This window comes from Guptibacillus sedimenti, from assembly GCF_028610665.1.
In the GTDB taxonomy this organism is placed as follows: domain Bacteria; phylum Bacillota; class Bacilli; order Bacillales; family Guptibacillaceae; genus Guptibacillus; species Guptibacillus sedimenti.
On sequence record NZ_JAQQWV010000001.1, the window covers coordinates 1,363,391 to 1,421,061 of the forward strand.

Genomic DNA, 57,671 nt, shown 5'->3' on the forward strand with positions numbered 1-57,671 from the left:
ATGGAGGAAACTAAATGAATGAGAAGCAAATGATTAGCCTGGCTGCCAAAGCAGCTGACGATAAAAGAGCAGAAGATATCGTTGCACTTAATATGAATGGAGTTTCATTAATTGCGGACTACTTTTTAATATGTCACGGTAATTCAGAAAAACAAGTTCAAGCAATCGCTAAAGAAATTAAAGATCAGGCATTAGAACAAGGGATGGATATAAAGAGACTGGAAGGATATGATCAGGCACGCTGGGTTCTTGTTGACTTAGGCAGCGTTATTGTTCATATTTTTCATAAAGATGAACGCCATTATTATAACCTTGAGAAGCTTTGGGGAGATGCGCCACATTTACCACTTGAGGAAATTCTAGCGTAATATGCAATCATATGAACGCTTTTCTTATGTTTACGATCGTTTAATGGAAGAAGCTCCGTATGGTGAATGGGTGGATCTTGTCAAAAAGGAAGTAGCAACTGGAAAAGTTCTCGATCTTGGCTCAGGAACAGGAGAATGTTCCATTAATCTTGCTCAAGTTGGTTTCGATGTTACAGCTGTGGACCTTTCTGAGCATATGCTCTCTGTAGCTCAGGATAAAGCTATTCGTGAAAAGCTTCCAATCAAGTTTCTACTGCAGGATATGCGAGAGCTTGAAACGGGCGAATTGTATGATGTTGTTACAATTTTTTGTGATTCGTTGAACTATGTGACAGACAGAGAAGGTGTGAAAGCAACCTTATCAAACGTATATCAACACCTGAAACAGGGTGGTGTATTATTATTTGATGTTCACTCTCTTTATAAAGTACAAAGCCTTTTTGTTGATAACACCTTTGCAAGTAGTGAAGATGATATATCTTATATATGGAATAGTTTTGCTGGAGCAGAAGAAGGCGCGGTTGAGCATGAGCTTAGCTTCTTTGTTGAAAATGAAGAAGGACTTTATGAACGGTTTGATGAAATTCATTACCAAAGAACGTTTGCAATTGATGAATATCTAGCCTGGCTAAGAGAAGTAGGCTTTGAAAATATTTCAGTGACATCTGATTTTACAAATTTAGAACCAACACCGTCATCCGAGCGTTTATTTTTTAGAGCTGTTAAATAGTAAAAAGAGTGATTTCGATTGAAATCACTCTTTTTATCTTTTATTGAAGGGATTTTCCTTTTCGTAGCGAATTCACTTATACACCTCGCTATTTCTGCTTCGACTCTTCCTTAAATTGCACTTTAATTCCTTCGCGATCTTCCTTAAACTTTCTATGAGTGCTCTGAATCAAATGATGAAACATCTCTCCGGTTTCTGCTTCAAGAACCTTTAATCCCTCTCCTGTAACGCCACCTTTGACGGTTACCTTTCGCTGTAAAGTTTCTAAAGAAAAATAATCTTTTTCAAGTAGCTTCCCCATACCAATGAGCATTTCTGTGGCAAGGATCGTAGCTTGCTCATTTGATATGTTTGTTTCTGTCACTGCTCCTTCAATAAATTGTTGAATCAAATAACTTAGAAAAGCTGGGCCACAACTTACAATATCAGAAGAAACCCTTGTGATATCCTCGTCTGTTTCAATCGGGGTAGAAATTTGTGACATCAGATAAAGCAGCTTTACTTTGTTTGCTTCAGAACAACGACTTCCGAAAGTAACAAGTGATGCGCCACTAAGAGCTCTGTTTGTAATACTTGGAATGGCTCTAGCTACGTCACAAGTAACGAATGATTCAATCTCACTTACCTTAATTGGGCTTGTGATGGAAACGATTAACTGCTGTTGTTTTAAATTAGACCGTATCTTTTTGAATAGCGGAAAATATTCATGAGGTTTGACACAAATAAAGATCATATCAGACTTTTTAACCACTTCATCTGCACTTTTGACAACATTTAGTGAAGGATATTGCTGTTTAAGTTTCGAAGCCTTTTCACTTGAACGATTTACAATTGTGAGATGGGAAGGTATTACGGCGCAAGAATCAATAAAGGAAGATACAAGAATCGTCCCCATATTGCCGGTACCTATGACACCGATTTTCAATAAACTCCCCCTCCTTCCATACTCATTTCTCCTACAACATATGTAAGAAAGTCTCATTATATGTTTAAGAACATGAAACATTCGAAAGGTATGAATGCCCAATGAAGTATCTGAAAGCGTTTAATACAAGGGAGAAAGTTCTTCTTAGTATCATTTTGCTAGCAGTTGGAATGGCTGTATTCTTTTATTACGATTTACCTAAATGCGAGGAAGAGCAGTTTGTGTTTGAAGAAGAAGTAGAGGAGGGGGTAGAAGACAAAGAAGTTCCTCTGTCTGCTCAAGAAAGTGAGGTAACGATTGTGCTCGTAGATGTAAAGGGGGCCGTGGTCACACCAGGTGTGTACGAAGTTAGTGCGAATGGTCGTGTGAAAGATGTTATTCAGAAAGCTGGTGGGTTTCTTGAAGAAGCAGATCAAGCTCAGCTGAACCTTGCTACCAAAGTGATCGATGAGATGATGATTTACGTTCCTTTAAAAGGGGAAACCACAGTGGCTGCTGGAAGTGTGACTGCCGAGACAGGACTTATTTCCATCAATACGGCCGATCTTATTGAGCTTCAAGAACTTCCTGGTATTGGACCAGCAAAAGCAGAAGCAATTATTCAATATCGGGAAGAAAATGGTCCTTTCAGTGCTAGTGAGGATTTACAAAATATTAGTGGAATAGGAGAAAAAACGTTTGAAAAGTTAAAGGACCTAATAACAGTTCAATGAGTCATTGACTAGTAGGATTATTTCGATCAAACTAATAGAAGATAAAAAATTGGGGGGAAATCCATGGAACGTATTTCGTGGGATCAGTATTTTATGGCCCAAAGCCATTTACTTGCTCTTAGAAGCACATGTACTCGTTTAACGGTTGGCGCCACAATTGTAAGAGATAAAAGGATGATTGCAGGTGGTTACAATGGATCTGTATCAGGTGGCGTTCATTGTATTGACGAAGGGTGTTATGTAATTGACAATCATTGTGTTCGAACGATTCATGCTGAGATGAATGCCATTATTCAATGCGCTAAATTTGGTGTGCAAACAACCGGAGCTGAAATTTACGTCACTCATTTTCCTTGTATTAACTGCTGTAAAGCGATTATACAGGCAGGAATTAAAACAGTGATTTATGCAGAAAATTATAAAAACCACCCTTATGCGGTTGAGCTATTTGAAGATGCTGGCGTAACAGTCAGACAAGTTGAACTAGAAGAGATGATTCTTGATACGAATAGTCAAGAAAAGCTTAATTTAACTGCGGATTTATTGGACAAACTTTCAGCCTCAGGTCTTGATGCAAATGAAGTAAGGCCATTATATGAGAAAGCTTCCAAACTATACGGTATGTAATGAAAGGAAACCTGTGGGTGCTAGCGCTTTCTTCGATACTTGGTGTGTTCAGTGTTGATTCCTACTATGCCGTTTCTGTGAGTAGTATTTTGTTGATATGGTTATGGAAAGGTAAGAGAGGGCTACTGTTGTTAGCTACTCTTACCTTCCTATTATCTTTTAGTTACACAGTTTTCATAAATAGTACAAATATCACCTCTTTAAAAGAAGGTGAAGTAGCCTTAAATGGGAAGATCTCTTCGCTGCCTCAAGTTGATGGTGATTCTCTTTCTTTTGAAGCTTCCACAATGAATGAGAATGTAAAGGTACAGTATTATTTATCATCAGAAGTGGAAAAGAATGATTTGAAAAATTTAAAAGTAGGTCACTTGTGTCGTTTATCAGGGACGCTGAAACCCCCATCACCCCTAAGAATCCCCTCTCTTTTTAATTACGAACGTTACCTTTATCATAAAAAAATTCACTGGATTTATGAACTAAATGAAAAACCAACTTGTTTACCACTTTCCAAGTCACTGATCGTAAAGATTAAACAATACCGGCAGAAAGTTGTATCTGATATTACAGTTGTTTTTCCTATTCAACTTCAAGGGCTAGCGGCATCGTTACTTGTTGGCGATCGCAGTCTATTACCCCCTGATGTCACTGATGCTTATCAAGAATTAGGTTTGAGTCATGTTCTTGCTGTATCGGGTTTGCACGTTGGCGTTATAGGAGGTTTGTTTTTTTGGCTAATGATACGAATTGGTGTGACAAGAGAAAAAGCGTATAGTACGCTTTTCATTTTTTTTCCTTTTTACCTTGTTTTCACAGGTGGTGCACCATCGGTCGTTAGAGCGTCTTTAATGGCTATGACAGTTGTTTTTAGTTTGCGGTTTCAGTTAAAGCTTAATCCTCTTGATGGAATTGCGGCAGCTTGTCTAATAACACTAGTTGTAAATCCTTATTATGCTTATCATATTGGATTTCAACTTTCTTTTCTTATTGCTTTTGCTTTAATCGTTTCCTCTCATACAATCTTGAAGCGTTATCAACATCCCTTCACCCAACTTCTTGCTTTATCAATTCTCTCTCAAGTCATTTCTTTTCCTCTTGTTATTTATCACTTTCATCAAATTTCATTTATCAGTTTAGGATTGAACCTCATATATGTTCCATTTATTTCAATCATCGTTTTACCAGCTTTATTGCTTCTCTTCCTGTTACAAACGCTTTCTGTATCCTTTCTTTTTACGGTGTTGTCTGAACTACTTGCTACGCTCATTGCGTCCATTCATCGTTTGTTTTTGTTTCTCTCTGAGTTAAACATGAATGTGGTTTTCGGAGCGATTTCAGAAGGTATGCTAATCATTTCTTTAGGAATTTGCTTTTTCGTCGTTCTGTTATGGGAGCGAGGGTCACTTATGAAAGCTAGTGTAATCTGGTCGCTTTATTGCGGTGGACTGTACATAGCCCCTTATCTCAACCCAAATGGAGAGGTGACATTCATCGATGTTGGACAGGGGGATAGTATTTTGATCATGCTTCCATTTCAACAGCAGGTTATTTTGATTGATACAGGAGGAAAACCGAGTTTTGGCAAAGAAGAGATGTGGCGACAAAGAGAATCAACATTTGACATAGGGGGTGATGTTGTTCTACCATTTTTGAAGTCGAAAGGTATTCGTGAGCTTGATTTATTGCTGCTTACTCATGGTGATTTTGATCATGTGGGTGGAGCGAAAGAGATTTTAGAAGGCATCTCTATAAAAAGATTGTTACTTGATCAAGGTATTGAACAAACGGAAGTCGAAGCGAATATAATACAAATCGCACGCACAAAAAGTGTTCCTGTATCAAACGCAAAAGTAGGACAATCGTGGAGCGTAGGGAAGGCGAATTTCACTGTTGTTCAGGCGTTACAGACGAAGGAAGAGAACGATGGGAGTATCGTTTTGCATGCAAGCGTTGGCGGATATAGCTGGCTTTTAATGGGTGATGTGGAAGCGGAGGGAGAACATCAACTTCTTGCTGGTGGCTCCCTTCCAAAAATTGACGTGGTAAAAGTAGGCCATCATGGTAGCGCTACTTCTAGCTCATCAGAGTTCATTGACCGTGTCACTCCCGATATTGCGATCATATCAGTTGGGGAAGATAACCGGTATGGTCATCCTGATGAAGATGTATTAGAACGCTATCAAGAGCACGGTGTCTCTATTCTTCGAACCGACCTAAATGGCACAATCCGATACACATATCGATCGAATAAAAAAGGAAGTTGGTCCGTGATGTTAAATGGAAAATAGACTGCCTAGGGCAGTCTATTTAGCCAATTGCTTTAATAATTACAGCCGTGAAGAAAATGATGGAAAAGAATAAAAATGGTACAACGAAGCCAACAGCTGATTGAACAGCGTCATTATCCTTAGCTTGAACATCTTTTTCGAACTCGTTCATTTGCCTTCCCTCCTGCTTTCCCCATAGTATTCACTGTTCACTACTAATGTAGTCTTTATGTAGGGGATTTCCTAAAAAGGTACATTTCAATCAATATTGTATCATGTATTCCACTTTATGTCTTTAATCTTCAGTAACTGACACTGTTTTAATGAAAGGAATTTATTCGAAAGAATCACTCCCTTTCCTGTAAAGAGTTGTCACCCATACTTTAAGTTTGCATAGGATATCCTATCTACTACACACCGAACATCGTTGCTTCATGAGAGTCCTAGGCCTTATGAAGGAGCGTTTACTATAAATGGGAGGCTGGTTATAGCAGCCGGCTTCCCTTTTCTACTTGCCAACATCGTTTTGACGGATTAGGATAGAAATGGACGAATAAAAACGAGGTGTACATAGATGTCCATTTCAGACTTAAAAAAGAAAATTAAACAAAACAAGTTAGATCCACTCTATCTCTTATCGGGTACAGAAACGTTCTTGGTTGATGAATTACAAAAAATGATTATTAATCAGGCGCTCCCAGAAGAAGAGAAAGAATTTGGACTTGCTTATTATGATCTAAACGAAACACCTGTACAAGCTGCAGTAGAAGATGCTGAAACGCTGCCGTTTTTAGGGGAGAAGCGTGTCATTATATTAAAGAATCCATTGTTTTTAACAGCTGCTAAGGATAAGAGCAAAGTAGAGCATGATTTGGACTCACTTCAGCGGTATGCTGAAAACCCATCTCCTTTTACGATTCTTATTATTGAAGCTCCTTATGAAAAGCTGGATGAGCGGAAAAAATTGGTGAAAACCATTAAGAAAGCAGGAACATTTGTTAAAGCCGAGGCGTTACAAGAAAATCATTTGGGTGACTGGCTTCAGCAACGCGCAAAGCAACATGGTGTTTCTCTTGATCAGGAAGGCGAAGAGAGGCTTGTTCAGTTAACAGGTAGTCACTTGATGTTGCTGCAACAGGAAATAGATAAAATGGCACTATACGTTGGAGAAGGTGGCATTGTCAATGCGGAAGTTGTTGATCTTCTCGTTGCAAGAACATTAGAAAATGATATTTTTGCGTTAATTGATCGTATCGTAAGGAAAGACTTAAACAAAGCATTTCGTATTTTATATGATTTACTTAAAATCAATGAAGAACCCATTAAAATTCTTTCGTTAATTGGCAGACAGTTTCGGATTATTTATCAGGTTAGTGAGCTTTCGAAGAGAGGGTATGGTCAGAAGCAAATGGCCTCAACTCTTAAATTGCATCCTTATGCAGTGAAAATTGCACAACAACAAAGTCGAAGTTTTGAAGAAGAAAAACTACGCTTCATTTTGGATCAAATTGCTGAATCGGATTATGAGATGAAAACAGGTAAGATGGATAAAAAACTGATTCTTGAATTGTTAGTTACTAAAATTAAAAATGCATAAAAAAAGCTGTTGGGATATCCCAACAGCTTTTAACGTTTTTAAGGAATTACGCTGAAATCTCGTTGTACATTTTAGTTAGACGAGATTTTTTTCGTGCTACTGTGTTTCTGTGAATGATTCCTTTGTCAGCAGCTTTGTCGATGCGCTTAGAAGCTTGGTTAAGAGCTGTTTTCGCAGCTTCAACGTCTTTAGCTTCAACTTTAGCTTCAAAAGTCTTGATTGCAGAACGCATTTCAGATTTGAAAGCAATGTTATTAGCGCGACGATCAGATTGAGTTCTAACGCGTTTAACCGCAGATTTAATATTTGGCATACCTTTCACCTCCTTGCAAGGCTTAACAATTCCATGTCATATCCGTGCATAGAACAAGAAACATTTTATCAAATAGGACAATGAATTGCAATAGAGAATGAAAACCTTATTTCAGGGTTACGCTAACAGGTAACAGATAGAACAAGGGGTGATCTGATGGGAAGTGTTGAACTAGATAACTATCAAGTAAGGACAGATTTAGCTGTAGAAGCGCAGGAAATGGTGAAAGAAAAAAAAGCAAAAAGCATGAAAGAAGAGCAACCTGATGGGTTAAAGGGCGTTATCGTCAAAGAAAGAACCGAACAAGGCGTGAGCATTACAACAGTCGAGGTAACAAAACAAGGCGAGAAAGAAATTGGCAAAAAAGCGGGACACTATTTAACTTTTGAGGTACAGGGTATTAGAAGAAAAGACTCAGCTCTCCAACAGACCGTTCAAGATGTTTTTGCTCATGAGTTTGCTGCATTTCTAAAGCAACAGAATATCGCCAAAGAAGCAAGTTGTTTGATTGTCGGTCTTGGGAATTGGAACGTGACGCCTGATTCACTAGGTCCTCTCGTTGTTTCGAATTTGCTCATTACAAATCATTTATTTGAACTTCAACCCGAGACCGTTTCAGAGGGGTTCCGCCCTGTAAGTGCGATTACGCCTGGTGTGATGGGGATCACTGGAATTGAGACGAGCGATATTATTCATGGGGTTATCGAAAAAGCAAAGCCAGACTTCGTAATTGCGATCGATGCGCTAGCGTCGCGATCGATTGAGCGTGTTAATACAACGATACAAATATCGAATACGGGGATTCACCCTGGATCAGGTGTTGGGAATAAGCGAAAAGAATTAAGCTTTGATACACTTGGCATCCCAGTTATCGCTATTGGTATTCCAACTGTTGTTGATGCGGTTTCGATCACGAGTGATACAATCGATTTTATCTTAAAGCATTTCGGAAGAGAATTAAAAGAAAAAGATAAGCCATCAAAATCACTCGCACCAGCCGGCATGACCTTTGGTGAGAAGAAGACTTATACAGAAGAAGATCTTCCTGACGAAGGAAAGAGACAAACGTTTCTTGGGATGGTTGGTACACTCGAAGATGACGAAAAGCGAAACTTAATTCGTGAAGTGCTTGCACCGATGGGACATAACTTAATGGTTACCCCAAAAGAAGTTGATGTATTTATAGAGGATATGGCAAATGTTATTTCGGGTGGTCTAAATAGTTGCTTGCATGGAGAAGTAGATCAGCAGAATAGTGGCATGTATACACATTAGGCATATCGATTTCCTTTTGGCATACGTATAGAAGTGTAGGACAGGCTTATTAGGAAGGAGCTGGAGAGATGGCGTTGTTTTTTATGAAAACTTTTCTCCTTGTTTCGTTGCTTTTGTTTGGAGTGCTATTAGGAATGGAACAGGCTTCTAAAAATATGAACGACATGCAAGCTAGCGAAAATACAGGTGCGTTTCAGATTAATGCTACTAACGGAGTCGAAGCTGAAATCCTTGGCACATCCATTACTCAAGAAGATCTAAAAGACAAACAAAAAACACTTGAAGGAGCAAATGAATTTAATGTTCTTGGACAATTAGGGAGTACTGTAAGCCAATGGGTATCATCGCTCATTCAAGCGGTTTTATCGTTCGTGTTTACGATTATTACAACTTTATTATCTTTCTTTCAGAGGTGAAAGGGCGCTGTTGCGCCTTTTTTTAATGGGTTTCTGTTTTTATTTTGGTATGAAATTAGAGATGTGGTGCCCATATCTTAATATATGGGCGGATTGCGGATTGAATCTGGACAGCGGTATTGCTATAATCTATACTAGCGTAGTTTCGCCTTAGGAGTGATTGTAGATGAACCTTGAAGAAAAGTTAAAAAGACAGTCTAGGATTCGAAATTTTTCCATTATTGCCCATATTGATCATGGAAAATCGACTCTTGCTGACCGTATTTTAGAACGGACAGGTGCGTTAACTGACCGTGAAATGAAAGATCAGACGCTTGATGCGATGGATCTTGAACGTGAACGAGGAATTACGATTAAACTGAATTCTGTTCAGCTTACTTATACAGCGAAAGATGGGGAAGAATACATTTTTCATTTAATCGATACACCGGGCCATGTCGACTTCACTTATGAAGTATCTAGAAGCCTTGCAGCTTGTGAAGGAGCCCTATTAATTGTCGATGCAGCTCAGGGGATTGAAGCGCAGACGTTAGCAAACGTATACCTTGCACTCGATAATGATCTGGAAATTCTTCCAGTAATTAATAAGATTGACTTGCCAAGCGCAGAGCCGGAACGGGTCCGTCAAGAAGTTGAAGATGTAATTGGTTTGGATGCTTCTGAAGCTGTACTCGCTTCTGCAAAGTCTGGAATTGGTATCGAAGACATATTAGAGCAAATCGTTGAAAAAGTACCAGCCCCTCAGGGAGACCCTGAAGGTCCGCTACAAGCCCTTATTTTTGACTCTCTCTATGACCCATATAGAGGAGTAGTCGCATATATTCGAATCACAGAAGGGTCTGTAAAAGTCGGAGATAAAATTCGCATGATGGCAACAGGAAAAGAATTTGAAGTGAATGAGCTCGGGGTGTTTAACCCTAAGCCAGTTGCCAAGAAGGAGCTTTCTGTTGGTGATGTTGGTTTTCTAACTGCTGCGATTAAAAACGTGGGCGACTCCCGCGTAGGTGATACCATCACATCAGTGAAAAATCCAGCTGCCACTCCACTGCCGGGTTATCGTCGAATGAATCCGATGGTGTATTGTGGACTGTATCCAGTTGACTCTGCTCAATACAATGATCTTCGTGAAGCCCTTGAACGCCTTGAACTTAATGATTCCTCCCTTCAATATGAAGCAGAAACTTCTCAGGCTCTAGGGTTTGGTTTCCGCTGTGGTTTCCTTGGGCTTCTTCATATGGAGATTGTTCAGGAGCGTATTGAAAGAGAGTTTAACATCGATCTCATTACAACAGCACCAAGTGTTATCTACCAGGTAAAACTTACTGATGGAGAAGAAGTTATTATCGATAACCCTGCAATGATGCCTGATGCTCAATCGATCGCAGAAGTGCAAGAGCCATATGTAAAAGCAACAATTATGGCACCCAACGACTATGTTGGAGCGATTATGGAGTTATGTCAGGGCAAACGTGGTGATTTCATTGACATGCAGTACATGGATGAAAGTCGTGTAAATATTGTTTATCATATTCCGCTTTCTGAAATTGTCTATGATTTCTTTGACCAATTGAAGTCCAGCACAAAGGGGTATGCATCCTTCGACTACGAGTTGATTGGATACCGAGAATCGAACCTAGTGAAAATGGATATTCTTTTAAACGCTGAGAAGATTGATGCGCTATCTATTATTGTTCACAGAGACTTTGCTTATGATCGCGGAAAAGACATTACAGAAACTTTGAAAGATCTTATTCCAAGACAGCAATTTGAAGTGCCGATCCAAGCTTCTATCGGGCAGAAGATTGTTGCGCGATCAACCATTAAAGCGATGCGTAAAAACGTACTTGCCAAATGTTACGGTGGAGATATTTCACGTAAACGTAAGCTTCTTGAGAAACAAAAAGAAGGAAAAAAACGAATGAAGACGGTAGGGAAAGTTGAAGTGCCACAGGAAGCATTTATGGCTGTTCTTCGCCAGGATAATACAAAGAATAATTAAGGTGCTTTAGTTGAAGTGCTAAGTTGATTTTTATACCATGTAGGTTAGAAGACCGCAGAGCGTTTCTGCGGTCTTTACATTATGTTAGAAAGCAGTGATTGAAATGGTTAACGCTGTTTATTTACACATCCCTTTTTGTGATTATATTTGTCACTATTGTGATTTTAATAAAGTGTTTATGCAGGGACAGCCTGTAAATGATTATTTGGCTCATATGGATTTGGAAATGAAACATACCCTTGAGCAGTTTCCGACGGATCGTATTGAAACTATCTTCGTAGGGGGAGGCACTCCTACCGCGCTCAATGAAGAGCAGCTAGAACGTTTTCTGAAGGATGTTCAAAATCGTTTTGGGCCTTATTTATGTGATTCTGTTGAATTTTCGATGGAAGCAAATCCAGGGAGCGTCACACCTGAAAAGCTACGAATTATGAAAGCTTATGGGGTGAATCGCTTAAGTATAGGAGCTCAAGCATTCCAGGATTCTCTCCTAAATAAACTTGGGAGAGGGCATTCAGTTGCAGAAATTGGGGAAATTGTTCGGATGGCACAGAATGAAGGTTTTGTGAATCTTTCCTTAGATCTTATGTTCGGTTTACCAGATCAAACAATTCCTCAGTTTTCAGAGTCAATTACCAAAGCGATTGAATTGGGAATCACGCACATTTCTTCTTATTCCTTACAAGTAGAGAAAAAAACGGTTTTCTACAATAAATGGCGTAAAGGTGAATTACCACTTCCTACCGAAGAAGCAGAAGCTGATATGTATGAAATGCTTATAACGCGTCTTGAAAAAGCTGGTCTATTGCAATATGAGATTAGCAATTTCGCAAAACCAGGTTATGAAAGCAAACACAATATTACGTATTGGAAGAATAATGAGTACTACGGAATAGGCGCTGGTGCTCACAGCTATATTGATGGGGTTAGAAGGGCAAATGCCGGCCCTCTCAAGCAGTATATGACGAAGATCGATGAAAGTGGTTTTCCATATATGGATGACAACGTTCTAACGGAAAACGAGCGAATGGAAGAAGAAATGTTTATGGGTCTCCGCATGAAAGAAGGCGTTTCAAAAGAAACGTTTCAAAAGAAGTTCAATCACTCGATCGAAGATGTATTTAGCGAGCAAATCAATAAGCTCGTTCAAAATCAACTTATACAAGACACCGGGACACACATTACCTTAACAGAACAAGGTTTCTTTTTAGGTAACGAAGTGTTTCAGGAATTTCTTGCGATTTAGTTTCTTTAAGATAAGACAGAATGGCTGAAAAGGTTTATTTAAGGGGGAGATTGTGTTCTTTCTCTCCTTTTCATAAAAAATATTGTTTGGGTACAATAATGATTAACGTAATGATTGACAACTAAAATAAGTTTCTGTTACCTTATTATTAGATTTAGCACTCAGTCCTTTAGAGTGCTAACAGAGGTGATGAGGAGATGTTAACAGAACGTCAACTATTCATTTTGCAGTTGTTAATTAACGACTATATTCAAACGGCAGAACCGGTTGGATCACGAACGATTTCAAAACGTGAAGACGTTACTTTTAGCTCTGCAACGATTCGCAACGAACTTGCAGATCTTGAAGAGATGGGTTATATCGAGAAGACGCATAGCTCTTCTGGCAGAGTACCATCCGAAAAAGGCTATCGCTTTTATGTGGATCATCTTTTATCTCCACCTGTCCTTTCAAAAAAAGACGTGAATAATATTCATTCTCTTTTTGCTGAGAGAATGGTGGAAGTAGAAAAAGTGATTCAGCAATCTGCGGGGATTCTTTCTGAACTCACTCAATATACGTCAATTATTCTTGGACCTGAAGTTTTTGAAACAAGACTTCGCCAGATACAAATTATTCCTTTGTCCAAGGATACAGCTGTCGTTATTTTAGTAGCTGACAGTGGACATGTTGAGAATCGAACGATGAAAATTCCCCCATCGGTTAGCATGTCTGATATTGAAAAAGTTGTTAATATTATGAATGAGCGCTTAAAGGATGTTCCACTTATTTCCTTAAAGTCTACCATGATGAAAGAAATGGCAACTGTTTTGAAGAAGCATATCGAGAATTACAATCAAGTGAACACAATGCTTGAAAGTCTTTTCCTCTATACGAATGCAGAGAAAGTTTATTACGGAGGTAAGACGAATATTCTTACTCAGCCTGAGTTCAAAGACATAGACAAAGTCAGGTTATTACTTAATACGTTCGAACAAGATGATGTGATGTATAATATTCTTCGTCCGGAGAAAAACGGAATCGAAGTTAAAATTGGTCAAGAAAATGATCTTGAAGCGATGCAGCACTGTAGTATTGTGACAGCAGATTATTTTATTGAAGGAAAACGAATGGGCTCGATTGCTTTACTAGGACCGACTAGAATGGAGTATCAACGGTCAATGAGCATTCTAGGTTTCCTTGCTAATGATCTTACAAAGACGCTTACGGATCGATATCAAAGTTTCAAACACTGGTAATTTGGTAATAGTGAAGAAGGTGGGAGAAACATTTCTTCCATCCTTTTCTATGAGAGAATGATTTGGTATATTTCGATAGGGAGGTGAAATTCGTGGAAAAGCAAAACAGTCATCAAGAGGAAGAAGAGCTTCTAACGGAAGAGGAAGAGAATCTTGAGCAAAATGCTGAAGAGAATGATGAACCTGAAGTGATTGAAGTATCTGAAACCAATGAAAATGAAGAGCTTGAAAACTTGCAACAGCAAGTAGAAGAGCTTGAGAATAAATATATGCGCACACAGGCAGAGTACGATAACTTCCGACGTAGAACACGTGAAGAACGAAGCGCAGATGCTAAATACCGTTCTCAGAAATTGGCTGAAGAGCTACTTCCAGCAATGGATAACTTCGAACGTGCACTAGCTGTTCAAAGTGATAATGAGCAAGTGACGTCATTGCTTACTGGAATGGAAATGGTATATCGTCAGTTAAAAGAAGCACTTGCAAATGAAGGTGTAGAAGAAGTTGGTACTGTAGGAGAAGCCTTCAACCCGCATCTCCATCAAGCAGTTATGCAGGTTGAATCAGATGAACATGATTCAGATGTGGTTGTAGAGGTCTTACAAAAAGGCTATCAATTAAACGATCGCGTCCTTCGACCAGCAATGGTAAAGGTAAGCTCTTAACTACATAACAAGAAATAGGAGGTAGAATGTAATGAGTAAAATTATTGGTATTGACTTAGGTACAACAAACTCTTGTATCGCTGTAATGGAAGGCGGAGAAGCTACTGTAATCCCTAACCCGGAAGGTAGCCGTACAACGCCATCTGTCGTTGCATTTAAAGATGAAGAACGTCTAGTAGGTGAAGTTGCGAAGCGTCAAGCAATTACAAACCCTAACACAATTCAATCAATCAAACGTCATATGGGTACGGATTACAAAGTAGATGTTGAGGATAAATCATTTTCTCCTCAAGAAATTTCTGCAATCATCCTACAAAAACTAAAATCATACGCTGAAGATTATCTTGGTGAAGGCGTTGAAAAAGCAGTTATTACTGTTCCTGCATACTTTAACGATGCTGAGCGTCAAGCAACAAAAGATGCTGGTAAAATCGCTGGTCTTGAAGTTGAGCGTATTGTAAACGAACCAACTGCTGCAGCGCTTGCTTACGGTCTTGATAAAGAAGACGAAGATCAAACAATCCTAGTATTTGACCTTGGTGGTGGTACGTTCGACGTATCAATCCTTGAACTTGGTGGAGGCGTATTTGAGGTTAAGTCGACTGCTGGTGACAACCGTCTTGGTGGTGATGACTTTGACCAGGTGATCATTGATCACTTAGTTGCTGAATTCAAGAAAGATACAGGTGTTGATCTTGGTCAGGATAAGATGGCACTTCAACGTTTGAAAGATGCTGCTGAAAAAGCGAAGAAAGATCTTTCAGGTGTAGCACAAACTCAAATTTCTCTTCCATTTATCACTGCGGATGCTTCAGGTCCTAAACACCTTGAGCTTAACCTAACTCGTGCTAAATTCGAAGAGCTTTCTGCAAATCTTGTTGAGCGTACAATGGCACCTACTCGCCAGGCTCTTAAAGATGCTGGAATGTCACCTTCTGAACTTGATAAAGTAATTCTAGTTGGTGGATCTACTCGTATTCCTGCAGTACAAGATGCGATTAAGAAAGAAACAGGACAAGATCCACACAAAGGCGTTAACCCTGATGAAGTAGTTGCACTTGGTGCAGCAATTCAAGCTGGTGTTATTGCTGGAGATGTGAAAGACGTTGTTCTTCTTGACGTAACACCTCTTTCTCTTGGTATCGAAACAATGGGTGGCGTATTTACGAAGCTTATCGAGCGTAATACAACGATCCCAACTAGTAAGTCACAAACTTTCTCAACTGCAGCTGATAATCAACCTTCAGTTGACATTCATGTTCTTCAAGGTGAGCGCGAAATGGCTCAGTATAACAAGACTCTTGGTCGCTTCCAGCTGACGGATATTCCTCCAGCTCCACGAGGAACTCCGCAAATCGAAGTATCATTTGATATCGACAAAAACGGTATCGTGAACGTTCGTGCGAAGGATCTTGGTACAAATAAAGAACAGTCAATTACAATCAAATCTTCAAGCGGTCTATCAGATGATGAAATTGAAAACATGGTGAAAGACGCTGAAGCAAATGCTGAAGAAGATAAGAAGCGTCGTGAAGAAGTTGAAACACGTAACGAAGCTGATCAGCTAGTGTTTACTACTGAAAAGACTCTTAAAGACCTTGAAGGTCAAGTAGAGGAAGAAGAAGTAACAAAAGCTAACGAAGCGAAAGATAAAGTAAAAGCAGCACTTGAAAATGACGACATTGAAGCAATTCGCACTGCGAAAGATGAGCTTCAAGAAATCGTTCAAGCACTTTCAATGAAAGTATATGAGCAAGCTGCACAAGCTCAACAAGCTCAAGCTGGCGAAGAAGGCGGAACAGAGCAAGCAGATGATAACGTTGTTGACGCTGAATATGAAGAAGTAGACGACGACAAAAAGTAAGAAAATGATACGAAAAAAAGTCAAAGTCAGGCGTATCTTGACTTTGACTTTTTTCATTTTAACCGTTAACCACTTACTGATAAAGTGGCGTTAAAAGGTTCATTGAAATAACTTTAGAGTCTAGAAAAAATCACAAGTCACGTTTTTTTCCATACATGAAAGGGTTGAACTTTTGAGGTTAGCGAGCAAAACGATGGTTTTCTGCTACAATTTTTATTTAGCTAGGATCAGTTTAGCCTACGATAACTGTTAACGTTCACTGGTGCTAACGATATAGTATTGCAGAGCGTATAAACTCAATGATATGATAAACGTTATGTGAAGAGAATCGGGAGTGGATACGATGAGTAAACGAGATTATTATGAAGTGCTTGGCGTTAGCAAAGATGCTTCGGAAGCTGAAATGAAAAAAGCTTATCGCAAGCTTGCCAAGCAATACCATCCTGATATTAATCAGGAACCTGGTGCAGACGAGAAATTTAAAGAAGTGACAGAAGCGTATGAGGTACTAAGTGACTCACAAAAGAGAGCTCAGTACGATCAGTTTGGACATGCCGATCCTAACCAAGGTTTTGGCGGTGGCGGAGCTGACTTTGGCGGCTTTGGTGATATTTTTGATATGTTCTTTGGTGGAGGTGGACGACGCAATCCGAATGCTCCAAGACAGGGTGCTGACCTTCAATACTCCATGGAATTAACATTTGAGGAAGCAGCTTTTGGTAAAGAAACGGATATTTATATACCAAAAGAAGAGGAATGTTCTACTTGTGATGGATCAGGTGCAAAACCTGGAACATCTCCTGAGACGTGTTCTCACTGTGGTGGTGCAGGTCAATTAAACGTTGAACAAAACACACCTTTTGGCCGCGTTGTTAATCGTCGCGTTTGTCACCATTGTGAAGGTACTGGTAAGCTTATTAAAGATAAATGTAAAACTTGCCGAGGTAAAGGGAAAGTGGAAGTGAAGAAAAAGATCCATGTTAAAATCCCTGCTGGTATTGATGAAGGTCAACAAATTCGCATTACTGGTAAAGGCGAAGCTGGAGTTAATGGTGGTCCTCCAGGAGATTTATTTGTAGTGGTTTATGTGAAATCACATGATTTTTACGAACGAAGTGGCGATGATGTATTATGCCAGATGCCAATCACGTTCTCTCAAGCGGGTCTTGGTGATGAAATTGAAGTTCCAACGCTACACGGAAAAGTTAAACTTAAGGTTCCAGCTGGAACACAAAGTGGTACGAACTTCCGCCTTAAAGGCAAAGGAATTCAAAACGTGAGAGGATACGGTCAGGGAGATCAGCATGTGAAAATTCAAGTGATTACTCCTAAACACTTAACAGACCGTCAAAAAGATCTTTTACGTGAATTTAGTGAGATTTCAGGACAGGTACCTGATGAGCAACATGAGAATTTTTTCTCTAAAGTTAAAAAAGCTTTTAAGGGAGAATAAGCAAGATGAAAGCTGGTAGCAAGCAGGCCGTACAATATGGCCTGCCTGTTTCCTTTCCGAAAAAAGGATCCAAAAGAGGAGTGGGCAATGAATGAAATGGTCTGAAATAAGCATTCATACAACAAACGAAGCGATTGAAGCGGTGTCAAACATTCTACATGAAGCAGGAGCCAGTGGGGTAGTGATTGAAGACCCGATGGATCTTGTGAAAGTATGGGATACTACTTTCGGAGAGGTTTATCAGCTAAATCCTGATGATTATCCTGAGGAAGGCGTTATTTTAAAAGCGTACTTACCAGTCAATAGTTTTCTTGGTGAAACGGTTGAACAAATCAAAGAAGCGATTAATGGATTACTTGTCTATGACATTGATCTAGGGCATAACACTGTTCAAATAAGTGAAGTGAATGAGGAAGAATGGGCTACAGCTTGGAAAAAATATTATAAACCTGTCAAAATTTCTGAACGTATCACCATTACGCCTACATGGGAAGACTATCAGCCTGTTACAACAGATGAAATTATTATTGAGCTTGATCCTGGAATGGCATTTGGAACCGGTACACATCCGACAACGGTTTTATGTGTACAAGCGCTGGAGAAAATTATTAAACCAGGACACCGTGTGATTGACGTCGGTACCGGATCTGGGGTATTAAGTATTGCGGCAGCTAGTTTAGGTGCAGATTCAGTGGATGCACTTGACCTTGATGAGATAGCTGTAAAAAGCGCAGCTCTTAATACAAAGCTTAATAAAGTTCATCACAAAATTAGCGTGAGTCAAAATAATCTTCTAGAGGGTGTAGAAGAGTCCTATGATGTGGTTGTGGCGAACTTACTTTCGGAAATTATCGTTCGTTTTACAGATGACGTTGCTAGGGTTCTTAAACCTGGTGGTGCCTTTATTACTTCTGGTATCATTACGGCAAAGAAACAGGAAGTGAAACAATCGATTCTAGAACAGGGCCTTGAAATTGAAGAAACGCTACAAATGGAAGATTGGGTTGCCTTTATTGCGAGAAAGCCCCACGCGTAAGGAGAGAAAGTCATGCAACGATATTTTATCTCTAAATCTCAGCTTCACCAAGATCATATTTTGATTGAAGGGGAAGATGTCAAGCATATCTCAAGAGTGATGAGGATGGCAGTAGGGGATCGCATTATTTGTTGTACAGAAGATGGTCAATCAGCGATTTGTGAATTAGATGAGCTATCAGCTGACTTCATTAAAGCTATTCCAAAAGAGTGGCTTGACGAGCAAAAAAGGTTACCTGTAAATGTGACAATTGTACAGGGGTTACCTAAAGGAGACAAACTCGAGACAGTCATACAGAAAGGAACAGAACTTGGTGCTGATCAGTTTATTCCTTTTAAAGCTGAGCGTTCTGTTGTAAAATGGGATGAGCAAAAAAGCGCGAAAAAGTTGCAGAGGCTAAACAAAATTGCCAAAGAAGCGGCTGAGCAGTCTCATCGAACAACGATTCCAAGGATTGATATGCCTCAATCCCTTTCCTCACTGATTAAGACGAGTGAATCATATGACCATAAATTAATTGCTTACGAAGAAGAAGCAAGAGCAGGAGAATCTGCTAAGCTTGTTCAAACGCTTCACGAGGCAAAAATGAACGACAGGGTTATGGTTGTGTTTGGTCCGGAAGGCGGACTCTCAGAATATGAAGTCGCCACTTTGAAAGAAGCTGGGTTCTCTTCATGTGGACTTGGTCCTAGAATATTACGAACAGAAACGGCTGCTATGTATGTACTGGCAGCAATTTCTTATCATTTTGAATTAATGGGGTGATGATATGCCTTCAGTTGCATTCCATACATTAGGTTGTAAAGTGAATCACTATGAAACGGAAGCGATTTGGCAGTTGTTTAAAGATCATGATTATGAGCGAGTAGAATTTGATCATGCATCGGATGTTTATGTTATTAATACTTGTACCGTAACAAATACTGGGGACAAGAAAAGTCGACAGGTCATTCGTCGAGCGATTCGAAAAAATCCAGATGCTGTCATTTGTGTAACGGGTTGTTACGCTCAAACCTCACCTGCTGAAATTATGGCAATTCCTGGTGTGGATGTAGTGGTAGGAACACAGGATCGCGTGAAGATGATTGATTACATTGAGCAATATAAACGAGAGAGAGAACCTGTGAACGGTGTAGGAAATATTATGAAAGCGCGTGTATATGAAGAACTTGAAGTTCCAGCATTTACGGATCGTACGCGCGCATCCCTTAAGATCCAAGAGGGGTGTAACAATTTTTGTACTTTCTGCATTATTCCATGGGCAAGAGGTCTTCTAAGGTCGCGTGAACCTGAAGCTGTTCTGACTCAGGCGCAGCAACTTGTTGATGCGGGCTATAAAGAAATCGTTCTGACTGGTATTCATACAGCGGGATATGGAGAAGATTTAAAGGATTATAATTTTGCCCAACTTCTTCGTGATCTTGATGCGAAAGTAAAAGGTTTGAAACGAATTCGTATATCTTCTATTGAAGCAAGTCAGGTAACGGATGAAGTGATTGAAGTATTAAATCAGTCAGAAAAAGTTGTTCCGCACTTGCATATTCCACTTCAATCAGGTTCAAACACAGTTCTTCAGCGCATGAGAAGAAAGTATACAATGGAAATGTTTGGTGAGCGCTTAGAGCGTTTGAAACAAGCTCTTCCAGGTCTTGCTATTACTTCAGATGTGATTGTAGGATTCCCTGGTGAAACAGAAGAAGAATTTAACGAAACGTATGATTTTATTGCAAAACATAAATTCTCAGAACTTCATGTTTTCCCATTTTCTAGGCGTACAGGTACACCGGCAGCGCGAATGGAAGACCAGGTAGATGATGAAATTAAGAATAAGCGAGTTCACCATTTGATTGAGCTTTCCAATCAGCTTGCAAAAGAGTACGCATCACACTATGAAGGAGAAGTTCTTGAAGTTATTCCTGAAGAGAAATACAAGGAAGATCAGACTTCAGACTTATATGTCGGGTATTCGGCGAATTATATGAAAGTGATTTTTGAAGCATCAGAAGCAATGATAGGAAAAATAGTTAAAGTGAAAATTACAAAGGCGGGCTATCCTTATAACGAAGGACAATTCGTTCGTGTTATGAATGAGGATGAACCAACAGCTGCAGTTGCTTCGTTTTAAATAAAGGGGCTTAGCCTACTTATACAGAACTGGAAGGATGACAACCATGAATAAAGAACTAGCGAAAATGATTGACCACACAGCTCTTAAGCCAGATACAAGCAGAGAGCAAATCGAGAAACTTTGTGACGAAGCGAGAGACTTCAACTTTGCTTCTGTGTGCGTAAACCCCACATGGGTATCTCTTGCTGCAGAGAAGTTAGAAGGATCGGAAGCAAAAGTTTGTACAGTAATCGGTTTCCCTCTAGGCGCCGTTACTACTGAAACGAAAGCTTTCGAAACAAAAGATGCCATTCAAAAAGGTGCGACAGAAGTCGATATGGTTATTAATATCGGGGCCCTTAAAGACGGTAACAACGAACTTGTAGAGCAAGATATTAAAGCAGTCGTTGAAGCAGCAAAAGGCAAAGCCCTTGTAAAAGTTATTATCGAAACGTGTCTTTTAACAGATGAAGAAAAAACACGTGCGTGTGAGCTTTCTGTTAAAGCGGGTGCTGATTATGTTAAAACTTCAACAGGTTTTTCAACTGGTGGAGCGACAGTAGAAGATATTAAGTTGATGAGAAGAACAGTTGGACCAAACATCGGTGTTAAGGCTTCTGGAGGCGTTCGTGATTTAGAAGGGTCTCAAGCGATGATTGATGCTGGCGCTACACGAATTGGAGCGAGTGCCGGAGTGAAGATTGTACAAGGTGAAACAGCTGATACAGACTATTAAGACGATAAATCCATCACTTCTAGTACTAGAAGTGATGGATTTTTTATTGTAAATTATAATTGTGTAACTTTTCAATCGATTTGGCAAGTAGCCCTGCAAAAGGTAAGAATAAGAACGCAGAAAGAACATTGAAAAGAATTGAAACATGAGCAAGTTGAACATCTGGGAGAGATGTCATACTAGCTGCAAATGCACCGAATAAGCCAATCAATGGGAAGAACAATATCACGCCTATGATGTTGATCCAAACATGAGCATAAGCTGCGAGTTTTGCTTCCTTGCTGCTACCGATACTAGCCATTAGTGCGGTGATGCACGTGCCAACATTAGATCCGTATAGTATGGCAATAGCTGCAGGTAATGTAAGTAATTCCTGATTAATAAACCCCATTGTAATCCCCGTAGTGGCTGAACTAGATTGAATGACAGCGGTGACTAAGGTTCCAATCCCGATTCCATACAGAAGACTAGAATTTGTTTCGTGAATCACATGTTCAAAAAACGATAGTGTTGATAACGGGATGGCTAGTGCTTCTAGTCCGTGCATCGCTACAAAGATACATCCAAGACCAAATAGAACGGTTCCTGAACTAAAAATGAACTGTTGTCGAATCTGAAGCATAATAAACCCTATAAGTAATAATGGTAATACAAGGTGTTCAGGATTAAGTGTCATTAATTCTGCAGTTATCGTAGTGCCGATATTTGTACCAAGAATGATGCCAATGGACTGCCTAAATGTAAGAAGTTTAGCTGCAATTAAACTGATGGTTAGCACCATGACGGCGGAGCTACTTTGCAATAGCGCTGTGACAAGAGCTCCTGTTAGAAGTCCACGAATGGGTGTTGAAGAGGCATGATAAAGCCATTTCTGTAATTTTGTATTGGAAATTGTGTTTAACCCAACACGAAGAATGCTCATACCAAAAAGAAAAATACTAATAAAGACGATAAAAGAGGCTATATATGGACTCATTTTATATTCATTCTCCTTTCCATTGAAAGTTTATGGACAGGACCTCATCGACATGCTCGTTATTTTTTTAGAAGGCTCTTTTTGTAGATATCGTTGCTTTTAGATAAGTGGTTAATTTCCGCTCCAATTAGCAAAATGTGGTTTTTATTCATAAATTGATTCAAAAGCAACAATCTATTAGAAAAGAGCATTTTAAAATGGGGTACTCGTTTTATGCATGTATTAACCCAAAGCTCTTTCAATTCTCAGTTTTGTTGTAATCAAGCGAACTACTTGGATATTTATTTTTAGAAAGAGGTTTAAAAAGAAAATTACAGAAAGAAATGTTGATAAACCGAAAGGGATGTATTATAATTGCAGGTGACATGTCTTTGTTAGAAAGTCATGTGTTATGATTGTCTATGTTTTGGAGGGAGGGATAGAGATGGCGGAAACTCGCGTGCGTAAGAACGAGTCGATCGATGATGCTCTTCGTCGCTTCAAGAGAACGGTTTCTAAAGAAGGCACTATGGCTGAAGTAAAGAAGCGCAAGCACTATGAAAAGCCAAGTGTTAAGCGTAAAAAGAAATCTGAGGCAGCAAGGAAAAAGCGTAAGTTCTAAGAGAGGGTGTTAGGTCAGTGAGTCTAAATGACCGTTTAACAGCAGATATGAAAGTAGCGATGAAGAACAAAGAAAAAAACAAACTATCTGTTATTCGGATGGTTAAATCTTCAATTCAGAATGAATCCATTAAATTGGGTCATGACTTAACTGAAGAGGAAGAACTTACCGTTCTCACTCGCGAAGTCAAGCAACGCAAAGACTCCCTCCTTGAATTTGAAAAAGCTGGCCGAAGTGATCTTGTACAGAATCTCGATGAAGAGCTGTCGATCTTATCTGTCTACCTGCCGAAACAACTCTCTGAAGAAGAAGTAGAACAAATTGTTCAGGAAGTTATTTCTGAAACGGGTGCTTCTTCAAAGAAAGAAATGGGTAAGGTAATGGGGGCGCTTATGCCTCGTGTAAAGGGCAAAGCGGACGGCGGACTTGTTAATCGTCTTGTACAAAAGAACTTATCATAAAGTGATACTTTCAACTTAGGAGATCACTCATTTCCTCAAGGTGACTAGTTGAAACAATCAGACCTTAAGGTGAAGTTGATTTCTTCTTTCTTCATACGAAAAAGAAACAGTCAAACTTTGCCTTAAGCGTTGGATAAATATGATGAAGCGCAAACACGCTCTGTACAAAACAGAGCGTGTTTTTCTATACATACAATTTTTTTACAATGATAATATATAAACAAGTTAAGGGGATTTTCAGTTCATCATTTTAAGCTAGTAAATAGTTTCTTTATTTGTCATACTAAAATTAGTATTATCTACATAAAAATGAAACTTCTTGATGACCTTATTCGTATACTTATGTAGCTGGAGGGAGGGGTCACAATCAGAAAAAATACAACGCGTTTCTTTGTATCTGTTTGTTTCATGATGATGGTTATTCTTCCGTTTGCAGGAAATTTGGTGTTAAGTAAAGGCGAGGGCGATCTCGTTACATTTATTCCTGTTGAACAAGAAGTGGAACGTGGATTGGAAGCTTTTCTAAAGCGATCGATTCAGGATGCGGAGGATCAAGGCGCTGATCATATTGTATTAGAAATTAATACGCCTGGTGGAGCAGTAAATGCAGCAGATAATATTGCAAAAATCATCAAAGCATCTGACGTTCCGATCACTGCCTATGTTTCCAACCGTGCTCTTTCAGCGGGCGCTTACATCGCTTTGAATGCCGATCAAATTATTATGGAGCCTGGGGCTTTAATGGGATCAGCCGCTATCATTGACCAGTCAGGAAATGCAGCTGGCAAAAAAGCAGAATCTTTTTGGCACGCCGCAATGAAGTCTGCAGCAGAGCTAAATGAGCGGGATCCAAAATACGCTTTAGCTATGGCGGATCCAGATGTTGACCTCCCGGATTATAACGCTCCAAAAGGGGAGCTCCTTACACTAAGTGATCAGGAAGCGGTAGAGGTTGGGTATGCTGAAGGAACGGCTGAGGATCGAACTGAGTTACTTAATATCCTAAATCTTGAAGAAGCTAAAATTAGTGATGCTGAAGTGAGTATTGCAGAAAGAATTGCTCGCTTTGTTACAAACCCAATCATTATTCCGATTTTATTATCAATTGGAAGTCTGGGCCTTGTATTGGAATTGTATTCTCCTGGATTTGGGGTACCAGGCTTTATGGGTGCCGGTGCGTTACTTCTGTTTTTCTTTGGTCATATGATTGCAGGCTTTGCTGGTTGGGAATCACTACTACTATTGATTGTAGGAGTTGTTCTCATTTTGGTGGAGGTGTTTATTCCTGGTTTTGGAATATTTGGGGTTCTAGGTGCTGTTGGGATTGTTGCGAGTATTATTTTGGCTTCAGGACAATCCATGCAATACGTTCTGTTAGCGGTCCTGATTGCTATCGCGGTTACAATTGGTGGTTCCTACCTCTTCATTCGAATCTTTGGATATCGAGGATTCTTTAAGAAAATCATTCTCTCCGATTCAACAAAAACTGAGTTAGGTTATGTGTCTAATGCCACTCGAAATGAGTTGATAGGTATGGAGGGAAAAGCCGTTACACCGCTAAGGCCATCGGGTATTGCTGACTTTGGAGATGAGCGCATGGATGTTGTGACAGAGGGGGGCTTTTTACCTGCTGGCACAGAAGTGAAAATTGTAAAAACGAATGGTTCAAGAGTCGTTGTAAGAGCAAGTAAATAAGGAATAATAGGGAGGAAAATGATGGACACTAGCACGTTAGGATTATTAGTTATTGTAGGGTTAGTCATTATCGGTTTAGCAATACTCTTTACGTTTGTACCTGTGATGCTGTGGATCTCAGCACTAGCAGCAGGAGTTCGCGTGAGTATATTCAATCTTGTAGGAATGAGGCTTCGTCGCGTAATCCCATCCCGTGTTATTAACCCGCTAATTAAAGCGGTCAAAGCGGGTCTTGAATTAAACACAAATCAACTGGAAAGTCATTACCTTGCTGGTGGTAATGTAGACCGAGTCGTTAATGCGCTTATTGCCGCACACCGAGCTAATATTGAGCTTAGTTTTGAACGCTGTGCAGCCATTGACCTTGCCGGTCGAGATGTTTTAGATGCTGTTCAGATGAGTGTTAATCCTAAAGTAATCGAGACGCCATTTATTGCAGGTGTTGCGATGGATGGCATTGAAGTAAAAGCAAAAGCAAGAATTACTGTACGTGCAAACATCGATCGTCTCGTAGGTGGAGCTGGTGAAGACACCGTCATTGCTCGTGTAGGTGAGGGCATTGTCAGTACAATTGGTTCATCTGAAAACCACAAAAAGGTTCTTGAAAATCCGGATATGATTTCTCATACTGTGTTATCAAAAGGACTGGACGCTGGAACAGCTTTCGAGATTCTTTCCATTGATATTGCGGATATTGATATTGGTAAAAATATTGGTGCGGTGCTTCAAACAGATCAGGCTGAGGCAGATAAGAACATTGCTCAGGCAAAAGCTGAAGAACGTCGTGCAATGGCAGTTGCGCAAGAGCAAGAGATGCGGGCTCGCGTAGAAGAAATGCGTGCGAAAGTAGTTGAAGCAGAGGCTGAAGTACCAATGGCTATGGCTGAAGCGCTACGTTCTGGTAACATTGGTGTCATGGATTATATGAATCTAAAGAACATTGAAGCAGATACTGACATGAGAGACATGATCGGTAAACCAAATCAGGAAGAAGATGAGGATGATCGCTAAGCTATTCCCTCAATCCTTTGTTGGAGGTGATCGTCGTGGATAATCTTATTGAACTGCTATTAAACAATATCGTTTTTGTTATTATTGCAATTGGTGGTATTATTAGCTTCTTCAAGCGTATGGGCGGCGAGGAAGAAAAACAAAAAGCCAATCCGACTCAAAAGCGGCCACAAAGAGAACAAAGTAACCCACGTTCAGGTGGTTCTATGGAAGCAAGTGAAATAGAGGAAGATGCTTCTCAATCTGATACGGTTAGTGCTTACAAGGAAGCTTTAGGACGTATGGCAAAACGTGAGAATTACGGTTCACAGAATGAGTTGAAAGTACAAAAAAATGTGAAATCAGCGCCATATATCAAAGATAAGAGTCTCTCTATTAGCAAGTCAAATGTTCGAAACGGCATTATATGGGCAGAAATTCTTGGACCCCCGCGATCAAGAAAACCCCATCCTTCAATGGTGGCCGTGAAACAAAAAAACAGGTAAAAAAGATGCCATATGGCGTCTTTTTTTTATGGGTTGCAATGATTTAAATGTCAACTGCATAAGATGGTAACAGGAGCTATTATCGCATGTAAGTGGGATAGTTTTATGTTTTCTCTCATAAAGATGAGTGGAGAGGGGGAGTATCCATGGCAAAGTGGAAGCACAATCTAAAAAGTTGGTTAACGAGAAGATTAGAGCTTCCAGCAGATGCGGTCATGGATTTGCCGCGGATCACGATGGTTGGACAGCTGCATATTTACATAGAGAATCATCAAGGTGTTCTCAAATTCTCTAATGAGGAAGTCCGACTACTTCTTAAAAATGGTCAATTGGTAATAAAAGGAGAGGATTTTATGTTGAAAACAATCCTTCCTGAGGAAATTTTACTGGAAGGCAAAATTGAACATGTTTCCTATCTTGATAAACCCCAAAACTGATAAAAGCCTTGAATAATTCTCGGGCTGACGATACGGGAGGGTATTATGAAGGAATACATTAAAGAACTTTTTTCTGGATATGTGCGAATTAAAGTGATTGGGTCCTATACGGAACTTTTTATTAATCGTTGTATCGAGTACAACATTCCAATTTGGGACATCTCTCGTGTGGATAATGAAACGATTCTGTTATCGCTCTACACTACCGATATTAAACGTATTAGGCCGCATTTAAAGAGGACAAGATGTAAAATACGCATTAATGAAAGGAAAGGATTTCCTTTTATCTTAAAAAAAATAGTCTACTCTAGAGGGTTTCTGAGTGGCATTATAAGTTGCATTCTACTCATTCTAATTTTATCGAATATGGTATGGTCAATCACTGTGAATGGCGCAACACCTGAAGTCGAGCATAAATTAAAGCAAGTAGCCGAAGAACTCGGAGTGAAAAAAGGTGCATTCATATTTCAGTTACCATCCAATCAGGAGCTACAGCAAGAAATGACAGAAAGTCTTGAAGAAATTACCTGGGTCGGTGTTAAAAGAAGTGGTTCCACGTATCACTTTGAAGTCGTTCAAAAACAGTTGCCTGAAAAACAACCTGCTTTAAATGCAAGGCACATCGTAGCTGATAAAAAAGCCATTATTACAAAAATATATGTTGAAGAAGGACAGGTTCAGGTAAAAGAAAACGATTATGTTAAACCAGGTCAGCTCCTCATTTCGGGATTTATTGGAAAAGAAGAAAAAAGTGAACTTGTCCCAGCGAGAGGGGAAGTTTATGGAAAAACGTGGTATGTAACGAATGTATCTATCCCTTTAAAATCAACTTTTGAAACGAATACTGGTGAAAGAGAAACGAAATATTCGGTAGGTTTTTTTGGTTTTCATCTTCCAATATGGGGATTTTCAAAGCCGGAGTTTTCTCGTTATGAGACGATGATAAGTGAAACAAATTTACGCTTTTTAAAATGGGAAATTCCTTTATCGTTTCAAACAAAAGAGCTTCTAGAAACCAAAGAAGTAACGAGAGAGTATACAGAAAAGGAAGCGCTTCAGGCAGCTAGTCAAGTAAGTAGAGAAGACATAATAAGTAAAACATCAGAAAAAGCAGAAATTAAAGAGGAAAAAATTTTACACCATGAGGTAGAGAATGGTAAAGTAAACGTAAAGATACACTATGAAATAATAGAAGAGATTGGGAAAGACATACCGATTATTCAAGGAGATTGAGGTCTATTGGCAGAATCTTATGTTGATCTTACATTACAGCTAGAAAATTCTAATGAAGCTCAAAGCTTATTCGGCCCTGGTGATGAGCATTTAAAGATAATTGAGGAAGCCCTTAAAGTGTCACTTGTTACTCGAGGAGAAGGTATATCTGTGAGAGGGGATGAAGAAAGCATCACGATGGTAAAAGAAGTTGTGCATACCCTTCACATCCTCATCAAACGAGGCGCAAGTATCTCTGGAAGAGACGTTGTTTATGCGTGTCAATTAGTGCAGCAAGGAATGCTTGATCAGCTTCTGGAACTGTATCAAGAGGAAATTACCACGAATGCAAAGGGAAAGCCAATTAAAGTGAAAACACTTGGTCAACGCCATTACGTATCGGCGATGAAAAAGACTGACCTGGTGTTCGGTATAGGGCCAGCTGGAACTGGAAAAACGTATCTTGCCGTTGTTATGGCGGTAACTGCACTTAAATACAATCAAGTGAAGAAGATTGTTCTGACTCGTCCAGCAGTTGAAGCTGGAGAAAGCTTAGGCTTCCTTCCAGGAGATTTGAAGGAAAAAGTAGATCCTTATTTACGTCCCCTATATGATGCTCTTCATGATGTTCTAGGGGTTGAACAAACGACTCGACTGATTGAAAGAGGTACGATTGAGATCGCTCCGCTTGCCTATATGCGAGGGCGAACCCTTGACGATAGTTATGTAATTTTGGATGAAGCACAAAATACAACATCTCAACAAATGAAGATGTTCTTGACTCGGTTAGGTTTTGGTTCAAAAATGGTAATCACTGGTGATATCACACAGATCGATCTTCCTAAGGGAAAAGAATCAGGCTTAGCGGCCGCAGAAAAAATTCTTAAACGAGTAAAAGATGTGTCGTTTATTTATCTTCAGCAGACAGATGTTGTCCGCCACCCGTTAGTTCAACGTATTATTGATGCATATGAACACGAAACAAAATAAGCTTAAAAGGTCCGTTTGAAAACGGGCCTTTTTTGAGCCTTATCCCTCAACTTTCCAGAACTCTATCGTTAATCAAACTAGTTGGAGAGTCGTACTAGTGGAAGAAGGATAGGAAGAGAGAAGGCGCATCAAGACGTGAACATATTATAAGATTATGGTCCATTAATGAGGGAATTCTGATAAAATATGAAGAAGAGTAGTAGAGGCCAGAACTTATGAGGTGAAGGAAGCTATGATTGCGAAGATTAAGCATTTGTTGCAAAATAATCTCCGTAATATCGAACAAATTAAAATGATAAAATGGTCGCTTTATGGACTAGTGGCACTCATTATGTACTTAACGATGTTGTCAAATGTTATGCCAGAGTCCCTGGATATTACGCTATATTCAAGAGCGGATCATGATATTGCTTCACCAATTACGATAGAAAATAAAACCGCTACGGAAGACGAGCGATCAAAAGCCGCTCAAATTGATGCGAAATATGTTTACCGTGATGAGGTTTCACAGTCCCAGTTTGATAAGTTAAATGATTTGTTTTCTGGGATAGATAAAGTGAATAAGAATGAACCCGAGGAAAAAACGACTCAAGAAAAAATATCAGATCTTCAATCAATTATTTCAGTCTCAATGTCTGATGAGCTTACAGATGATACATTAAAGCCGTTAATTGAAGCGGAGCCTTCTCAAATTAGTTTAATAAAAGAACTAACGTTATCTGAGGTAATGGAAGTTATGACTGATCGTGTATCAATTGATAATTTAGAGCAATCTAAATCAGATGTTGAAGACCGATTATCTCTTACTTCGCTCCCTACTGACCAGAAGAAAGCAATGATTACAGTAGCACAGCAAAGTATTGTACCAAATTACTTTCTTGATCCAGAACAAACGGAACAAAGTCGTCAAGAAGCAATTGAAGCTGTCCAGCCAGTAATGATACGTGAAGGACAAATCATTGTGGAAGAAGGCGCCATGATTAACCGAGAAGTCATGGAGCAGCTTAGACTAGCTGGTTTACTTGATGAAGGCTTTGATGCTGTTCCGTATGTAGGACTTGCTCTTCTTGTGATGTTACTTACAGGATATTTATATTATTTCTTTCAAGACGTCAAATCAAGAGTTCGTACTTCAAATACAAACCTCTTTATTCTAGTGCTTATTTATCTTAGCACCCTTCTAGTCCTTAAGCTATCAAGCTTATTACAAGGGATAGAAGTTCCTGGGATTGCTTATATCGTTCCAGCAGCAGTAGGGTCCATGTTAATAAAGATGCTTTTTAACGAACAATTAGCAATTGCTTCAAGTTTACTTTTTGGCGTTTGTGCTGGTGTTTTCTTTAACGGAGAAATTACTGGGCCAATGAATGCTTCGCTTGGATTTTACGTTTTAATGAGTTCGCTATCAGGAGTGTTTTTTCTCGGAAAGAGAAATCATCGTTCAAACATTTTAACAGCGGGATTGCTTGTTTCACTAATAAACATAGTAGCTGTGGCTATATTATTAATGTTAAAGAATGGCCAATATGGTGGTATTGAACTTGGCTATCATTTTGTCTTTGCCTTTTTGTCTGGTTTCTTATCTTCCATGTTAACTCTGGGATTGATGCCGTTTTTTGAAGCTGGATTTCGCATTATTTCGACTACAAGGTTAATTGAACTATCAAATCCAAATCACCCCTTGTTAAGAAAAATACTCGTGGAAACGCCCGGAACTTACCATCATAGTGTGATGGTTGCAAATTTGTCAGAAGCAGCTTGTGAATCAATTGAGGCAAATGGCCTTCTTGCTCGAGTAGGCGCTTATTATCATGATATCGGAAAAACAAAACGCCCCCACTTCTTTATTGAAAATCAAATGAATATGGAAAATCCGCATGATAAGATTTCGCCTCACCTAAGTAAAACGATTATTGTATCACATGCATCTGATGGAGCTGAGATGTTAAGAAAGCATCGATTGCCAAAAGAAATTGTGGATATTGCTGAACAACATCATGGTACGACATTATTGAAATATTTTTATTACAAAGCAAGTGAACAGACGGATCAGACGGTTTCCGAAATGGAATTTCGATACCCTGGGCCAAAAGCACAGACAAAGGAAGCGGCAGTTGTCGGAATTGCGGATTGCATTGAAGCGGCGGTAAGATCGATGACGAAACCAAATCCAACAACGATTGAATCGCTTGTAAGAAAAATCATTACTGAAAGACTAGAAGATGGTCAATTTGACGAATGTGATTTATCACTAAAAGAGCTTGACATCGTTGCAAGAACGATTCTAGAAACGTTGAACGGTATTTTTCACAGTCGAATTGAGTATCCAACAGAAATAAAAAAGAAGGTGACTTCATGAATCTAACAATTGATTTTATTGATGAAACTGAAACATTAAAACAAGATCAACTTGAAATGCTTGAAAAATTATTGAGCCATGCAGCAAAAGAAGAAGGGGTTGAAGCTGGGAGCGAAGTGTCCATTATGTTTGTAAATAATGAGCGTATCACGGAGATTAATCGAGATTATCGCGGCAAAGATCAGCCTACTGATGTTATTTCCTTTGCTCTTGATGACGAAGAAGAGGGTGATGATCCGATCGTATTTGATGAACAAATACCGCACTTGCTTGGAGAAATTGTCATTTCGGTCCCGAAAATACAAGAGCAGGCAGCTGATTATGGACATAGCTTTGAACGTGAACTGGGTTTTTTATGTGTTCATGGTTTCCTTCATTTACTCGGTTATGACCATATGACAGACGAAGATGAGAAAGAAATGTTCGGTAAACAAAAAGTGCTTTTAGAGCAATATGGCCTCACAAGATAAGCGTTCAAGGCTTGTGCGGTTTTTGCGAAGTTTTCTATATGCATCGCAAGGTTTTCGTTACTTAATCAAAAATGAACAAAACTTTCTCTTCCATCTCCTAGCAGGTTTTGTGGTCGTAATAGCTGGGTTAGTGTTGGGGTTATCAGTAATTAAAATGTGTTTGTTGCTAACTGTAATCGGTATCATGCTAAGTTTGGAAGCACTAAATACAGGCATTGAAAGAACAATTGACTTAATTACGGAAGAAGAACATCCTATAGCAAAGGTAGCAAAGGATGTGTCAGCTGCAGCAGTCTTTCTTTTTGCAGTTATTTCAGTTATAATCGGTGTCCTTCTCTTTTTTGAACCGATTGCTCAGTTGTTTCAGTCATAAGGAGGAATTATAATGGAAAAGCAAATGTTGATTGAGGAAGCAAAAAAAGCAAGAGAGATGGCCTATGTGCCCTACTCAAAGTTTAAAGTAGGTGCGGCATTGCTTTCTGAAGATGGTACGGTATTTGGCGGATGTAATATTGAAAATGCTGCTTATAGTATGTGTAATTGTGCAGAGCGTACGGCTTTATTTAAAGCCTACTCAGAAGGCCATAAATCATATAAAGCCATTGCAGTTGTAGCTGATACAAAGCGTCCTGTCCCACCTTGTGGTGCATGTAGACAAGTGATCTCAGAACTATGTGACCCAGAAATGCAAGTGATTTTAACTAACTTAGATGGAAAAATACAGGAATTAACCGTCAGCGAATTACTTCCTGGCGCATTTTCACCGGAGGATTTGAATGAGTAAAGAAGTGTTTAAGTCAGGATTTGTATCAATCGTCGGTAGACCCAATGTAGGGAAATCGACATTGTTAAACGAAGTTATTGGACAAAAAATTGCGATTATGAGTGATAAAGCACAAACCACCCGGAATAAGGTACAGGGTGTCTATTCAAGAGATGATGCTCAGGTTGTTTTCATTGATACCCCAGGTATTCATAAGCCTAAACATAAACTTGGCGATTTTATGATCAAAATGGCTCAGAGTTCATTAAATGAAGTTGATTTAATTTTATTTGTGATTAATGCAGAAGAAGGTTATGGTGCTGGTGATCAGTACATTATAGATCGTTTGCAAAATGTAGAAAGCCCAGTCTTTCTTGTGATCAACAAAATTGACCAGGTTCATCCAGAACAGCTATTCCCTATGATTAATTTTTATAAAGATAAATATTCTTTTGCTGAAATTGTTCCAATCTCTGCATTGCAGGGAAATAACGTTAACACTCTCCTTGAGCAAGTTGTTGACTACCTTGAAGAAGGGCCACAGTATTACCCAAGTGATCACGTTACCGATCACCCTGAACGCTTTATTGTAGCTGAGCTTGTGAGGGAGAAAGTTCTTCATTTAACGAGAGAAGAAATTCCTCACTCTGTTACGGTAGTAACCGAGCAAATGGTAAAACGTGAAGGATCTGATGTTATTGATATTCACGTAACGGTGGTTGTTGAACGTTCTTCTCAGAAGGGCATCATTATTGGAAAGCAAGGAAAGATGCTAAAAGAAGTTGGGAAACGAGCTCGTCAAGATATTGAAGCTCTTCTAGGTTCCCGTGTATTTATGGAAATCTGGGTGAAAGTTGTGAAGGATTGGCGTAATAAACCTTCATCGTTACGTGATTATGGTTATCGAGAAGATGACTATTAAGTGAAATTTTGTTAAATATTCCATCACATAAACCGACTTATGTAAGGTCAAGCTAGAGGTAAGAGATAAACTTTTTACAAAATGAAAGGTGGGATCTAAAGTGTTAGAGTTTACCTGGAAAATATTTTGTGAAACAGGAAACATTGATACTTATCTTCTTTTGAAGGAAATGGAAATACCGAATGATGAAGACAATGATTCTCTCGCCGAGATGGAAGAAGTGCCTCGTCTCTCTTGACCTTTTGGAATTGCAACAGGAAACGGTTGGTGAAAGTTCTTGTTAAAAAAGGTTGAAGGAATTGTGATTCGAACCGTGGACTATGGTGAAACAAATAAAATACTGACGATTTATTCGAGAGAGACGGGTAAGGTTGGCGTCATGGCAAGAGGCGCAAAAAAACCTAAAAGCCGTCTTTCTGCTGTTTCACAACTTTTTGTCTATGGACAGTACCTTTATCAGCATACCTCGGGTCTTGGGGGATTGAATCAGGGAGAAATAATTGATTCGTTTCGCTCTATAAGAAATGATTTGTTTCTTACTTCTTATGCAGCATATGCAGCAGAGTTAGTTGATAAATTAACAGAAGAGAGAAAACCCAATCCCTATTTATTTGAAATGCTTTATCAGGTTCTTCATGCGTTGAATGAAGAAAAAGACCCTGAAGTTATTTTATTTATTTTTGAGCTTAAAATGCTTCGCGTTGCGGGAATTACACCACAACTAGATCGTTGTGCAAACTGTGGTCTTTCTGAAGGTAAGTTTCATTTCTCTATTAATGAAGGTGGATTACTATGTCATCGGTGTCTTTCAGTAGATCCCTATAATATTCCAATCATGAAGCGGACGGGAGAACTTCTACATTTATTTGCACATATTGATTTGGGAAGATTGGGAAGTATTTCATTAAAAAAAGAAACGAAAAAAGAGATTAGACAAATTCTTAATCTTTATTTTGAGGCCTATTCCGGCCTTTATTTAAAATCAAAACGTTTTTTGGATCAGTTGGACCGGTTTAAACTTGAGTAATTAGATTAGCCTGCGGAATGTAATCCGGAGGTTTTTTATTTTTAATAAAGTATTTTACAGATGGTTTTCACAAAACAATGCGGAGTACTTTCGTTAAAATGGTATAATCGTATATAATAATGAAAATAAAGTATAACCTTATTAAAGGTGGTGATTCTTATCCAATTAAACAATAGGCAGGAAACCATCCTTCAGATCGTGAAAAATGAAGGACCGATTACAGGGGAACACATTGCAGAGAAGCTCAGTTTAACTAGAGCTACGCTTAGACCAGATCTAGCCATTTTAACAATGGCAGGGTATCTTGACGCGAGGCCGAGAGTCGGGTATTTTTATACAGGTAAAACTGGTTCACAGCTCCTTACTGAGAAAATAAGAAAAATTAAAGTTGATGACTACAAATCAATTCCCGTCGTCGTACAAGAAAACGCAAGTGTCTATGATGCGATATGTTCCATGTTCCTAGAAGATGTCGGCACATTGTTTGTAGTGAATGAATTGGCACATCTTGTTGGTGTATTATCTAGAAAAGATCTATTAAGAGCTGCACTTGGTAAACAAGATCTTGAAAGTATACCCGTCACAATTATTATGACGAGAATGCCGAATATTACTGTATGTCAGAGAGATGATCTCTTAATCGAAGTAGCGAATCAGTTAATTGAAAAGCAGATTGATGCATTGCCCATTGTAAAAGAAGTAGAGAATGGTATTGAGGTTATTGGAAGGATAACCAAGACAAATGTAACGCGAGCACTAGTAGATCTTGCCAAAGACGAAATTATTTAGCTTAGGAGGTTTATATGACGAATTCAACGAATCGTGCTATTGTGTATGTGATTTCTGATTCGGTAGGCGAAACAGCGGAACTTGTTGTAAAGGCAGCGGCAAGTCAATTTGACCCGACCGATTTTGATGTCCGAAGAGTTCCTTATGTAGAAGATACAGCGACAATTCACGAAGTGATGACTCTTGCCAAAGAAACAAAAGCGATTGTCGCTTTTACTCTCGTAGTTCCTGAGTTAAGAAATTTCCTACTTGAAGTCGCATCAAAAGAAAATATTCAGGCTATTGATATTATTGGTCCAATGATTGACCATATGCAAGCAGTAATAGGGAAAGAACCACGAAATGAGCCTGGACTTGTACATAAACTTGACGAAGACTATTTTCGTCGAGTAGAGGCAATAGAATTTGCGGTGAAGTATGATGATGGGAGAGATCCACGTGGGATTGCTCTTGCGGATATTGTGCTTGTCGGTGTTTCTAGAACTTCTAAAACCCCTTTATCACAGTATTTAGCACACAAGAGGTTGAAGGTAGCCAATGTTCCGATAGTCCCTGAAGTCGATCCGCCTGATGAATTATTTAATGTGGCAGAAGGAAAATGCTATGCTCTAAAAATAAGTCCTGAGAAGTTAAATAACATTCGTAAAGAGCGACTAATTGCGCTTGGATTAAATGCTGAAGCAAGCTATGCTAATATGACAAGAATCAAAGATGAACTGGAATATTTCGATACGATTATTAATAAGATGAACTGCCAAGTTATTGATGTTTCAAATCGAGCAGTAGAGGAAACAGCTAATTTAATTTTAAGCCTTTATAAAGGGAAGCATACATCTTAATAAAAGCATAACAAGAAAACACCATTTTCGAGACAAAAATGTTCTCGATGATGGCGTTTTTTTATCGTTTTCATCTGTTCAATTTAATATTTTTAGTATATAATCAAATATTGTCAATAAAATTTGTCTATAATCATTAAAGAAGGCTTTCAGAAGAATATAGTAGTTATCTGAAATAGTGCGATCTAAAATTCTGAAAGTTAAAACATAAATATCAAAAGAAGGATAACTCAGGGAGATGTAGAATAGAGAATTATGACGAAAAAGAAACTGACGCTTTTTGTCGATGCAGATGCATGTCCTGTTCTAATTAAAGAAGAAATTATGTCTTTTCAGAAAGCTCTATCAGAAGTAGAAACGATTTTTGTCGCTTCTTATGCCCATATGAGCACAACGTTCAGTGAGGCGAAGTGGGTTATGGTAGACTCTGAAAAGGAAGAAGCGGATCTCTATATTCATCGCCATGCCAAAAAAGGCGATATTGCTGTGACCCAAGACTATGGTCTTGCAAGTTTGCTCCTTCCAAAAGGTGTTTTTGTTCTTTCACCAAGAGGGAAACAATATACAGAAGAGAACATATCGACTCTTTTACATACGCGGTACCTGGCATCTAAAAGTAGAAGAGCTGGTAAGCATACAAAAGGTCCAAGAAAGTTTACCAGTGATGATCGAGTTCAATTTCGGGAAGAACTAATAAAAATATTGTCGAACTATGAAGGAGATTATTTTTATTTGTCGAAACTATAGAATCTGTTGGTGATAAATAATGAGTGGCAGAATCCCAGAAGAAAAAATTGAAGCGATTCGCCGATCCACAGATATTGTTGATGTGATTAGCGATTATGTCCAACTGAAAAAGCAAGGAAGAAATTTCTTTGGCCTTTGTCCTTTTCACGGTGAAAGCACTCCTTCATTTTCAGTAGCGCCGGACAAGCAAATTTATCATTGCTTCGGATGTGGTGCTGGCGGTAACGCTTTTTCATTTTTAATGGAAATTGAAGGGTATAACTTTGTAGAAGCTGTTCAAAGTCTTGGACAAAAATCCGGTATTGACTTACCTGAAGTGCAAGAAAATCAGAGCGGTAGTGCAAAAACAAATTCTGAGAATGACACCATATACAAGGCCCATGACTTTCTCGCTAAACTATACAATCATTGTATGGTTAAGACACCGGAAGGCGAACAAGCCCGTGCTTATCTTAATGAACGAGGTTTTTCGAAAGAAATGATTGAAAAGTTTCAGTTAGGCTTTGCACCTGATTCTTGGGACTATGCAACATCGTATTTGGAAAAAAGAAACTACCCTCTCGCAAAAGTGGCTGACGCAGGCTTACTCGCCAAAAGAGAATTTGATGGAAAGTATTTCGATCGCTTTCGAAATAGGATTATGTTTCCGATTTGGGATCCAAAAGGAAGACCAGTTGCATTCGGAGGAAGAATCATAGGAGATGGCGAACCTAAATATTTAAATAGTCCGGAAACGAAGCTTTTTCAAAAAGGGAAGTTTCTCTATGGATTTCACCTTACCCGCTCGGCTATTCGCTTAAAAGATCAGGCAATCCTATTAGAAGGCTATGTTGATGTGATTACAGCATACGGAAATGGGGTACAAAACGTTGTAGCAAGTTTAGGTACGGCTTTAACGAAGGATCAAGCAAAACTGCTGCGAAGACAGACAGAGTCCGTGGTCATTTGTTATGACTCAGATAAGGCTGGAACCAATGCTGCTACAAGAGCGGCAGACGAATTAATGGAAGCCGGGTGCTACGTTAGAATAGCTAAAATGCCAGGTGGACTAGATCCCGATGACTATATCCGAACATACGGTGCAGAACGGTTTGAAAAGGATGTAATAGGGGCAGCGCCAACGGTAATGGCTTTCAAAATGGAGGTTTTTCGATCAGGAAAAAACCTATCGGATGAAGGAGAACGAATCCGCTATATCGAAGAAGTACTTAAAGAAATTAGCCGTCTTCCTAATGCTGTTGAACGCGATCATTATTTACGACAGCTAGCGGAAGAATTCTCACTTTCACTCGATGCTTTAAAGCAGCAGGTTTCCCAGTTTTTTAAAGAGGGGAAGAAAAGTAAGGATAATGCTCCTCCGAAAAGGGATAATAATGCTAGGAAAAATTTCTATGTTAAGAAAAAGCTCTTACCAGCATTCCAGAATGCAGAACGTATCTTACTTGCTTATATGATGCGTGATCTGGAAGTGGCAGAAAAAGTACAGGAAGAGGTTGGCGGTTCGTTTAATATTGACGAGCATAGTGCGATTGCTGCATACCTGTATAGCTTTTATGCTAACGGCCATGAAGCTGACGTCAGTCAATTCATGGAGCAGCTGACTGATCCTAACCTTGTCAAAATTGCTTCTGAACTGGCCATGATGGATTTAAATAATGACGTGTCGGACAAAGAATTACATGATTATATCCGGCAGGTGTTAAATTATCCAGAATGGATAAAGATAGAAGAGAGAGAAAAAGAAAAGAAAGAAGCGGAAATGAAGCAAGATTTTGTCCAGGCAGCCAAGATCGCTATGGAAATTCTTGAAATGAAAAAGAACTTAAGAAATTCATTTTAAGATAATGACTGATTTTTATTGTTGAGATGTATGGAAGGAGGGGATCGAATGGCTGAAAAACCAACTCGCCAACCGGCGGAAGGTGAATTAACCATCGATCAAGTGAAAGAGCAGTTAGTAGAGCTTGGAAAGAAAACAAGCTTAATTACTTACTCTACGATCGTAGAACGGTTGTCCCCATTTGAACAGGATTCCGATCAAATGGATGAATTCTTTGAATATCTAGAGGAACAAGGTGTTGAAGTCATCGAAGATACTTCTGATAATCCTTCGCCTCAAGAAGTTAATAAAGAAGAAGAATTTGATTTGAACGACTTAAGTGTTCCTCCGGGTGTCAAAATAAATGATCCGGTTCGTATGTACCTAAAAGAGATTGGCCGTGTAGACCTTCTTTCTGCAAAGGAAGAGATTAGTCTAGCACAACGTATCGAAGAAGGTGACGAAGAGGCTAAGCGTCGTCTCGCTGAAGCAAACCTTCGACTTGTTGTTAGTATTGCGAAAAGATACGTTGGACGAGGCATGCTCTTCTTAGATTTAATTCAAGAAGGGAACATGGGACTCATTAAAGCGGTTGAAAAATTCGATTATCGTAAAGGGTACAAATTTAGTACCTATGCAACGTGGTGGATTCGTCAAGCCATTACTCGAGCAATTGCAGACCAAGCTAGAACGATACGTATTCCCGTTCATATGGTCGAAACGATTAATAAATTAATTCGAGTTCAGCGTCAACTTCTTCAAGATCTTGGGCGTGAACCATCACCTGAAGAAATTGGTAAAGAAATGGATCTTTCTCCAGAGAAAGTCCGTGAAATTCTTAAGATTGCTCAAGAACCTGTCTCTCTTGAAACGCCTATTGGTGAAGAAGACGACTCCCACCTTGGAGATTTTATTGAAGATCAAGATGCCCTTGCGCCATCGGATGCTGCAGCTTATGAACTGCTGAAAGAGCAGCTTGAAGATGTTCTAGATACGCTAACTGACCGAGAAGAAAACGTATTGAGACTTCGTTTCGGGCTAGACGATGGGCGAACAAGAACGCTAGAAGAAGTAGGACGCGTCTTTGGCGTTACGCGTGAGCGAATCCGACAGATTGAAGCAAAAGCTCTTCGTAAACTTCGCCATCCAAGCCGTAGCAAACGATTAAAAGATTTTCTGGAATAGACTTACTTACTCTCTGACCGCTTATGCGGTCAGAGAGTTTTTTATTATTTATTAGCGTTTATGTCTCATTCGTATTTAACTTGTTTATTTAGCCAACGAAGAATTAAAGAATACATTTCTTGTCATTTATTTTACTGATTTTTCTTTCGTTTTGCAAATGACCGTTTTGAAAATAAAAGTACTGCCTCTTGTCATAATAGGCTTTAGAGTCTTAGTAACAAAAAAATAATATATAAAATTATTTTTATTTTCTAAAATGTTGAAAAAATTACATCTAAAAGAGATAATGAAATGTAAGCGCATTCAATTTGGTGGTATTTATAGGAGGTTATATGGTAATGAATTTTGACTTAACGAAAGAGCAAAAAATGATTCAAAAGATGATTAGAGAGTTTGCGGATGAAAAGGTTGCACCTGGTGCAGAACAAAGAGATAAGGAAAAGAGGTTTCCTAAAGAGATTTTTCAACAACTCGGTGAACTGGGTATTATGGGTCTTCCATTTCCGGAAGAGTACGGTGGTGGGGGAGCAGATACAATAAGCTTTGCCATTGTCGTAGAAGAATTAAGCCGTGCGTGCGGGTCAACTGGAATTACTTATTCCGCTCACGTATCGCTTGGAGGAGCACCGCTGCACCTCTTTGGCACAGAAGAACAGAAACAAAAATACCTTGCACCAATTTGTTCTGGAGAGTCATTGGGTGCATTCGGATTAACAGAGCCTAATGCCGGATCTGATGCAGGAGGGACAGAAACAGAAGCCTTTCTCAATGACGGCCAGTGGGTTATTAATGGGAATAAGTGCTATATTACAAATGCATCTTACGCCGATCATCTTGCATTAACGGCGATTACTAATCGTAAAGACGGCGAAAAAGAAATTAGCGCGATAATTGCGCCTACTTCAGCACCTGGCTTTAGAGTGATTGATAATTATGAGAAATTAGGATTGCATTCGTCGAATACAACGGAACTTGTTATGGAAGACGTCGTCGTACCGGAGGAGAACCTACTTGGGAAGCGTGGAGATGGCTTCAGACAATTCCTTATGACGCTTGATGGTGGAAGGATAGGGATTGGTGCTATGGGTGTAGGAATTGCTCAGGCAGCTTATGAGAAGGCGTTACAGTATGCAAATGAACGGAAGCAGTTTGGTCGATCAATTTCACGTTTTCAAGCCATACAATTTAAATTAGCAGATATGGCTATGAAAATAGAATTAGCTCGTACAATGGTATACAAAGCTGCCTGGTTAAAAGACCAGGGTAAAAAGTTCACAAAAGAAGCCTCTATCTGCAAATTATATGCTTCAGAAATCTGTATGGAAGTTTGCGACCAGGCAGTTCAAATTCACGGTGGAAATGGCTATATGCGTGATTATCATGTCGAACGTTATTTTAGAGACGCGAAACTACTTGAAATTGGCGAAGGAACATCGGAGATTCAACGAATGGTCATTGCTCGTGAAATTGGTTGTTAAACTGAACGAGCGCTCGGTTAGTTAGGTGTGTTAGGAATTTCTTTTGATTCAGTATACATGCAAGTTATAACATGGTAATTAAAAAGGGGTGCGACTATGACGAAATTGCTTCATGAGACAATTGGGGCGATGCTTGAGAGACAGGTTCATCAATTTGGCTCGAAAGAAGCTGTCGTATATGCAAAAGAAAATGTTCGGTACACCTTCAGTGAATTTAATAGGGAAGTTAATTCAGTTGCCAAATCGCTACTTGATTTAGGTGTGGTCAAAGGAGAGCATATTGCCGTATGGGCAACGAATGTACCAGAATGGCTACTGTTGCAATTTGCCACTGCTAAAATAGGTGCGGTGCTTGTTACTGTGAATACGAACTATCAGTCAACTGAATTGGAGTACGTTCTCAAGCAATCTGATGCCACTCATCTATTTATAATTGATGGTTTCAAAGGTACTTCTTATCCAAAAGCCTTTCTTGATCTGACGAAAAGTGGTGACAAGGTTATTAATGGGAAATGTGCTTTGCATGATCTCCCTTATTTAAAACATGCGATTTATATCGGATCAAATCCACAATCTTCTTTTATGTCATGGAATGAATTTATTCAATGTGGTAAGTCAACGTCAGAAGAGGAGTTGGATATAAGAAAGAAAGAGCTTGATCCTGATGATGTGATCAATATGCAATATACGTCAGGGACTACTGGTTTTCCAAAAGGTGTTATGCTTACTCATTACAATATCCTTAATAACGGCTATCAGATTGGCCAGTGTATGAAACTAACAGAAGAAGATCGTCTCTGTATTCCTGTGCCTTTCTTTCATTGTTTTGGCTGTGTATTAGGTACTTTAGCTGCTTTTTCAGCAGGAGCTACCATCGTTCCGATTGTTGAATTTGAGGCGAATCTTGTATTGAAAACGGTGGAACAGGAGAAGTGCACAGCTCTACACGGTGTACCTACGATGTTTATTGCGGAGCTCAATCTTCCTGAATTTGATACATTTGATTTGCGGTCTTTGCGTACCGGAATCATGGCTGGAAGCCCTTGTCCAATTGAAGTGATGAAAAATGTGATGAACAAAATGAATATGGAAGAAATTACGATTGCTTATGGTCAAACGGAATCTTCTCCTGTTATTACCCAAACTAGAACTTATGACCCGATTGAATACAGAGTAAATTCTGTTGGTCAAGCTTTACCTGGTGTTGAGGTTAAAATCGTAGATCCTCTAACGAGTAAAGAAGTTCAGGAAAATCAGATAGGAGAATTATGTACAAGAGGTTACCATGTGATGAAAGGGTACTATCACATGCCCGATGCGACGAAGCAGGTAATTGACCAGGACGGTTGGCTACATACCGGAGATTTAGCGAAAATGAATGAGAGCGGGTATGTTCAGATTACAGGGCGATTAAAGGATATGATTATTCGTGGTGGGGAGAATGTATATCCTCGTGAAATTGAAGAATTTTTATATACACATCCTGCTGTTCAGGACGTTCAAGTTATTGGTGTTCCAGATGAGAAATACGGCGAAATCGTTGTGGCTTGTGTTCAATTGAAAGAGAATGAAACGATCACTCCTTCCGATATTCTTCATTTTTGTGAAGGGAAAATTGCACGATATAAAATCCCGTCTCATATCTTTTTTGTCGATGACTATCCAATGACTGCTTCAGGAAAGATCCAAAAGTATAAACTCCGTGAAACCGCGGTAAAGTGGACTAATCTTAATTCTAAGTTAGAAAAATAAATGATATGAACTGGCATCAGTAATTGTGCTGATGCCGTTTGTTTTATTGAGAAAATTTGCTATCATAGAGATAGAGTGAATAACTATGACAAATATGTGATTTGCCTCGCTTCCCCTTTTCTTTCATAGCGTTTTCAAGTAAAATAAGTTATGATTTGTTTACTCTTACATATTTGGGGAAAACGACATCAGCGAATCGGTACAAGGAGGAAAAGAAATGAAAAAGAATCCGCTTATTCCATTTGCTTGGACAGCCGTTATCGGATTAATTCTCATTATTGGTGTTTCTTTCTGGGCATTACAACAGGACGGCAAAGAGAGCGCTGAGGGCGAAGGTGAAAAGCAAGAACAGGCTGAAGCAGCTGCACCTGAAGATATTTACGCTCAAAATTGTGCATCTTGTCACGGTGGTGATCTTGGTGGCCAGGTAGGACCAGCTCTAAATGCGGTTGGAGGAAAGTACTCCAAGGATGAAATTCTCGACATTATTAATAATGGTAAAGGCTCCGGAATGCCTGCGGGACTCATTCAAGGAGAACAGGCTGAAGCAGTTGCTCAGTGGCTTTCCGAGAAAAAATAAGAAGCGAAAAAAGCTTTCTGTGAGAACAGGAAGCTTTTCTATTTGGAAGAAAACCTAATTCCTTTTGATGCGAATTTCTGTTATCAAGAAATGGTAAAGGGTAAACTATAAAGAAGAAAATTGGGTAAGGTGAAGAAATGAACGATAAATTATTGTCAGAGCGTTTAAAAACGGTAGCAAACTTTGTTCCAATGGGAAGTAGTGTAGCGGACATTGGATCTGATCATGCGTATTTACCTTGCTACTTAATGAATAAACAGCACATCACGTTTGCAGTAGCAGGTGAGATAAATGAAGGTCCTTATCAATCAGCCGTTAACCAAGTTAAACGTAGCGGCTTCACGAGAGAAATCACAGTGCGTAAAGGTAATGGTCTTGAAGTACTTTCTCCTGGAGAAGTAGATGTCATTACAATTGCTGGAATGGGCGGTCAATTGATTCGCGATATTCTACTAGAGGGAAGAGAGAAGTTAGCGAACGTAAAGCGACTTGTCCTACAACCCAATGTGGCTGCACATCTTCTCCGTGAACGACTTTCCGATTTAGATTGGGAGCTAGTTGATGAATGCATTCTTGAAGAAGATCATAAGGTTTACGAAGTTCTTGTGTTCGATGCAGGAAACGGAAAGCGTCCTTATGAAGGAATGTCTGATAAAGAGCTACGAAAAAGTATGTTAGTTGGTCCGATACTTTTAAAAAATCAAAACGAAGCCTTTCGGACAAAGTGGCAAAATGAATTATCGAAGAGGGAACGGATCTTAACGTCGTTAACGAAAACACACGGTGTTTCAGATAAAGAAGCACAGGTGAAAAATGAACGGGACATTATTAAGGAGGTTCTTTCATGAGTAAGCTAGTTTCAGGACAGGCAATTATTCAAGAATTTGAATCCTGGTCTAAAAAGAAATATGCAGAAGAGGGAGACCCGATCGGGCTACAGGTTGGCAGTCTTAACAAAAAAATCAAGAAGGTCATGACTGCACTTGATGTTCTTCCCAATGTTGTTGAAGAAGCGGTGAATGAAGGTGTCGATTTAATCATAGCGCATCATCCTATTCTTTATCGACCGCTAAAAAAAATCAATTTAGATACAGCTCAAGGGAAAATGATTGAAACGCTGATTAAGCATGATATTGCAGTGTATGCTGCTCACACGAACTTGGATGTGGCCCCTGGTGGTGTGAACGATATGCTGGCAGAAGCGTTAGGATTAAAAGATACAAGCGTTCTCGTGGAAACATTTCAGAGAGAGCTAAAAAAGGTTGTCGTTTTTGTACCGGCATCTCACCAAGAAGAGGTAAGAAATGCTCTTGCTAACGCGGGAGCTGGCTCTATAGGAGAATATAGTGATTGTACCTTTACTTCTCAAGGGACAGGAAGGTTTAAGCCAACTGACCATGCACAGCCGTTCATTGGTAAGGCAGGCGCTTTAGAATCCGTAGATGAAGTGAAAATTGAAAGTATTTTCTATGCGGATCACCAAGCAGCAATTATTAATGCTATAAAGAAGGCGCATCCATACGAAGAAGTAGCTTATGATATTTATCCACTTGATAATGAACCAGAAAAGTTAGGTCTAGGAAGAATTGGTCAACTTGAAACTGAGATGAGCTTAGAAAGCTTTGCCGGTTTTGTGAAAGAAAAGCTTGGTGCAGGTGGCGTTCGGATTGTCGGAGATCTCCAATCTACGATTAAAAAGGTAGCTGTATTAGGTGGAGACGGTAATAAATTTATAAACGCCGCTCGCTTTAGTGGAGCAGATGTTTTTGTCTCAGGTGATATTTATTACCACGTGGCACATGATGCTATGATCGAAGGGCTCCAAATCATAGATGCAGGACATAATATTGAAAAAATCATGATCGAGGGCGTGCGTAAGAAATTGTTAGCTTTTCTAGAAGAGAAGCGATATGAAACAGAGATTATTTCCTCTCAAGAAAAAACTGATCCATTTCAATTTAGATAAAAAAATCCCGCCACTACAGGCGGGATTTTTTGTTACTTTTTCACTTTTACTTTAGGAAGGATTTTGGATGAAGGTACCTTTCTTTCCCGTACCCACGTATCTTCATCTTCTGGATCATATTGATCAAGAAAACGGATCACTTCTTTCGTAATTGGAGTTGGAGTAGAAGCTCCAGCAGTCACACCGACTGTTTCAACTCCTTTGAGCCACTCAAGTTGTAATTCTGAAATGTCGGTAATTCTATATGCAGGTGTTCCTGCAACTTCAATTGATACTTGCGCAAGGCGGTTCGAATTATTACTTTTTGGGTCTCCGACGACAAGAACTAAATCTGTATCACCAGCCTGTTCGGCAACGGCTTCTTGACGTACTTGAGTAGCATTACAAATTTCATTATGGATAACGGCATGCGGATATCGTTCAGTCGCTCTTTCCATAATTTCTTGTACATCCCACTGACTCATTGTCGTTTGGTTTGTAATAATAATCTTTTCACTGTTAATTTGAAGAGCATCGACTTCTTCTGGTTTTTCAACAAGATGCACGATTTCAGGAGCGATTCCCATGGCTCCTTCAGGTTCGGGGTGTCCTTTTTTACCAATATAAATAACGTGATAGCCTTCTTGTTGTTTCTCACGAATTAAATCATGTGTTACCGTCACATCGGGGCAAGTAGCATCAAGGACAGTTAACCCCTTTTCTTCAGCTAGCTCACGAACTTGAGGCGAAACGCCATGAGCAGTGAAAATAACCGTTCCGGATTCTACCTTCTTAAGAATTTCCATACGGTTCGGTCCATCAAGGGTAATAATGCCATCATCTTCAAAAGCATCTGTTACATGTTTATTATGAACGATCATCCCGAGAATGAAAATCGGGCGCGGTAAAGTTTTATCAAGCGCTGCATTGCGTGCAATGACCATTGCATCCACAACACCATAGCAATAACCTCTAGGTGAAATTTTAGTTACTTTCATCGAGTACCTCCTCAATCCATGGATGGATTGTTGTATAACTGATCTCTCCTAATTATAAAGGAGATATCGAGATAACTCAACGAAACACGTTAGTTAAACATAGAGTTTAGGTTTTGATTTAATACTTTGTTCATTTGAAACCGGTTTTGATTTTTTCTTTACGTTTGTTATTGGAGGGGTTTTACCTTTTGTTTTTTTAGAAGATTTCTTTGCTTTCTTAGGTGTTTCGTCTGCTTCGCTATCTTCATCATCTTCTGTTTCCCCTGAGGATTTTTGGTATTCTTTAAATAAAGCGATCATTTCGGGCAGTTGTTTTACCATTGGTCCGTATTGCTGTACCATAGGTTTAATTGTGTCGGCAGCTTGCATCACTTTTTGAACATTTTGGATCATGCCCATCATATCCATACCACCCTGGCCGGCACCTGGAAGAAATCGAGATAACATTCCAGCCTGCTGAGGAAAACCAGGTATCGCCCCACGCTGCATTGCTGGAAATGAACCTGGAGGCATAGGGAGTCCACCTGCTTGCGTTCCGCCACCGCCTAAAAACCTAGATAATAGTCCTCCAGTTCCTGTTTGTGGAGGCTGTGAAAAGCCTGGGCCGGGACCTTGAAACCCTCCGCCGGAAAATGGAAAGCCCATACCAGGACCCGGACCACTTTGAGGGGAGGGAGGAAATTGATTCATGTCATACCCTCCTTCTTATAACTTGACCAAAATAAACTGTTGGTACTATTAAGGTATGCTGAAAAAATAGAAGGTGTGAGAAGGTTCAATATTGGGCAATACAAATAATAGAAAAGTTTTTAATTCAAATCTGCCTTCTTTAAGCATGGAATCGCTTCTAAAATAAATGCGAAGGAAACGTAAGATTTCTATTATATGACAGTGCATGCAAAATCAGAGTGGAAGGTCTTTTCTGAACGTATGGCGCTTTACGTGAATTTGCTTTATAATACAAAGTGGATTAATGGATGGAGGAACAACGATAATGAAACAATTTGATAGATTAGAGCTTAAGCCATTCTTAATTGAAGCGCTAGAAGCTCAGAAATTCACAAGACCAACTGAAATACAAGAGAGACTTGTGCCAGCTATACGTAATGGTGAGAGTGCAATTGGACAATCACAAACGGGATCAGGTAAAACACTTGCCTTTCTTTTACCGCTTATTCATCGTATTGACCGTGAGAAGAATGAATGTCAGGCCGTGATTACAGCACCAACTCGCGAACTAGCTGATCAAATATATAATGAGGCATTAAAATTAATCGAGCCGCTTTCAGAAGAAGAAGCCATTTCCATCAAAAAAGCCGTAGGTGGAACGGATCGGAAACGCATGATTAGTCGGATGAAAAATACGCCACATATCGTGATTGGAACACCAGGAAGAATTAAAGACCTTGTTGAAGAGCAAGCCTTAAGCGTTTTTCCGGCAACTATGCTCGTAGTAGATGAAGCTGATCAGATGCTAGATATGGGTTTCATTGAAGATGTGGATTATATTGCTTCAAGAATGGCAAAAGAATTACAAATGCTCGTATTCTCTGCAACAATTCCAAAGAGTCTGCAACCATTTTTGAAGAAATATATGGACAACCCTAAATTTGTTGAAGTCAATGCTGAGCAGGTAACGGCTGATAAAGTGGAAAATATTTTTATACCAGCCCGATATCGTGAGAAGAAAGAGTTGCTGCTTAATGTAACAAAAGCCATCAACCCTTATTTAGCTCTTGTCTTTACGAATACGAAACAAACGGCTGATGAAGTAGCTGACTTTTTAATTGAGAACGGGCATAATGTAGAGCGACTTCATGGCGGTGTTCAAGCTCGTCAACGCAAGCAAATTATGAAAAAAATTCAAGAAGCTGAATGTCAGTATGTCGTAGCGACAGACCTTGCTTCACGAGGGATTGACATAAAAGGCGTGTCGCACGTTATAAATTTTGAATTACCTAAAGATCTTGATTTCTATATTCACCGCGTTGGTCGAACAGCACGTGCAGGTCAGGATGGAATTGCTTATACACTTGCAGAGCCTTCCGATCAACAAGCGATTCAAAAGCTGTCAGCAAAGGGAATCAGTATTGCATATAAAGAGGTTAAGAACGGGGAATGGGTAGAAGCGAAACCTGTAACTCCTCGTAAAAAACCAACTTCATCAAAGCCGGACGTTTTTGTACCAAAGCCAAAGAAAGTTAAACCAGGGTACAAAAAGAAAATGCAACAAGAGCGTGACAGAATTCAGCAAAAGCAACGTAGAAAATAACTCAAAAACCCTCTTAATACAGAGGGTTTTTGTCTGCTTTATTATGATAAATGCTGAAGTTGGATGTGATGTCGCTATTGTGTCATCAAACGGAGAGAATGGAAACAAAGTTATAAAAGGAAGGGCTGAAGATAATGTTAAAAATAGGATCCCACGTTTCAATGAGTGGAGATAAAATGCTACTTGGAGCAAGTGAAGAAGCTGTGAAATATGGTGCAACAACTTTTATGATCTATACGGGTGCCCCTCAGAACACAAGACGGAAGGCGATTGAAAAACTCAACATTGAACAGGGCGCCGCTCACATGAAGGAACATGGCATTCAGGATATTGTCGTACATGCTCCGTATATTATTAATATTGGGAATACAACGAAGCCAGAAACATTTCAGCTTGGAGTTGATTTTCTTCGTTCTGAAATCGAACGGACTCATGCTCTAGGCGCCCGTCAAATTGTCTTACACCCAGGTGCTCATGTAGGAGCAGGGGCAGACAAAGGGATTCATAAGATTATCGAAGGATTAAATGAAGTTCTTACACCGGAGCAAGAAGTACAAATTGCTTTAGAGACAATGGCAGGGAAAGGATCTGAATGTGGAAGAAACTTTGAAGAGCTAGCTCAAATTATTGACGGTGTGACGCATAATGAGAAGCTATCTGTCTGTTTTGACACGTGTCATACTCACGACGCGGGTTATGATATTGTTAATGACTTTGATGGTGTATTAAATGAATTCGATCGTATTGTTGGGATCGAGCGATTGAAGGTTCTTCATGTAAATGATAGTAAAAATGAATGTGGAGCAGCGAAAGACCGCCATGAAAATATTGGTTTTGGTTATATTGGTTTTGATGCTCTAAATAAAGTGATTCATCATCCGCAATTAAAAGAAATTCCCAAAATCCTAGAAACACCGTATGTAGGAGAAGATAAGAAAAATAAGAAAGCCCCGTATAAACTTGAGATTGACATGCTTCGTAATAAGAAGTTTGATGAGGATTTAAAAAACAAGTTAATGACTGTCTAACAAAAAACCGCTTCAGCGGTTTTTTGTTATTGATTTAAAAAAGATAACATTAATTTATTTACACGTGATGCAACGGAAGGACTAACTTCACGGCTTATTTTCAATAAAATGCGCTTTCGCTGCGTTTGATTTGCAATATCGATATTTTCTTGTTTCAATATTTGGACAATTTTCTTTGCATCTCCTGTTGTAAGTGTAATACCATATTGTTTAGATAGCTGAAGTAATTCTTCAGCCGTAATACGGTTTAATTTGAAGTTTACAAGTTGAAGTTGTATTGGATTCATCACGATGCCCCCTTTGCCTATCTCATACTATGCATCCTCCTTGTGATGGTGTTCAAAATTGTGTAAGAAGCTTTCATGTCTTTTAGTACAAGGAGAATTTTAATATAATAAGTAATAAGATCCTTAATTTGGAACTTTCTGGAGGGTGTAATGGAAAAAAAACAGCATAGGAAAGAAAGTAAAACGCACTTGATTTACCGATTACTTATGATTATGATTGGCGCTTTTCTCGCTGCAGCCGCTATTGAATTGTTTCTTGTTCCTAATCAATTAATTGATGGAGGAATAATCGGCGTTTCTTTGATTCTCGATCATCTCACACCCTTTAATTTTGCTATTTTAGTGGTTGTTTTAAATCTTCCGTTTATGTATTATGGCTACAAACAAATTGGAAAAACGTTCGCATTTTCAACTCTATTTGGAATTATAGGGCTTGCGACTTTTGAAACGCTTCTTCATCATACTGCGCCATTTACCACTGAGCCAATTTTGGGTACGGTGTTTGGTGGGCTAACTTTAGGACTTGGAGTTGGGCTAGTTATTCGACATGGAGGCTCAATGGATGGGACGGAAATATTAGGTATTCTTTTAACAAAAAAAATCCCTTTTTCAATTGGCGAATTTGTTATGTTTACAAACATTTTTATTTTTACCTGGGCTGGTTTTGTTTTCAGTTGGGAAAATGCCATGTATTCTGTAATGGCGTATTATATTGCATTTAAAACAATAGATACCGTCATTCAAGGTCTTGATGAAACAAAAGCAGTATTGATTGTATCAGATTTATATGAGGAGATTTCTGATGCGATCCTTGATCGACTTGGTAGAGGAACAACAAAGCTGGTTGGCAAGGGTGGTTATACTGATGAAGAAAAAGAAGTAATCTACGTGGTTATCACTCGACTTGAGGTTACAAAGCTTAAAAGTGTTATTTATGATATAGACCCTCACGCATTTCTTACGATTATGAATACGCAGGAAACGAGAGGTGCAAAATTTAAATCACCGATTCATTAGGCTCCTTAAATTGGGGCCTTTTTTCTTATAAAAGGATATTCATTGATGAGCAAAATAGTAGAAAGGTTTGAGATATAAATGTTAGGGTATAAACTTAACTGGTGCTCTTCAGCTTTATTAAAACCAGTTGTAAAGGAGTGCAACACTATCAATTTTATTCAAAACAACCTAAAAAAAACTCTGTCAATGATCACTGCTATTGTTCTAACACTTGTACTAGCTATCATTCTCGTACAATTTCACTTTTTTAACGAACAAGTTGCCGATGCGAAAACAACGGTTGGGGAGTTGGATCAAAAATCTTCCCAGAACGATCAGATCAAAACACAGACAGCGATAACTAGATTAGAGAAAGAAACGGGTTATTCACTCGGTACGCAATCAGTGAGTGTAGAAGAATGGAAACAAGCAAAAGCATACTCTGAGCAATTTTATAATGACAGTGAAGGAAAGTTTAACAAAAAGTGGGGATTATTTCTAACTTACCAGTCAATGAAAGCAGATATTGATCCTGCAATTGCTTATGAGCTTTTAAAGGTAGAAACAGGTAATACGTTTGATCCAGAGCTTATCGGTCCAGAAACAAAATATGGGCATGCGTATGGCATGGCTCAATTTATGAAGAATACCGCCCCGTGGATTGCTGATATGGCTGGAATTGACTACTCGGAAGAAAAATTATTTGACCCTTATTTTTCAATAACCCTGTCTGTCACTTATCTTGATTATCTTTATGACAAATACGATAATTGGGATGAAGCGCTGACGGCTTATAACCGTGGCATCGGTGGATTAAAAACCTATGTAGCAAATGAAGGAACACCTAGAAGTGGTTATTCAGACGAGATTCAAGAAATGGCTAGTAACCATGATATGTAGTTGAAATAGCACCTTCGCTTCGTTCATAATGGAAGCGTAAAAACCCTCTACTTTAAAGTAGAGGGTTTTTTTGATGGTTTAATGTTTATAAATAAGAAAATGGATTCTGCATTAATTTTTGTTGACTATTAATGGAGGGTTCGTTTGTATTCCTTTCGACATAGTGATAAATACCATTACTATCCTGAACTCTTGCTTTCTCATTATCCTTTAGAATAAGGTCTAACGTTAATTTCACTTTTTGTTTTAAATTGGATTGGAGTATAGGAAATAGGATTTCAATTCGTTTATCCATGTTTCGAGTCATCATATCTGCTGAAGAGAGATAGATGTTCTCCTCTCCGCTATGATGGAAGTAAAAAATTCGAGTGTGTTCAAGAAACTGTCCCACTATGCTCCGCACGGTAATATGACTGCTCACACCTTCTATTCCTGGGCGAAGACAGCAAATTCCTCTCACGATTAAGTCGATTTTTACTCCCGTTTGTGAGGCTTTATAAAATTGCATAATAAGGTCTTTATCTGTAAGAGAATTCATTTTAGCAATAATGCGTCCTCTTCCAGTTCTACGATGATGTTCCATTTCCTTTTTAATGAGTTCAATAAACGATTCTTTAATCTCACCAGGTGAAATAGAGAAGTAGTACCAGTCTGGTTTTGTACGGTATCCACTTAAATAATTAAAGAAATTTGTAGCATCAATACCCAATTTTTGGTTTGAGGTTAGTAGTCCCATATCGGTGTAAATTTTTGCAGTCGCATCATTATAGTTGCCTGTCCCAAGGTGAACAAAACGCTGAATGACATTACGATCTTTGCGTACTACAAGCGTGATTTTACTATGTGTTTTTAAAGATGTCATACCGTAGATGACGTTAACACCAGATTTCTCTAGTTTCTTAGCCCACTGAATATTGTTTTCTTCATCAAATCGTGCCTTTAATTCAACTAGTACGGTGACAAGCTTGCCGTTTTCTGAGGCTTTTGCTAGAGCGTTAATGATCGGAGAATCTTCACTCACTCTATAAAGTGTTTGTTTTATCGCAAGTACTTTAGGATCAACGGATGCTTGTTGAATGAAATCAACAATAGGATCAAATGATTCAAAAGGATGATGCAAAAAAATATCCCTATTTAGTAAAGTTGAAAATATGGAACGCTCGTTTTGAAGTGCTCGTGGAATTTTGGGAACAAGGGTTTCAAATAGTAAATGATCATGGGTATCGCTTAATGTTTTGTAAAACCCAAATAAAAATGTAAGGTCAATCGGACCGTCTACAATATAGACATCCTTCTCATGAAGCTCGAGTTTTTCAATTAGAAAACGAGTTGAGGCTTTGTCATTCCAATCCTTTCGAATTTCAAGACGAACCGCAGCGCCCCACTTTCGTTTCTTTAATTCTTCTTCAATAACTTCAAGAAGATCTCGCGCACCTTCTTCATGAATTGATAAATCAGCGTTACGAGTAATACGAAATTGAGATGTAGATATAACGCGATAACCTTCAAAAAGCTTGTAACAATTTTGGCTTATAACATCTTCTAAAAGAACAAAACATCGTCTTGAATCGAGTGAAGGAACCTCAATAAAACGATCAAGTGCGGGTGGAATTCGCACGATAGCTAGGTGATTTTCGGAAGTTTCATCATCTTCTTTTTGTAAAATAATAGCGATATTTAACGCTTTATTTGGAATGACTGGGAATGGGCGATACGCATCAATCGCCATAGGAGTTAAACTAGGATAAATTTGATTTTCAAAATGATCATTAACGAAAGATCGTTCAGCATCCGTTAACGTCTCACATTTAAGCATATGAATGTTCTCGTTTTGCAGGGAGGGAAGAAGAGAATGGGTGAATGTTTCATATTGATGGTCAACGAGACCATGATTTATTTGAAAAATTTCAGCCAACTGCTCTTTGGGTGTTAAACCTGCTTTGTTTTCAGGCTTTTCAAATCCTGCGGCGATCTGGTCCTTTAGACCCGCCACTCGAACCATGAAAAACTCATCCAAATTTGAACTGAAAATCGAAAGGAATTTCAACCGTTCCAATAGTGGATTACGTTCATCCACTGCTTCTTCTAGTACTCTTTCATTGAAGCCAAGCCAGCTAAGTTCACGGTTGTTGTAATAATCAGAAGAAGCTATATTCAATTTTTTAGGATTGCTGTCTAATTCCTTCATTCAATTACCTTCCTTTATGAGTTGCTTAAGTCCATTTTACCAGAAATTAATTGGATTCTTCATGTCGAATTGTAATGAAATTGTAAAAAATCATGACTTAAGAAGGAATTGTAAAGAAATATCCATTGAGAGTGCTCTTTCGAGATGCTTAATATGCTTTTCGCATTTTTCTTTCTCAAAAAGAAAACTTTTCGTACAGTATATTTTCAATGTAAATCGATCAGAATTCACATCAGTGAGGGAGATTTCGTGTACAACATCACGATTTGTTGTGTTTAAAAAATAGGAAAGTTTTAGTACCGCTCCTAGTATTTCAATTTGATCTAACTCATCACCGTTAAACCAAGATGTGTAGGGGGCAGAGAATTCCTGATAGGTTGATCTATTTTTAAAAGATGCTAAAAGCGCGAGAATAATGCGATCCTTATGATTCAGACCATTTAAGGCAGTATTAGATAAAATATAAAAGGTATGTTGACTTACTGATTCGCTCTCGATGTGATCGCCAAGGTAATTTAGTTTTGCAGCTTGAGCCAGAAGGTTTTCATAATCTGAATTCAAAGGCAATCCTGCCCTTTGCAATTCGCTTGAGAGAAGAAATGCAATCCTCTTATTCACATCAACTTTGGACATGTTAATATTGTATTTCGAAACTAACGATTCCACGTTACGCTCGATGATATTTGGAAATCGATCCGTTACCTTGTTTGTAATGAGGGTTTCGTACATAAACCCTTCACGTAACCCTTTTCGGCACATTAGAAAGGAAGGGGCCTGTACAAATGAAGTGAATGTCTCAATCGCTTGTACAGCTGGAATGATGATATCCGCCCGTTCTTTTGATAGGCCTTCTACTTTTTTTCGTTGACTTAAAGATAAGGTATTTAATTGAGCAATCATACCTTCTATTTGTTCAGTAGGAAATTCGTAATGATGAATTCCTGAAAGAGGATAATGATACTTTTTTTGATGCATAAGAGAAAGGTTTCTTGCGCTCCCACCAATACCAGCAACTCTCAAGCCGCGCTTATTTATCCATGGAATGGTTTTAAATTGCTCGGTTAAAAAATTACGGAGCTTTTCTATTTCTTTCGTTGTAGGTTTTTCACTATGAATAAATTCTTTCTGTAGCGTAAGAGCTCCAAAAGGAAAACTGTGGTAATGCTTCATTTGACGATTTTCCAAATAAGTGATTTCCGTACTACCGCCACCTATATCAATTGTATAGCCATCTTGAAGGTTAGTGGACTGAATGACAGAAAGATAACCGTAGTAAGCTTCTGCTTTTTCACTTAGAATGTTAACTTTGAAATCTGTTTCATTCTCTATTACTCGCATAATCGCACTTCGGTTTTTCGCTTGTCGAACAGCTGCAGTTGCAATTAAGTTAACTGTTTTTAAATCATAAGATCTTGTGACTGTTTGGAAGTGCTGTAAAGTCGTGAGGATGACATTCAAACCTTCTGGATTAATTGTTAAGTCTTCTTCAAGATAAGAGCGCAAACGAGCTGTAACTTTGAGATTTTGTTCTTCCTGTAATTCACCGAATGAATTTAATTTATAGATAACAAGCCGAATCGTATTTGATCCCATATCAATGACAGCATAATAAGATTTTCGAGACAAGGTGAAATTCCTTTCTAAAAATGAATTTTGTTTTCATTATACATGAAGATGAAAAAGGGGAGTGACATCGGTATTTAAATTTACAAACACTCCTGATGTCATGTATACTACATAATGTAAATCGTAATGATTCTTATAGATGGTAGGTAATAAAATGAGTACTTCTAATAATTTAATCGATCTTAAGGACATTTCTTTCCATTATGGAGATGGCAATGTACTAGAGGATATTACTTTCTCGATCCCTCAAGGGGCCTTTGTTGGATTGGTGGGACCGAATGGATCTGGAAAATCAACTTTAATTAAAATTATCTTCGGTTTATTAAAAGCTCAAAAAGGTTCTGTTCATATTTTTGGTAAAAAAATGAGTAAATTTCATGATTGGAGTAAAATTGGTTATGTTTCACAAAAAGCCAATAGTTTTAATTCTGGTTTTCCTGCTTCTGTTTTTGAAGTTGTTTCAATGGGACTGACAAGCAAACTGGGTTTATTCAAATTTATGAAAACAAATGATCGTAAGGCAGTCATGGATGCTCTGCAATTAGTTGGAATGAGTGATTTTGCATCCAGTAATATTGGGGAACTTTCAGGCGGCCAGCAACAACGGGTTTTTATTGCAAGAGCATTGGTCAGTCAACCGGAAATTCTGATTCTTGATGAACCGACAGTAGGAGTAGATGCGAATTCTACAAGTGATTTTTATGAGCTTCTCGGTAAGTTGAATAAGGATAATGGGATTACCTTATTGCTAGTTACACACGATATCGGAACGATTACAGACAAAGTGACGCACGTTGCTTGTCTAAACAAAACGCTTCATTTTCATGGAGAAACGAATGAATTTGAGCAGTTTAATGAACGTGAATTATCAGGTTTTTATGGTCATCATGTTCATGTATTAAGTCACGATCATGATCATGGAGGCTTTTAGAAAATGATTCAAGCTTTATGGAAATTTGAGTTTTTACAGAATGCCTTTATGGCAGGTATCTTAATTGGAGTTATTGCACCGCTTCTTGGGGTATTTATCGTTGTTAGAAGACAGGCATTAATTGCAGATGCCTTATCACATATAACACTTGCTGGAATTGCTGCTAGCCTGCTTTTGGGCAAGTATTCTACATTTTGGCAAGGTGTTAATCCTGTTTATATGGGAATGGGTTTTTCAGCAGCGGGCTCGTTATTTATCGAACAGCTTCGTAAAGTATATAAACATTTTGAAGAGCTTGCTATTCCGATTACGCTGTCTGGTGGCATTGGT

At 38.9% G+C, this 57,671-nt stretch carries 58 protein-coding genes (1 of these 58 cut by a window edge); 49 read left to right on the plus strand and 9 right to left on the minus strand.

All coding sequences use genetic code 11. The features are described 5' to 3' along the window. Positions 1-14: 14 nt before the first annotated feature. Positions 15-368 (plus strand): ribosome silencing factor, encoded by a 354-nt coding sequence (rsfS, locus tag PQ578_RS06660; RefSeq protein ID WP_098444318.1) that lies wholly within the window; start codon positions 15-17, stop codon positions 366-368. A 1-nt stretch (position 369) separates the two neighbouring features. Continuing rightward, positions 370-1,098 carry a class I SAM-dependent DNA methyltransferase gene (locus PQ578_RS06665; RefSeq protein ID WP_273832699.1) on the plus strand — a complete coding sequence of 243 codons (729 nt, stop codon included), beginning with the start codon at positions 370-372 and terminating at the stop codon, positions 1,096-1,098. Between the two features lie 88 nt (positions 1,099-1,186). On the opposite strand, the gene comER is transcribed toward PQ578_RS06665, so the two are convergent. Next, a complete protein-coding gene (gene comER, locus PQ578_RS06670; protein ID WP_098444316.1) occupies positions 1,187-2,023 on the minus strand; it encodes a late competence protein ComER in 837 nt (278 codons plus the stop codon). Positions 2,024-2,124: 101 nt separating this feature from the next. Between comER and PQ578_RS06675 the strand changes: the two genes are divergently transcribed. The 3 genes from PQ578_RS06675 to PQ578_RS06685 all read left to right on the plus strand — a co-directional run bounded on the left by PQ578_RS06675 (position 2,125) and on the right by PQ578_RS06685 (position 5,648). Beyond that, entirely contained in the window at positions 2,125-2,736 is a 612-nt protein-coding gene (locus PQ578_RS06675) for a helix-hairpin-helix domain-containing protein (RefSeq protein WP_273832700.1), read from the plus strand. Positions 2,737-2,799: 63 nt separating this feature from the next. Further along, the gene (locus tag PQ578_RS06680; protein WP_159783316.1) at positions 2,800-3,363 is read left to right on the plus strand and encodes a ComE operon protein 2; all 564 of its coding nucleotides are present in this window, start codon (positions 2,800-2,802) and stop codon (positions 3,361-3,363) included. Beyond that, positions 3,363-5,648 (plus strand): DNA internalization-related competence protein ComEC/Rec2, encoded by a 2,286-nt coding sequence (locus PQ578_RS06685; protein ID WP_273832701.1) that lies wholly within the window; start codon positions 3,363-3,365, stop codon positions 5,646-5,648. The genes PQ578_RS06680 and PQ578_RS06685 overlap by 1 nt, the downstream gene beginning before the upstream one ends. A 19-nt stretch (positions 5,649-5,667) precedes the next feature. Here the strand turns inward: PQ578_RS06685 and PQ578_RS06690 are convergent, their stop codons facing one another. Next, entirely contained in the window at positions 5,668-5,799 is a 132-nt protein-coding gene (locus tag PQ578_RS06690; RefSeq protein WP_098444313.1) for a YqzM family protein, read from the minus strand. A 402-nt stretch (positions 5,800-6,201) separates the two neighbouring features. Here PQ578_RS06690 and holA point away from each other — a divergent pair, with 402 nt between their 5' ends. Further along, positions 6,202-7,224, plus strand: coding sequence for a DNA polymerase III subunit delta (gene holA / locus PQ578_RS06695; protein WP_273832702.1), 1,023 nt, complete (start codon positions 6,202-6,204; stop codon positions 7,222-7,224). 46 nt (positions 7,225-7,270) lie between these two features. On the opposite strand, the gene rpsT is transcribed toward holA, so the two are convergent. Further along, positions 7,271-7,537, minus strand: coding sequence for a 30S ribosomal protein S20 (gene rpsT, locus PQ578_RS06700; RefSeq protein WP_098444311.1), 267 nt, complete (start codon positions 7,535-7,537; stop codon positions 7,271-7,273). A gap of 153 nt (positions 7,538-7,690) precedes the next feature. Between rpsT and gpr the strand changes: the two genes are divergently transcribed. The 12 genes from gpr to deoC all read left to right on the plus strand — a co-directional run bounded on the left by gpr (position 7,691) and on the right by deoC (position 21,572). Beyond that, the gene (gene gpr, locus PQ578_RS06705; protein ID WP_224884020.1) at positions 7,691-8,812 is read left to right on the plus strand and encodes a GPR endopeptidase; all 1,122 of its coding nucleotides are present in this window, start codon (positions 7,691-7,693) and stop codon (positions 8,810-8,812) included. Between the two features lie 68 nt (positions 8,813-8,880). Next, entirely contained in the window at positions 8,881-9,228 is a 348-nt protein-coding gene (locus tag PQ578_RS06710; RefSeq protein ID WP_273832703.1) for a DUF3679 domain-containing protein, read from the plus strand. A gap of 166 nt (positions 9,229-9,394) precedes the next feature. After that, the gene (lepA, locus tag PQ578_RS06715; protein ID WP_165996798.1) at positions 9,395-11,227 is read left to right on the plus strand and encodes a translation elongation factor 4; all 1,833 of its coding nucleotides are present in this window, start codon (positions 9,395-9,397) and stop codon (positions 11,225-11,227) included. Positions 11,228-11,330: 103 nt separating this feature from the next. Then, on the plus strand, positions 11,331-12,473 hold the full coding sequence (gene hemW / locus PQ578_RS06720) for a radical SAM family heme chaperone HemW (RefSeq protein ID WP_160918722.1): 1,143 nt from the start codon (positions 11,331-11,333) through the stop codon (positions 12,471-12,473). A 197-nt stretch (positions 12,474-12,670) separates the two neighbouring features. Beyond that, positions 12,671-13,711, plus strand: coding sequence for a heat-inducible transcriptional repressor HrcA (hrcA, locus tag PQ578_RS06725; protein ID WP_159783301.1), 1,041 nt, complete (start codon positions 12,671-12,673; stop codon positions 13,709-13,711). A 92-nt stretch (positions 13,712-13,803) separates the two neighbouring features. Then, positions 13,804-14,376 carry a nucleotide exchange factor GrpE gene (gene grpE / locus PQ578_RS06730; protein ID WP_224883905.1) on the plus strand — a complete coding sequence of 191 codons (573 nt, stop codon included), beginning with the start codon at positions 13,804-13,806 and terminating at the stop codon, positions 14,374-14,376. Between the two features lie 31 nt (positions 14,377-14,407). Beyond that, positions 14,408-16,240, plus strand: coding sequence for a molecular chaperone DnaK (dnaK, locus tag PQ578_RS06735; RefSeq protein WP_273832704.1), 1,833 nt, complete (start codon positions 14,408-14,410; stop codon positions 16,238-16,240). 343 nt (positions 16,241-16,583) lie between these two features. Next, the gene (dnaJ, locus tag PQ578_RS06740) at positions 16,584-17,693 is read left to right on the plus strand and encodes a molecular chaperone DnaJ (protein ID WP_098444303.1); all 1,110 of its coding nucleotides are present in this window, start codon (positions 16,584-16,586) and stop codon (positions 17,691-17,693) included. 91 nt (positions 17,694-17,784) lie between these two features. Next, on the plus strand, positions 17,785-18,729 hold the full coding sequence (prmA, locus tag PQ578_RS06745; RefSeq protein ID WP_098444302.1) for a 50S ribosomal protein L11 methyltransferase: 945 nt from the start codon (positions 17,785-17,787) through the stop codon (positions 18,727-18,729). Between the two features lie 12 nt (positions 18,730-18,741). Continuing rightward, complete coding sequence (locus PQ578_RS06750; protein WP_273832705.1) at positions 18,742-19,494, plus strand: 16S rRNA (uracil(1498)-N(3))-methyltransferase; 753 nt, start codon at positions 18,742-18,744, stop codon at positions 19,492-19,494. 4 nt (positions 19,495-19,498) lie between these two features. Next, a complete protein-coding gene (mtaB, locus tag PQ578_RS06755) occupies positions 19,499-20,854 on the plus strand; it encodes a tRNA (N(6)-L-threonylcarbamoyladenosine(37)-C(2))-methylthiotransferase MtaB (protein WP_273832706.1) in 1,356 nt (451 codons plus the stop codon). Between the two features lie 46 nt (positions 20,855-20,900). Continuing rightward, complete coding sequence (gene deoC / locus PQ578_RS06760; protein ID WP_273832707.1) at positions 20,901-21,572, plus strand: deoxyribose-phosphate aldolase; 672 nt, start codon at positions 20,901-20,903, stop codon at positions 21,570-21,572. A 43-nt stretch (positions 21,573-21,615) separates the two neighbouring features. Here the strand turns inward: deoC and PQ578_RS06765 are convergent, their stop codons facing one another. Further along, on the minus strand, positions 21,616-22,548 hold the full coding sequence (locus tag PQ578_RS06765; protein WP_273832708.1) for a Na/Pi symporter: 933 nt from the start codon (positions 22,546-22,548) through the stop codon (positions 21,616-21,618). Between the two features lie 424 nt (positions 22,549-22,972). Here PQ578_RS06765 and rpsU point away from each other — a divergent pair, with 424 nt between their 5' ends. The 25 genes from rpsU to PQ578_RS06890 all read left to right on the plus strand — a co-directional run bounded on the left by rpsU (position 22,973) and on the right by PQ578_RS06890 (position 46,136). After that, on the plus strand, positions 22,973-23,149 hold the full coding sequence (rpsU, locus tag PQ578_RS06770; RefSeq protein WP_048312787.1) for a 30S ribosomal protein S21: 177 nt from the start codon (positions 22,973-22,975) through the stop codon (positions 23,147-23,149). A 17-nt stretch (positions 23,150-23,166) separates the two neighbouring features. After that, positions 23,167-23,610 carry a GatB/YqeY domain-containing protein gene (locus tag PQ578_RS06775; RefSeq protein ID WP_159783285.1) on the plus strand — a complete coding sequence of 148 codons (444 nt, stop codon included), beginning with the start codon at positions 23,167-23,169 and terminating at the stop codon, positions 23,608-23,610. A gap of 408 nt (positions 23,611-24,018) precedes the next feature. Next, positions 24,019-25,305, plus strand: coding sequence for an NfeD family protein (locus PQ578_RS06780; protein ID WP_420541519.1), 1,287 nt, complete (start codon positions 24,019-24,021; stop codon positions 25,303-25,305). Between the two features lie 21 nt (positions 25,306-25,326). Further along, positions 25,327-26,316: a flotillin-like protein FloA gene (gene floA, locus PQ578_RS06785; protein WP_098444295.1), complete on the plus strand. Its 990-nt coding sequence runs from the start codon at positions 25,327-25,329 to the stop codon at positions 26,314-26,316. Between the two features lie 35 nt (positions 26,317-26,351). Beyond that, positions 26,352-26,801, plus strand: coding sequence for a YqfB family membrane protein (locus PQ578_RS06790; protein WP_273832710.1), 450 nt, complete (start codon positions 26,352-26,354; stop codon positions 26,799-26,801). 146 nt (positions 26,802-26,947) lie between these two features. Next, on the plus strand, positions 26,948-27,238 hold the full coding sequence (gene yqfC, locus PQ578_RS06795; protein ID WP_098444293.1) for a sporulation protein YqfC: 291 nt from the start codon (positions 26,948-26,950) through the stop codon (positions 27,236-27,238). 45 nt (positions 27,239-27,283) lie between these two features. Continuing rightward, positions 27,284-28,471, plus strand: a complete 1,188-nt coding sequence (gene yqfD / locus PQ578_RS06800; protein ID WP_273832711.1) for a sporulation protein YqfD — start codon at positions 27,284-27,286, stop codon at positions 28,469-28,471. A gap of 6 nt (positions 28,472-28,477) precedes the next feature. Next, positions 28,478-29,440 (plus strand): PhoH family protein, encoded by a 963-nt coding sequence (locus PQ578_RS06805; protein ID WP_273832712.1) that lies wholly within the window; start codon positions 28,478-28,480, stop codon positions 29,438-29,440. 232 nt (positions 29,441-29,672) lie between these two features. Then, positions 29,673-31,799 (plus strand): HD family phosphohydrolase, encoded by a 2,127-nt coding sequence (locus tag PQ578_RS06810; RefSeq protein ID WP_273832713.1) that lies wholly within the window; start codon positions 29,673-29,675, stop codon positions 31,797-31,799. After that, positions 31,796-32,269 (plus strand): rRNA maturation RNase YbeY, encoded by a 474-nt coding sequence (gene ybeY, locus PQ578_RS06815; RefSeq protein ID WP_273832714.1) that lies wholly within the window; start codon positions 31,796-31,798, stop codon positions 32,267-32,269. Before PQ578_RS06810 ends, ybeY begins: the two co-directional genes overlap by 4 nt. Next, positions 32,253-32,642 carry a diacylglycerol kinase family protein gene (locus PQ578_RS06820; RefSeq protein WP_273832715.1) on the plus strand — a complete coding sequence of 130 codons (390 nt, stop codon included), beginning with the start codon at positions 32,253-32,255 and terminating at the stop codon, positions 32,640-32,642. Before ybeY ends, PQ578_RS06820 begins: the two co-directional genes overlap by 17 nt. A 12-nt stretch (positions 32,643-32,654) precedes the next feature. After that, positions 32,655-33,053, plus strand: coding sequence for a cytidine deaminase (locus PQ578_RS06825; protein WP_159783267.1), 399 nt, complete (start codon positions 32,655-32,657; stop codon positions 33,051-33,053). Beyond that, positions 33,046-33,954: a GTPase Era gene (gene era / locus PQ578_RS06830; protein WP_098444286.1), complete on the plus strand. Its 909-nt coding sequence runs from the start codon at positions 33,046-33,048 to the stop codon at positions 33,952-33,954. Before PQ578_RS06825 ends, era begins: the two co-directional genes overlap by 8 nt. A gap of 100 nt (positions 33,955-34,054) precedes the next feature. Beyond that, positions 34,055-34,192: a YqzL family protein gene (locus PQ578_RS06835; protein ID WP_159783265.1), complete on the plus strand. Its 138-nt coding sequence runs from the start codon at positions 34,055-34,057 to the stop codon at positions 34,190-34,192. Positions 34,193-34,231: 39 nt separating this feature from the next. Beyond that, the gene (gene recO / locus PQ578_RS06840) at positions 34,232-34,981 is read left to right on the plus strand and encodes a DNA repair protein RecO (RefSeq protein ID WP_273832716.1); all 750 of its coding nucleotides are present in this window, start codon (positions 34,232-34,234) and stop codon (positions 34,979-34,981) included. Between the two features lie 147 nt (positions 34,982-35,128). Further along, positions 35,129-35,770 (plus strand): transcriptional regulator CcpN, encoded by a 642-nt coding sequence (gene ccpN, locus PQ578_RS06845; RefSeq protein WP_098444283.1) that lies wholly within the window; start codon positions 35,129-35,131, stop codon positions 35,768-35,770. Between the two features lie 14 nt (positions 35,771-35,784). Further along, on the plus strand, positions 35,785-36,609 hold the full coding sequence (locus PQ578_RS06850; RefSeq protein WP_159783261.1) for a pyruvate, water dikinase regulatory protein: 825 nt from the start codon (positions 35,785-35,787) through the stop codon (positions 36,607-36,609). Positions 36,610-36,864: 255 nt separating this feature from the next. Beyond that, positions 36,865-37,356 (plus strand): YaiI/YqxD family protein, encoded by a 492-nt coding sequence (locus PQ578_RS06855; protein WP_273832717.1) that lies wholly within the window; start codon positions 36,865-36,867, stop codon positions 37,354-37,356. A 19-nt stretch (positions 37,357-37,375) separates the two neighbouring features. Then, positions 37,376-39,196, plus strand: coding sequence for a DNA primase (dnaG, locus tag PQ578_RS06860; RefSeq protein ID WP_273832718.1), 1,821 nt, complete (start codon positions 37,376-37,378; stop codon positions 39,194-39,196). A gap of 48 nt (positions 39,197-39,244) precedes the next feature. Then, a complete protein-coding gene (gene rpoD, locus PQ578_RS06865) occupies positions 39,245-40,360 on the plus strand; it encodes an RNA polymerase sigma factor RpoD (RefSeq protein ID WP_098444279.1) in 1,116 nt (371 codons plus the stop codon). A gap of 338 nt (positions 40,361-40,698) precedes the next feature. Next, positions 40,699-41,838, plus strand: a complete 1,140-nt coding sequence (locus tag PQ578_RS06870) for an acyl-CoA dehydrogenase family protein (protein WP_160918740.1) — start codon at positions 40,699-40,701, stop codon at positions 41,836-41,838. A gap of 96 nt (positions 41,839-41,934) precedes the next feature. Next, positions 41,935-43,590, plus strand: a complete 1,656-nt coding sequence (locus PQ578_RS06875; RefSeq protein ID WP_273832722.1) for an AMP-binding protein — start codon at positions 41,935-41,937, stop codon at positions 43,588-43,590. Positions 43,591-43,807: 217 nt separating this feature from the next. Beyond that, a complete protein-coding gene (gene cccA / locus PQ578_RS06880) occupies positions 43,808-44,170 on the plus strand; it encodes a cytochrome c550 (RefSeq protein WP_098444276.1) in 363 nt (120 codons plus the stop codon). Positions 44,171-44,307: 137 nt separating this feature from the next. Then, on the plus strand, positions 44,308-45,018 hold the full coding sequence (locus PQ578_RS06885; protein WP_273832725.1) for a tRNA (adenine(22)-N(1))-methyltransferase: 711 nt from the start codon (positions 44,308-44,310) through the stop codon (positions 45,016-45,018). Then, positions 45,015-46,136 (plus strand): Nif3-like dinuclear metal center hexameric protein, encoded by a 1,122-nt coding sequence (locus tag PQ578_RS06890; RefSeq protein WP_273832727.1) that lies wholly within the window; start codon positions 45,015-45,017, stop codon positions 46,134-46,136. The genes PQ578_RS06885 and PQ578_RS06890 overlap by 4 nt, the downstream gene beginning before the upstream one ends. A 32-nt stretch (positions 46,137-46,168) precedes the next feature. Here PQ578_RS06890 and PQ578_RS06895 read toward each other — a convergent pair whose 3' ends face one another. Further along, positions 46,169-47,113, minus strand: a complete 945-nt coding sequence (locus PQ578_RS06895; protein WP_273832728.1) for a 4-hydroxy-3-methylbut-2-enyl diphosphate reductase — start codon at positions 47,111-47,113, stop codon at positions 46,169-46,171. Between the two features lie 93 nt (positions 47,114-47,206). Further along, positions 47,207-47,803, minus strand: coding sequence for a VrrA/YqfQ family protein (vrrA, locus tag PQ578_RS06900; RefSeq protein ID WP_273832730.1), 597 nt, complete (start codon positions 47,801-47,803; stop codon positions 47,207-47,209). Positions 47,804-48,107: 304 nt separating this feature from the next. On the opposite strand from vrrA, the gene PQ578_RS06905 reads away from it, so the two are divergent. Next, positions 48,108-49,385 (plus strand): DEAD/DEAH box helicase, encoded by a 1,278-nt coding sequence (locus tag PQ578_RS06905; RefSeq protein ID WP_098444271.1) that lies wholly within the window; start codon positions 48,108-48,110, stop codon positions 49,383-49,385. Between the two features lie 134 nt (positions 49,386-49,519). Then, positions 49,520-50,413, plus strand: coding sequence for a deoxyribonuclease IV (locus tag PQ578_RS06910; RefSeq protein WP_273832733.1), 894 nt, complete (start codon positions 49,520-49,522; stop codon positions 50,411-50,413). A gap of 26 nt (positions 50,414-50,439) precedes the next feature. Here the strand turns inward: PQ578_RS06910 and PQ578_RS06915 are convergent, their stop codons facing one another. Then, on the minus strand, positions 50,440-50,700 hold the full coding sequence (locus PQ578_RS06915; RefSeq protein ID WP_098444270.1) for a DUF2624 family protein: 261 nt from the start codon (positions 50,698-50,700) through the stop codon (positions 50,440-50,442). Positions 50,701-50,850: 150 nt separating this feature from the next. Between PQ578_RS06915 and PQ578_RS06920 the strand changes: the two genes are divergently transcribed. Both PQ578_RS06920 and PQ578_RS06925 read left to right on the plus strand, forming a co-directional pair. Next, positions 50,851-51,717, plus strand: a complete 867-nt coding sequence (locus PQ578_RS06920; RefSeq protein ID WP_098444269.1) for a YitT family protein — start codon at positions 50,851-50,853, stop codon at positions 51,715-51,717. Positions 51,718-51,903: 186 nt separating this feature from the next. Then, a complete protein-coding gene (locus PQ578_RS06925; protein ID WP_098445788.1) occupies positions 51,904-52,596 on the plus strand; it encodes a lytic transglycosylase domain-containing protein in 693 nt (230 codons plus the stop codon). Between the two features lie 85 nt (positions 52,597-52,681). On the opposite strand, the gene PQ578_RS06930 is transcribed toward PQ578_RS06925, so the two are convergent. Together PQ578_RS06930 and PQ578_RS06935 are read right to left on the minus strand one after the other, a co-directional pair. After that, a complete protein-coding gene (locus tag PQ578_RS06930; protein ID WP_273832743.1) occupies positions 52,682-54,784 on the minus strand; it encodes an RNA degradosome polyphosphate kinase in 2,103 nt (700 codons plus the stop codon). A gap of 90 nt (positions 54,785-54,874) precedes the next feature. Next, the gene (locus tag PQ578_RS06935) at positions 54,875-56,410 is read right to left on the minus strand and encodes a Ppx/GppA family phosphatase (protein WP_273832745.1); all 1,536 of its coding nucleotides are present in this window, start codon (positions 56,408-56,410) and stop codon (positions 54,875-54,877) included. Positions 56,411-56,564: 154 nt separating this feature from the next. On the opposite strand from PQ578_RS06935, the gene PQ578_RS06940 reads away from it, so the two are divergent. Next, a complete protein-coding gene (locus tag PQ578_RS06940; protein ID WP_160918751.1) occupies positions 56,565-57,341 on the plus strand; it encodes a metal ABC transporter ATP-binding protein in 777 nt (258 codons plus the stop codon). Between the two features lie 3 nt (positions 57,342-57,344). Beyond that, a protein-coding gene (locus PQ578_RS06945; protein ID WP_098444265.1) for a metal ABC transporter permease crosses the window boundary here: on the plus strand, positions 57,345-57,671 show its 5' end (the start). The gene runs 513 nt beyond the window's last position; 327 of the gene's 840 nt are visible here — the first part of the coding sequence; the start codon lies at positions 57,345-57,347; its stop codon lies off the right edge, out of view.

What these genes read in the sequence shown, in the direction of transcription:
- rsfS (WP_098444318.1), top strand. Translation starts at nt 15, where the DNA reads ATGAATGAGAAGCAAATGATTAGCCTGGCTGCCAAAGCAGCTGACGAT.
- PQ578_RS06665 (WP_273832699.1), top strand. Translation starts at nt 370, where the DNA reads ATGCAATCATATGAACGCTTTTCTTATGTTTACGATCGTTTAATGGAA.
- PQ578_RS06675 (WP_273832700.1), top strand. Translation starts at nt 2,125, where the DNA reads ATGAAGTATCTGAAAGCGTTTAATACAAGGGAGAAAGTTCTTCTTAGT.
- PQ578_RS06680 (WP_159783316.1), top strand. Translation starts at nt 2,800, where the DNA reads ATGGAACGTATTTCGTGGGATCAGTATTTTATGGCCCAAAGCCATTTA.
- PQ578_RS06685 (WP_273832701.1), top strand. Translation starts at nt 3,363, where the DNA reads ATGAAAGGAAACCTGTGGGTGCTAGCGCTTTCTTCGATACTTGGTGTG.
- PQ578_RS06690 (WP_098444313.1), bottom strand. Translation starts at nt 5,799, where the DNA reads ATGAACGAGTTCGAAAAAGATGTTCAAGCTAAGGATAATGACGCTGTT.
- holA (WP_273832702.1), top strand. Translation starts at nt 6,202, where the DNA reads ATGTCCATTTCAGACTTAAAAAAGAAAATTAAACAAAACAAGTTAGAT.
- rpsT (WP_098444311.1), bottom strand. Translation starts at nt 7,537, where the DNA reads ATGCCAAATATTAAATCTGCGGTTAAACGCGTTAGAACTCAATCTGAT.
- PQ578_RS06710 (WP_273832703.1), top strand. Translation starts at nt 8,881, where the DNA reads ATGGCGTTGTTTTTTATGAAAACTTTTCTCCTTGTTTCGTTGCTTTTG.
- lepA (WP_165996798.1), top strand. Translation starts at nt 9,395, where the DNA reads ATGAACCTTGAAGAAAAGTTAAAAAGACAGTCTAGGATTCGAAATTTT.
- hemW (WP_160918722.1), top strand. Translation starts at nt 11,331, where the DNA reads ATGGTTAACGCTGTTTATTTACACATCCCTTTTTGTGATTATATTTGT.
- hrcA (WP_159783301.1), top strand. Translation starts at nt 12,671, where the DNA reads ATGTTAACAGAACGTCAACTATTCATTTTGCAGTTGTTAATTAACGAC.
- dnaK (WP_273832704.1), top strand. Translation starts at nt 14,408, where the DNA reads ATGAGTAAAATTATTGGTATTGACTTAGGTACAACAAACTCTTGTATC.
- dnaJ (WP_098444303.1), top strand. Translation starts at nt 16,584, where the DNA reads ATGAGTAAACGAGATTATTATGAAGTGCTTGGCGTTAGCAAAGATGCT.
- prmA (WP_098444302.1), top strand. Translation starts at nt 17,785, where the DNA reads ATGAAATGGTCTGAAATAAGCATTCATACAACAAACGAAGCGATTGAA.
- PQ578_RS06750 (WP_273832705.1), top strand. Translation starts at nt 18,742, where the DNA reads ATGCAACGATATTTTATCTCTAAATCTCAGCTTCACCAAGATCATATT.
- mtaB (WP_273832706.1), top strand. Translation starts at nt 19,499, where the DNA reads ATGCCTTCAGTTGCATTCCATACATTAGGTTGTAAAGTGAATCACTAT.
- deoC (WP_273832707.1), top strand. Translation starts at nt 20,901, where the DNA reads ATGAATAAAGAACTAGCGAAAATGATTGACCACACAGCTCTTAAGCCA.
- PQ578_RS06765 (WP_273832708.1), bottom strand. Translation starts at nt 22,548, where the DNA reads ATGAGTCCATATATAGCCTCTTTTATCGTCTTTATTAGTATTTTTCTT.
- rpsU (WP_048312787.1), top strand. Translation starts at nt 22,973, where the DNA reads ATGGCGGAAACTCGCGTGCGTAAGAACGAGTCGATCGATGATGCTCTT.
- PQ578_RS06780 (WP_420541519.1), top strand. Translation starts at nt 24,019, where the DNA reads ATGATGATGGTTATTCTTCCGTTTGCAGGAAATTTGGTGTTAAGTAAA.
- floA (WP_098444295.1), top strand. Translation starts at nt 25,327, where the DNA reads ATGGACACTAGCACGTTAGGATTATTAGTTATTGTAGGGTTAGTCATT.
- yqfC (WP_098444293.1), top strand. Translation starts at nt 26,948, where the DNA reads ATGGCAAAGTGGAAGCACAATCTAAAAAGTTGGTTAACGAGAAGATTA.
- yqfD (WP_273832711.1), top strand. Translation starts at nt 27,284, where the DNA reads ATGAAGGAATACATTAAAGAACTTTTTTCTGGATATGTGCGAATTAAA.
- PQ578_RS06810 (WP_273832713.1), top strand. Translation starts at nt 29,673, where the DNA reads ATGATTGCGAAGATTAAGCATTTGTTGCAAAATAATCTCCGTAATATC.
- ybeY (WP_273832714.1), top strand. Translation starts at nt 31,796, where the DNA reads ATGAATCTAACAATTGATTTTATTGATGAAACTGAAACATTAAAACAA.
- PQ578_RS06820 (WP_273832715.1), top strand. Translation starts at nt 32,253, where the DNA reads ATGGCCTCACAAGATAAGCGTTCAAGGCTTGTGCGGTTTTTGCGAAGT.
- PQ578_RS06825 (WP_159783267.1), top strand. Translation starts at nt 32,655, where the DNA reads ATGGAAAAGCAAATGTTGATTGAGGAAGCAAAAAAAGCAAGAGAGATG.
- era (WP_098444286.1), top strand. Translation starts at nt 33,046, where the DNA reads ATGAGTAAAGAAGTGTTTAAGTCAGGATTTGTATCAATCGTCGGTAGA.
- PQ578_RS06850 (WP_159783261.1), top strand. Translation starts at nt 35,785, where the DNA reads ATGACGAATTCAACGAATCGTGCTATTGTGTATGTGATTTCTGATTCG.
- PQ578_RS06855 (WP_273832717.1), top strand. Translation starts at nt 36,865, where the DNA reads ATGACGAAAAAGAAACTGACGCTTTTTGTCGATGCAGATGCATGTCCT.
- dnaG (WP_273832718.1), top strand. Translation starts at nt 37,376, where the DNA reads ATGAGTGGCAGAATCCCAGAAGAAAAAATTGAAGCGATTCGCCGATCC.
- rpoD (WP_098444279.1), top strand. Translation starts at nt 39,245, where the DNA reads ATGGCTGAAAAACCAACTCGCCAACCGGCGGAAGGTGAATTAACCATC.
- PQ578_RS06870 (WP_160918740.1), top strand. Translation starts at nt 40,699, where the DNA reads ATGAATTTTGACTTAACGAAAGAGCAAAAAATGATTCAAAAGATGATT.
- PQ578_RS06875 (WP_273832722.1), top strand. Translation starts at nt 41,935, where the DNA reads ATGACGAAATTGCTTCATGAGACAATTGGGGCGATGCTTGAGAGACAG.
- cccA (WP_098444276.1), top strand. Translation starts at nt 43,808, where the DNA reads ATGAAAAAGAATCCGCTTATTCCATTTGCTTGGACAGCCGTTATCGGA.
- PQ578_RS06885 (WP_273832725.1), top strand. Translation starts at nt 44,308, where the DNA reads ATGAACGATAAATTATTGTCAGAGCGTTTAAAAACGGTAGCAAACTTT.
- PQ578_RS06890 (WP_273832727.1), top strand. Translation starts at nt 45,015, where the DNA reads ATGAGTAAGCTAGTTTCAGGACAGGCAATTATTCAAGAATTTGAATCC.
- PQ578_RS06895 (WP_273832728.1), bottom strand. Translation starts at nt 47,113, where the DNA reads ATGAAAGTAACTAAAATTTCACCTAGAGGTTATTGCTATGGTGTTGTG.
- vrrA (WP_273832730.1), bottom strand. Translation starts at nt 47,803, where the DNA reads ATGAATCAATTTCCTCCCTCCCCTCAAAGTGGTCCGGGTCCTGGTATG.
- PQ578_RS06905 (WP_098444271.1), top strand. Translation starts at nt 48,108, where the DNA reads ATGAAACAATTTGATAGATTAGAGCTTAAGCCATTCTTAATTGAAGCG.
- PQ578_RS06910 (WP_273832733.1), top strand. Translation starts at nt 49,520, where the DNA reads ATGTTAAAAATAGGATCCCACGTTTCAATGAGTGGAGATAAAATGCTA.
- PQ578_RS06915 (WP_098444270.1), bottom strand. Translation starts at nt 50,700, where the DNA reads ATGAATCCAATACAACTTCAACTTGTAAACTTCAAATTAAACCGTATT.
- PQ578_RS06920 (WP_098444269.1), top strand. Translation starts at nt 50,851, where the DNA reads ATGGAAAAAAAACAGCATAGGAAAGAAAGTAAAACGCACTTGATTTAC.
- PQ578_RS06925 (WP_098445788.1), top strand. Translation starts at nt 51,904, where the DNA reads ATGATCACTGCTATTGTTCTAACACTTGTACTAGCTATCATTCTCGTA.
- PQ578_RS06930 (WP_273832743.1), bottom strand. Translation starts at nt 54,784, where the DNA reads ATGAAGGAATTAGACAGCAATCCTAAAAAATTGAATATAGCTTCTTCT.
- PQ578_RS06940 (WP_160918751.1), top strand. Translation starts at nt 56,565, where the DNA reads ATGAGTACTTCTAATAATTTAATCGATCTTAAGGACATTTCTTTCCAT.